Here is a 56,154-nt window from a genome sequence, read left to right on the forward strand (position 1 = left end):
GAGGGTCGTCGTCGCCGGGGCGGTGACGGTGACGCGGCCGGGCTCGAGGTGGCTGGCCGCGAAGAGCGCGAGGGCGCCGACGAGGCGGGCGTCGCGCACCTGGCGGGCGGCGGCCTGCAGGCCGTCGAGCCCGTTCTGCACCACGACGAGGAGCGTCCCGTCGACCGTGCGGCGGTTGGCGCGGAGGGCGTCCTCGGCGTCCTGCGCCTTCGTGCAGAGCACGGCCAGATCGGGAACGAGGTCGAGCGTCTCGCCGCAGCGCACCCAGGCGGTGTGCTCGCCCCAGGCGCCGTCGAGGCGGAGGCCCTGCCGCCGGATCGCCGTGAGGTTCTCGCCCCGGGCGGTCACCTCGACGTCGTGTCCTGCGCGGTCCAGGAGAGCGGCGACGGTGCCGCCGACGGCGCCCGCTCCGAGTACGGCGATCCTCATCCGGACAGCCTAGAACCGCGGCGGGCGGCGGCCGTGCCGGGCGCGGGCTCCGCGGGGCCGACTCCCGAACTGCGCGTGTATCCTCGCACCCGTGCTCGAGACTCCCAGCCCTTCTGCGGCGGCTCCGAACGGGATCCTCCTGCTGGACAAGCCGGGCGGGATCACCAGCCACGACCTCGTCTCGCGGACCCGCCGCCGCGCCGGGACGCGCAAGGTCGGGCACGCGGGGACGCTCGATCCGATGGCGACCGGGCTGATGATCCTCGGACTCGGCCCCTCGACGCGGCTCCTCACCTACCTGGTCGGTCTCGACAAGGAGTACGAGGCGACGATCCGCCTCGGCGCCGCGACGAGCACCGACGACCGCGAGGGCGAGACGCTCACGACCGCCGAGCCCGGCGCGGTGGCGGCGCTCACCGCCGAGGCGGTCGACGCCGTCGTGGCGACCCTCACCGGCGCGATCGAGCAGATTCCGAGCGCCGTCAGCGCCATCAAGGTGGACGGCCGGCGCGCCTACGCCCGGGTGCGCGACGGCGAGGAGGTCGTGCTTCCGGCGCGTCCCGTCACCGTGAGCGCCTTCGACGTCCTCGAGCGCCGCGAGGCCGACGGCTTCCTCGACCTCGACGTCCGCGTCACCTGCTCCTCCGGCACCTACATCCGCGCGCTCGCGCGCGACCTCGGCGCCGCGCTCGGCGTCGGCGGGCACCTCACCGTGCTCCGCCGCACGGCCGTCGGCCCGTTCCGGGTCGCCGAGGCCGGCGTCATCGACGAGCTCGACGTCCCCGCCGCCCTGCTCACGCCGACGGCGGTCGCGGGCGAGCTGTTCCCGCTGCTGCACCTGGACGCCGGCGAGGCGGTCGACCTCGCGAACGGCAAGCGGATCCCGGTGCCCGAGGCGTTCGCGGGAGCCAAGGGCCTGCTCGCTGCCGTCGGTCCGGGGGAGCGCCTGGTCGGCCTCGCCGAGCGCCGCGGCGCCGCGCTGAAGAGCGTCGTCAACTTCCCCACCGAGGACCTCCGGGTGGCGACGTCGTGATCGATTGGTTCACCACCCTCCAGGTCGGCATCGCCGTGGCGGCGGGCCTGCTCTGCCTGGTGCTCGGGATGATCGGTCGGCGCCCCTCCGACGTCACGGTCGGGGCCACCGCGATCGTCGAGCTGCTGCTGATCGTCCAGCTCGCCGTCGCGATCGTCTCGCCCCTGGTCGGCAACCGGCCCTCGGGCAGCCTGCCGGAGTTCTACATCTACCTCGTCTCGGCACTGATCCTGCCGCTCGCCGCCGGCTTCTGGGCCCTGATCGAGCGCAGCCGGTGGAGCACGGTCATCCTCGGCGTCGTCTGCCTCGCGATCGCCGTGATGGTCTACCGGATGCACCAGATCTGGTTCTTCCAGGCCGCCTGACGCTCCCGATCCCCGGCCGAGGGGGAGAGGGCGCAGCGAGCGCCTACCATTGACCCTGCGATGTCGAACCAACCCAGCGATGCGCCCGGACGGGCGGCCCAGGACCCAGCTCTGCCACACCCCGATCAGCGCCCCGCCCGCTCGGCGCGGTCCCGGGGGATCGGCAGCCTCCTCGTGGTCGTCTACGGCATCCTCGCGCTCGCCGCGACGGGCCGCTCGGTGTTCCAGATCATCGACCGCTTCGACGAGGCGCCGCTCGCGTTCTCGCTCTCGGCGCTCTCCGCCGTCGTCTACATCCTCGCGACCATCGCCCTCGTGGCGCCCGGCCGGGTCTGGCAGCGCATCGCCTTCGTGACGATCACCTTCGAGCTGGTGGGCGTGCTCGTCGTCGGCGCGATCAGCGTGCTGGCGCCGCAGCTGCTCGGGCTCTCGAGCGCGGATCCGTTCGGCCGGCAGTCGACGGTCTGGGCGGCGTTCGGCGCGGGCTACCTGCTCATCCCGCTGGTACTGCCGGTGCTCGGGCTCTGGTGGCTGCGGGTGCAGGGCCGGCGCTCCGCCGCGGGGAAGCAGGCCTGATGCGCGTCGAGCAGCGCCCCGCCGACCTCACCGGCATCGGCCCGTCCGCGGTCACCATCGGCAAGTTCGACGGCGTGCACACCGGCCACCGGGCCGTCATCGACACCCTGCACGCGCGGGCCCGCGAGCGCGGTCTCGCGGCGGTCGTCGTCACCTTCGACCGCAATCCGCTCAGCGTCATCGCTCCGGAGAAGTGCCCGCCGGCCTTGGTCGGCAACGAGCAGAAGCTCGAGCTGCTGGCCGGGACGGGGATCGACGCGACCCTGCTGCTGGCGTTCGACGAGCGGTTCCGCGCGCTCACCCCCGAGGAGTTCGTGCAGCAGGTGCTCGTCGACGCCCTGGAGGCGCGCGTGGTGCTGGTCGGCTCCGACTTCCGCTTCGGTGCCCACGGCGCCGGCGACGTCGCGATGCTGCGCACGCTGGGCGAGACCCACGGCTTCGAGGTCGAGCTGATCGACGACGTGCGGCCCGAGCACGGCCGCCGGGTGTCCTCCACCTGGATCCGCGAGCTGCTCGCCGAGGGCGACGTCGAGCACGCCACCTGGCTGCTCGGCCACGAGCCGGTGGTGCGCGGGGTCGTCGTGCACGGCGCCAAGCGCGGCCGCGAGCTCGGCTTCCCGACCGCGAACCTCTCGCCCGAGTCGCAGGGGCTGATCCCCGCCGACGGCGTCTACGCCGGCCGCTTCGTCACCGAGGGCCGCAGCTACCCGGCCGCGATCTCGGTCGGCAGCAACCCGACCTTCGTCGGCGTGCCGCCCAAGCAGGTCGAGGCCTACCTGCTGGACGAGACGATCGACCTCTACGACCGCGTCGTCGACGTGGCCTTCGTCTCGCGCATCCGCGGCCAGGTGGCCTACGAGGGCGTCGAGCCGCTGATCCGGCAGATGAACGACGACGTCGAGAAGGTCCGCACGATCCTCGGCGCGGAGCGACCGGCCGGCTGACGCCTCCGGAGTCCGCGGGGGTGGCTCCGGCGGTCCTAGCAGTGGCCGGAGCGGCGCACCAGCGGGAGAGCGCCCAGGGGCGGCGGCGTACCGTGGCTCGCATGAGCGAATCCTCACCCGCCCCGTCGCGCCCCTCGGACCCGTCGCGCCCGCTGGCGCTCGTCACCGGAGCGACCGGCTACATCGGCGGCCGCCTCACCCCGCGCCTGCTCGAGGCCGGCTACCGGGTCCGCGTGCTGGTCCGCGACCCGCGGAAGCTCGCCGAGGTCCCGTGGGCCGAGGAGGTCGAGGTGGCGCAGGGCGATCTCAGCGACCCGGAGTCGCTGGCGGCCGCGTTCGAGGGCGTCGACGTCCTCTACTACCTCGTGCACTCGATGGGCTCGGGCGCCGACCACGCGCGCTTCGAGCAGGTGGAGAGCCGCGCCGCCATGAACGTCGCCGAGGCCGCGCTCGCGGCCGGTGTCGACCGGATCGTCTACCTCGGCGGCCTGCACCCGGACGTCGAGAAGCTCTCGCCGCACCTGCGCTCGCGGGCCGAGGTGGGCCGCATCCTGATGGCCTCCGGCGTGCCGACGATCGCGCTGCAGGCCGGCGTCATCATCGGCTCCGGCTCGACCTCGTTCGAGATGGTCCGCCACCTCACCGACGTCCTGCCCTACATGCCCGCGCCGCAGTGGGTCCGCAACTTCATCCAGCCGATCGCCGTCCGCGACGTGCTGCACTACCTGCTCGGCGCCGCCGCCCTCGAGGACGCGACGCTGAACCGCACCTTCGACATCGGCGGGCCGGACGTCCTCCGCTACGGCCAGATGATGAACGGCTACGCGGTCGAGGCGGGGCTCGCGCAGCGGCCGATCGCCTCGCTGCCGGTGTTCACGCCGTGGCTCGCCTCGCAGTGGGTCAACCTGGTGACGCCGATCCCGCGCTCGCTCGCGGTGCCGATCATCGCGTCGCTGCAGTACGACTGCGTCGTGCGCGAGGACGACATCCGCGCGCTGATCCCGGATCCCGAGGGCGGGCTGACGCCGTACCGCCGCTCGGTGCGCCTCGCGCTGGGCAAGATGCAGGCGGGCGAGATCGAGACCAGCTGGCAGAACGCCGAGGTCGTCGGCGCCCCCAGCGACCCGCTGCCGAGCGACCCGGAGTGGGCCGGCCACACGGTCTACGTCGACCTCAAGGTCCGTCGGACGGACGCCGACCCGGCGAAGCTCTGGCGGGTCATCGAGGGCATCGGCGGCACCAACGGCTGGTACTCGTTCCCGCTGGCCTGGGCGATCCGCGGCTGGATGGACAAGCTCGTCGGGGGAGTGGGCCTGCAGCGCGGGCGCCGCGACTCCGAGCGGCTGCACGCGGGCGACGCCCTGGACTTCTGGCGCGTCGAGGCGATCGAGCGGCCGACGCTTCTGCGCCTGCGCGCGGAGATGAAGGTGCCCGGCGGCGCCTGGCTGGAGATGCGCGCGGAGCCCGGCGAGGACGGCGGATCCGTGTACACGCAGCGCGCCGTGTTCTTCCCGCAGGGGCTCGGCGGCCGGCTCTACTGGTTCGCCGTGCTGCCCTTCCACGGCGTGATCTTCAACGGGATGGCCAACCGCATCACGGCCACCGCGACCGACCTCGCCGATGCCGGCGAGGAGCGCTCCCCTGGTGGGCGCGGGGCGCAGCGGTGACAATGGAGGGGTCCGCGGGCGGCGACGACGCCTCGGACGCGAACGAGAGGAGCACGATGAGCGAACGATCGGACACGGACGCGGGGCGCGATCTCCAGCTGGGAAAGGTCGCCTTCATCGGCGACAGCATCATCCAGGGCGGGTCCTGGGACGAGTGGTTGACCGCGTCGACGGTCGTCGACGAGGGCATCGGCGGAGCGACCAGCGACGACGTCGTCGAGCGGCTGCCCGAGCTCGTCGAGGCGGCGCCCGACACGGTGGTGCTGCTCGTCGGGACGAACGACCTGGCCTACCACCGCACGACCGAGCACATCGTGCGCAACATCGAGACCATCGTCGCGACCTTCCGCCGCGACCTCCCCGACGTGCGGATCCTGGTGACCTCGATCCTGCCGCGCGCCCGCGAGTTCGGCGCGCAGATCCGCGAGGTCAACCGTCACCTCTGGCAGTTCGCGCCCACCGCGCACGCCGGCTACCTGGACCTCTGGCCGGTGCTCGCCGGCGAGGACGGCGCCCTGCTCGAGCAGTACTCGCCCGACGGCCTGCACCTCAACGAGGCCGGCTACGGCGCCTGGCGCGAGGCCCTCGGCCCGGCCCTCGACTCCGTGCTGCGGATGCCGCCGCGCACCCGGCCGATCACGCTGCCGTACGACGAGTTCGCGCGGCCGAAGACGGCGTAGCGCCTCACCGCCGAGCAGCTCTGCGGAGCCGGAGGGAGCCGTGACCGAGGGGTCCGGCTCCCTTCGTCGTTCCACGGCGCTCGGGAGAGTGCGCGGCGGGGCACGGCTCTTCGGGGATCGATCAGCGGTTCTTGCCCGGGGCATAGGCGGCGACGTCACTGTCGATCGTGCACCCGGCCGGGTGCGCACGAGAGCCGGAGGCGCAGCATGAGCAGCACGATCGAGAACCAGGCACCGGGGACGGCGGAGTGGCCGCCGCCGACGGCGGGGACTGCGGCACCGAGCGCGTCGGAGCCCGCGCAGCCGCGTCAGCCGCTCTGGCGACGGCGCCGCGTCCGCTGGATCGCGCTCGCCGTCCTCGCCGGTCTGCTGCTGCTGGGCGGCGGCTTCGGGATCGGCTACGCCGTCGGGAACTCGGTCGGGTCGTCCGCCGTTGGCGGATTCGACCCGTCGCAGCGGGGCGGGATGCCGGACGGCGGCTTCCCCGGCGGTGGTGGTCCCGGGTCGTTCGGCGGCCAGGGGAGCGGCACCGGGACGGACTCCGGGACCGGGTCGGACACCGGCACCGGTGCCGCGAGCGGGACGGCGAGCTAGGCGAGCACCCGAAGGAAGACCGGACATCTACTCGGGGTGTGCGGGGGCGCGGATGGCGGTATTCCCATTGCATCCCCTCGTTTTATTCACTGCTCGGCCCTCCTGGCCGATGGAGTACGACCTGCGACCCGACGTGATCGAGGTCGAAGGCGTCGCCTACATCGCTGAGGGCAGCCAGCTCGGTTACTTGCGCGAGGGCGTCTCGACCGCTATCGGCTGGCGCGAGTGAGGGTCGTCGGATACCTGCGGGTCTCGACTGTCGGGCAGGAGTACGGCATGGAGGCTCAGCGCGCAGCGATCGCCGCCACAGCCGAGCAGCGCTGGTGGGACGTCGAATGGATCGAGGACGCTGGCCGGTCCGGGAAGGACATCAACCGGCCTGGCATCACCCGTGCCCTGTCGATCCTCCGAGCCGGCGAGGCCGAGGCTCTCGTCGTGTCGAAGCTCGACCGGCTCAGCCGAAGCCTTGCCGACTTCGCTCGGCTACTCGAGACGGCAGGGAAGCAGGGGTGGGGAGTGGTGGCGATCGACCTCGGCATCGACACCACCACCCCGACCGGCGAGCTGGTCGCGAACATCATGGCCGCTGTCTCCCGCTGGGAACGGCAGATGATCGGCGTCCGCACGAGGGAAGGGCTGGCCGTCGCGAAGGCGAAGGGCAAGCGCCTCGGCTCACCTGTCCTGACGAGCCCTGAGACCGCCGCTCGGATCATCGAGGAGCGCCGAGGCGGCGCAACCCTGGCAGCGATCGCCGAGGGCTTGAACAGGGACTCAGTGCCGCGCGCCGGGGGAGGGGCGAAGTGGTATCCGAGTAGCGTGAGCAAGGTGGCGCGGCGAACAGTGGGTTAGACCATGCACTTAGCTACGGCTTCGTGAAAAAGCTGCCCTGTTGAGGTCGACCCTTCTCGTCGAACCACGTCAGCTCGAAATGGATCCCTCCTTCGATGCCACCAGCTGTGAGGGAGCCGGAGAAGTATCCATCGCTCTCCCCAGATAAGTCGACGAAGTGCGCTCCGTCTTCATGGATGAAGTCGGAGTCGCCGGTGACGTGCACCTCTCGAGCGACGCTTCGCGCGACCATGTTTCGTATCTTGAAGGTTCCGGTCCAATCCTCCGAGATAGTCCATCTGGGCCTCGGAAGGGGAAGTGCCCGCACTTCTCTCTCGAGGTCAGCTCTGGCGCTCGCGAGTTGCTCTTCCAATTCCGCCCGGCCGACCGCGGCTTCCTCTTTGCCCTGTTCATAACCTGCCTTCTGGGCAAGGTCACGCACGTCTTCGATGGCGGCGACGCGCTCCTGAGCCTCGGCCAGCCGCTGTCTGACTGCCGACAGCTCATCGAGGATCTGCTTCCGCTTGGCAGCGCCTTCCGCGACGCCCTGGTCGTAGCCAGCCCGCCCAGCTAGGTCTGAGACTTCCGCTTGTGCTCGGCGGTAAGCGTCATCGATAGCAGCCTGCGCATTGGCCTCTGCAGCTTCGACGTTCCGCCTCCCGGTCTCCAGTGCTTCCTCATACTGCCTCGTCCATGCCCTATCTGCGGCTTCGAGACGGGCGGTCGCTACCTTTTCTGCTCCGGTTCGACCAGCTGTGTGTGCACGTCTGAAGCGTTCAGCATCTCGGACACGTACGCGGGCCCACGTGGTCAAGTACGGAACCGGTATCTTTCGCCACAATTTCGCCACACCAGCCGATACCGGTGCGCGCCAGCGCGGCACCCTCGAGACGACGAACGTGATCAGCGCAAGAGCGGCCGCGACGATGAGGCCACCGACGACGTTCGAGCCGAGCTGCGTCTCGGACCATCGCCAGAAGTCGTCCCAAGTCACGGGCTGAGTGTACCGGCATGGCACACGCACAGACCGGTGGCGTTGCTGCTCGTGTTCCGCCATGCTCGGAAGATGCCTGACCTTCGATTCCGTATCGCGTCCATCACAGCGGCTGCTGGTCAAGAGGCGATCCTGCCGCAAACGGGTGTCACCTGCATCGTCGGAGGCAATAACGCGGGCAAGTCGCGATTGCTTCGCGATATCGTGACGTCAATAAGTGGATCTAGTTCAAACTTTGAAGACGTGGTGACCCTCTCAAATCTTGAGCTCAGCAAGGACACTTTTTCGGAGAGTGAGCTCCGGGCGTGGCTCGAAGGGCGCTTCGGACCCGCTGACGCGAGGGGCGAAATTCCCTCGTGGGGTCCTAGCACGACTAGTCTCAATATCGTTCTGGCGATGGCGGCGATGGGGAATATCACCAATCTCGCAAACTACTTCCTGAGATACGTTGCGGCCTCAGAATCTGTGAGTTTTGCCAGCGGTGAGTATATGCCAATGGGAGGGGATTGGGGGCCCTTCTCCATGATGTATAAAGACGGCTCCATTGTCGAGCAACTATCCGAACTGAGTCAAACATATTTCGGTGATGGTCTGACTTACGACCGAGTGAATCTGAATCCTCGTCTGCGATTTGGTCTTATCGATCACAGTATCGAAGTCCCCCGTATCGATAACCCGACTCGGGAATATAGCGAGGCTGTGCTAGCGCTTCCGCCCCTTGGATCCCAAGGTGACGGAATCAAGGCCTTTGCGGGTATTGCTCTCCGCCTGATAACCGATCCTGCACAGGTGTTTCTTTTTGATGAGCCTGAGACATTTCTTCATCCTGCGCAGGCGCGCGCGCTTGGTGCCTGGATTGCTCGGATCGCACGTGAGCGAGATTTGCAAATCATCCTGTCGACGCACGATAAGGATCTCGTCCTAGGAATCATGGAGGAATCACGCGCGACGGCCGCGTCGTTCGTTCGTATCTCGCGCCCTACTGATGTATCGAGCTTCGCGACGCTTGACGCTACCGAAGTGGAGGAGGCGTGGAGCGATCCGACTCTTCGCTACTCGAACGTGCTTGACGGTTTGTTCCACCAGACGGTGGTGGTCTGCGAGGGGGACGCAGATTGCCGTTTCTTCTCCGCGGCTCTTGACGAGCACGCGGCACGACTTGGACGACAGTACGGAGCTTCCGAGGTGATGTTTATTCCAACAGGGGGGAAGCAGAATCTCCAAAAGCCCGTCAAGGCTCTTCGTAGTCTAGATGTTCAGGTGAAAGTGATTGCGGATTTTGATCTAATACAGGAGCGATCAGAAGTTCGCGCGCTGGTTGAGGCAGTCGGAGCGAACTGGACCGAATCACTGCAGACGAACTTCGGCGTATTTCGTGGCTGGCTCCGACGCAACATCAGCGATTGGGAAATCGTGAAACATGGAGGGGTGTCTACCATCCGCGACGCAGTGGCGACCCGCGCAGCCAACGAGTTCCTCAGTGAGCTAGAGGCGCTTGGGATCCACGTCCTTCGTATCGGAGAGATGGAGGACTTCGACCACACGCTCGATGTGCCAAAGGCGGCACCTTGGGTCTCGGCCGCGATCGAGAATGACGTCCATGCCACGAACCGAGACGTGCAAGATCTCATGACGCGGATGTTCCCCTGGGTTGCGAAGGCGCAGGTCAGCTGACGATTACGACGCGCTGGCCCATCAGCGCATCTCGGTGATCAAGCTTTCGCTCCGCGAACGACTCCACCGTCTCGCCTGAGCGCTGGCGCACGTAGCTGCCCATGCCCTTCGGGAACTCGTGCACCTCGACGCGCTGAATCAGCACGCGTAGGAAGTTCCGGCGGCGCTCCGGGGACCAACTGCGCCAGTCGAGGCCGTCCGCGAGTGCGTCCGTCATGATCGAGGTTCCGAGGAGCGCGTCGATCTGCCTCGTCGTCTCGTCCGTCTCCACGCGCACACGTTCGACATGCTGCGCGTGCTCACGCTCGGACAGCGCGCCGCGGATGAAGAGGTCGTCCGCTCGGCTCTTCTGATCGCGCAGGTCGTCGCGGTGCGCTTCGAGCTGGGCGATCTTCGCGTCGTCGGCAGGGTCCTGCTCTGCGAGTCGCGTGCGCAGGCGCGGGTTCTTCTCGTCGAGCGACTTCATCACCACGTCGAAGACGTACGTCTCCAGATCGTCGTGGCCGATCACCATGCTTCCGCAGGCGCCGTCACCGTTGACGATCTTCGTGCACTTCAGCGCTGGGCGTCCGTGCTGCATTGTCGTGATCAGGCGCTTCCCGCTCCGACCACACACGCTTAGTCCACCTGCCATCGAGTACTTGCTTCCCTTCACACCAGGGGAGTTGGTGTTCTTTCGCGAAGGGCCGCCGAACAGGGAGGCGAGACGCGCGGAGTTCGTGCAATCGAGGATCGGCTCGCGATGTCTTGGACCTCCCGCTCGTGGAGGAAGAGTGACTGCCCGTCGAACCGTGGCTCGGCTTGGCGCCGCGGCCGGGACGGCGAGCTAGCCGAGCGCCTCGCGGAAGGCGGCGAGGGCGTCGTCCGAGAAGAGCACGAAGCGGACCTCGTCGAGGGTGCCCAGGCCGTCCTCGGCGGCGGCGAGCCGGACGGAGTCGACGGCGATGCGCGCCGCGCTCGCCATCGGCCAGCCGTAGACGCCGGCGGAGATGGCGGGGAACGCGACGGTGCGGGCGCCGAGGGAGCGGGCGACGCGGATCGACTCGGTGTAGGCGGAGGCGAGGACGGCCGAGCGGTCGTCGCTCCGCGAGTAGACGGGGCCGACGGTGTGCACGACCCAGCGGGCGGGCAGGCGGCCGGCGGTGGTCGCGACCGCGGAGCCGGCGGGGAGTCCGTCGCGCAGGTCGCCCGCCCGGAGGCGCCGGCACTCCTCGAGGATCTCGGGGCCGCCCGCGCGGTGGATCGCTCCGTCGACCCCGCCGCCGCCGAGCAGCGACGAATTGGCGGCGTTGACGATCACGTCGACCTGCTCGCGGGTGATGTCGCCGCGGACGGCGGTGAGCGCGGTCACGAGCGGTTGTTCGAGAGTTCGAAGATCTTCACGAGCTCGGCGATCGCGGCCTCACGCGCGTCGCCGCCCTCGTCGAACATCGCGGTCACGTGCGTACGCAGATGGTTCTCGACGATCAGCTTGTTCAGCGAGCCGAGCGACTTCTGGATGGCGAGCGACTGCGTGACGATGTCGACGCAGTAGTCCTCGTTCTCGATGGCCTTCTCGAGGCCGCGCATCTGGCCCGCCAGGATGCGGGCGCGGTGCAGGGAGCGCTTCTTCAGATCCTCGATCACCCGGCCAGTTTACGCCGGGACGCCGATACCCGGCGGGGGTATCCCGCCCCGGGGGTGTCCGGATCCTCGACGGATCTGCGCCCCGTACGATCGACGGGTGAACGCTGAGAAGTCCGGCCCCCCGCGCGGCGGCACGACCGCCCGCTACCCGTCCCGCTCGAGCGCGCGGATGGCGCTGGCGCCGGGGATCCTCGAGGCGATCATCCTGCTCGCAGGGCTCGCGCTGGTCGGCGGCGACGCCTACGACTTCGTCCGGTACCCGGTGGCGATCCTCGCGGCCGTCATCGGCTGGTTCGCGATCCAGGCGAAGGCCTACTACTGGCTGATCGGGCTCGCGCCGATCGTCGTGCTCTGGAACCCGGTCTTCCCGTTCTCCTTCCCGGACGCCGTCTGGTCCTCGCTGCACCTCGCCGCGGTCGGCGTGGTCGTCGCCGCGGGCCTGATCATCCGGGTGCGCGTCGCCGAGTGATCCCGCGGGCGCTGAACGCGACCGGAGGCGTGGGGTGCGGCCGATCCGGCGCTGAGGAGTAGACTCGACTCGCACCCGTACGCCGGGGATGCTGCGACCGGGTCTCAGACCCGTTGCTCGGAGCTCCCGACGGCCACCGGGCGCATCGGTGCCCGTCTCGTCCCAGGCGTGACGCGGCCAGTGCAACACCCGCAGTGCAGGCAAGACACGCACAGCACGCAAGACACGCACAGTGCAATGCGACGGTAGAGCGCGGGAACCCCTCCTCCGCCCCCGTCCACGTCGAGGAGGAGCATGGCTCGCAGCGGCCAGCGTCAGTCCGGTCAGTCGCGTCGTTCGACGAGCGCGAGCCCGGGAACTCGGCCCCGATCGCGCCCGCGCGGCGTCGACAACTCCGGGATCATCCCGATCCTCGCCCGTCGCGTGCGCGAGGTCGAGGCGAAGGCCCAGACCGGCAAGGTCGGGCCCACCAATCGCACGAAGTTCCTCGTCATCGCCCTGCTGATGCGCGAGGAGCGCAAGCGGGTGAAGAGCGACACCGAGCTGAGCGACTCGCAGCGCGCGGAGGAGATGAAGCGCCTCGACGGCATCGCGACGATCCTCGCGAAGACCGCGGCGCGCGACACCAGCCTGATCGCCCTGCTCGAGTCGGAGGCCGGCATCACCGCGGCCGCGCAGAAGCTGCGCCGCGACTGGCTGCTGGAGGCCGGCGCCGAGCTGAGCCCCGACGAGCTGCTGATCGTGACCGAGCCGGAGCCCAAGCCGGAGGTGCCGGTCAACCAGGTCGTGCCGCCGTCGGTGCGCGCCCGCCAGCTCGCCAACCCCTTCCTCCCGCCGGACTTCTCGATCGCCAGCGCGCCCACCCCCGCCCGCCGTCGCCTCGACGACTGGGAGCTGCTCGGTCCGCTCTTCAAGGCGTTCGAGTACGGCGCCGGCGGCCGCGCCGCCAGCATGGAGCTGCCCGAGCCGCCGAAGATCGACCGGGTGACGCCGCGCGGTCGCGACCTGATGCCGCACCAGGCACGCTTCATCGAGGGCGCGCGCGAGGGGCACCGCAGCTTCCTGCTCGCCGACGAGCCGGGCCTCGGCAAGACGGCGCAGAGCCTGCTCGCCGCGTCCGTCACCGGCTCCTACCCGCTGCTGGCCGTCGTGCCCAACGTCGTCAAGATGAACTGGGCGCGCGAGGTCGAGCGCTGGACGCCGCAGCGCCGCGCCACCGTCATCCACGGCGACGGCGGCACGCTCGACGCCTTCGCCGACGTCGTGATCGTCAACTACGACATCCTCGACCGGCACATCGGCTGGCTCGGCAGCCTCGGCTTCCGCGGCATGGTCGTCGACGAGGCGCACTTCATCAAGAACCTCCGCTCGCAGCGCTCGCAGAGCGTGCTGGCGCTGGCCGCGAAGATCCGCGAGACGACGCCGGGCCACGACCCGCTGATGATCGCCCTCACGGGAACGCCGCTGATCAACGACGTGGACGACTTCCGCGCGATCTGGCGCTTCCTCGGCTGGATCGACGAGACCAAGCCCGGGCCCGAGCTGATGAGCCTGCTCGAGGACACCGGGCTCACCCCCGCGGACACCGGCTTCTACCCGGAGGCGCGCGAGGCGGTGATCGACCTCGGCATCGTCCGGCGGAAGAAGATCGACGTCGCCGCGGACCTGCCCTCGAAGCGGATCGTCGACCTGCCGGTCGAGCTGGACGACGACCTCGGCCGCTCGATCCAGAAGGCGGAGCGCGAGCTCGGCGCCCGGATGCTGCAGCGCTACAAGGCCGTCACCGCGTCGATCACGCACGAGCTCGACGACGACGAGCGCGAGCGCTTCGTCCGCATCGTCGCGCAGAGCGAGCTCGAGGAGTCGAAGTCGGCCAAGACCGGCGAGAACGTCTTCACGATGGTGCGCCGGATCGGCCAGGCCAAGGCGGCGCTCGCCGCCGACTACGCCTCGCAGCTGGCCCGCTCGGTCGGCAAGGTGGTCTTCTTCGCCAAGCACATCGACGTGATGGACCAGGCGGAGGAGACCTTCGAGAAGCGCGATCTCACCTCCGTCTCGATCCGCGGCGACCAGACCGCCACGTTCCGCCAGGCGCAGATCGACGCGTTCAACGAGGACCCGGACGTCTCGGTCGCGGTCTGCTCGCTCACCGCGGCCGGAGTCGGCGTCAACCTGCAGGCGTCGTCCAACGTCGTCCTGGCCGAGCTGTCCTGGACCTCGGCGGAGCAGACGCAGGCGATCGACCGCGTGCACCGCATCGGCCAGGAGGAGCCGGTCACGGCCTGGCGCATCATCGCGGCGCACACGATCGACGCCAAGATCGCCGAGCTGATCGACGCGAAGGCCGGCCTCGCCGCCCGCGCCCTCGACGGCGCGGACGCCGAGGTCGCCTCGGCCGACACGGTTCAGCTGGACGCGCTCATGCACGTCCTCCGCGAGGCGATCGGCTGAGCGGAGCCGCGAAGAAGTCGCGCTCGAAGAGGCTCGAGCGCAGGAACGCGTCGCCCATGGCGGCGCGTTCCGCGTTCGTGCCGCGGGCGGCGGCCGCCTCGGTGATCGCGATCGCGCGCTCGGTCGCGACGGCGAAGGCAGGATCCGCGTAGGTGACGAGCCAGTCCGCGTAGGGGTGCCCGGGCCGGTTCGCCGCGGCGAGGCGCTCGCCGATGTCCGCGTAGAGCCAGAAGCACGGCAGCAGCGCGGCGACGATCTCGCCGTAGCTCCCTCTCGTGCCGACCGCGAGCAGGTGGTCGACGTAGCCGCGGGTGACGGGGGACGCCGTCGCGGTGCGCTCGCCGAGGCGGTCGCGGTGCAGCTGCGCCTCCGCCGCCAGAGCCGAGGCCGAGGACTCCGCCCAGAAGACCTGCTCGGCGGTGCTCGGCGCCCGCTGCGCGGCGACCGCGAGGACGCGGGCGTACTCGGTGAGGTAGAGCGCGTCCTGCTCGAGGTACCACTCGAAGTCGTCGCGAGCGAGGGAGCCGTCGCCGAGCGCCGTGACGAACGGCAGGGCGTCGATCTCGGCGCGGAGCTGCTCCGTCTCGGCCCACATCCGCTCGCAGAACGCGGGGGCGCGCAGGCGGTGGAAGTGGTCGATCGGACCGTTGCCGCTGCCCACCCGGAGTGCGTCGGCGCCGCGGAGGGCGCCGTTCAGCCAGTCCTTCGCCTCGGTCAGCGCCCGGGCGAGCACGTCCGGAGTCGTGTCGCCACCGGCGAGGAGCGTCGCCATCGCGGAGGAGAGCGAGCAGCCGGTGCCGTGGGTGTTCCGGGTGGCGACCCGCTCGCCCGGCACCTCGCGCACGCCGCCGTCGGCAGTGACGATCGCGTCGGGCGTCGCCGGGCCGTCGAGGTGCCCGCCCTTCACCAGGACCGCGGTGCCGAGATCCCGGGCCACGGAGCGGGCCTGCTCGAGCGCGGCGGACCAGTCGGCGGCCGGCTCGGCTCCGGCGAGCACGGCCAGCTCGGGGAGGTTGGGCGTGACGAGGTCGGCACGGCGGACGAGCGCGCGGACCGCCTCCTCCGCCTCGGGGTCGATCAGGCGGTGGCCGCTGGTGGCGACCATCACCGGGTCGACGACGACGAGCGGCGGGCGGACGTCGTCCAGCCAGGCGGCGATGATCCCGCCCAGCTCGGCGTTCGCGATCATGCCGATCTTCACGGCGTCGATCTCGACGTCGTCGCTGACCGCGTCGAGCTGCTCGCGGAGGAACGCGGCGGGCGGCAGGTGGATCGAGCGCACGCCGCGGGTGTTCTGCGCGACGAGCGCGGTGACCACGGCCATCCCGTAGCCGCCGAGCGCGCCGATCGACTTCAGGTCGGCCTGGATGCCGGCGCCGCCGGTCGGGTCGGTGCCGGCGATGCTCAGGACGCGGGGGATCGGCCGGAGCAGCGGGAGCGCGGCGCTCATCGATCCCACTCCGCTCGGAAGGCGCGGGCCGCGGACTCCGGATCGTCGGCCGCGCAGATCGCGGAGACGATCGCGAGACCGGCCGCGCCGGCGCGGCGCAGGGCCGCGGCGTCGCCGGCCGTGACGCCGCCGATGGCGACGCAGGGGAGCGGGGTCGCGGCGGCGAGGGCGGCGAAGCCGTCGATCCCGAGTGGGACCGGGTGGTCGGGCTTGGTCGCCGTCGCCCGGATCACTCCGACGCCGAGGTAGTCGACGGTGCCGGCGGGCAGGGCGTGCGCGGCGGAGAGGTGGGCCGGGGTGTTCGCCGTCAGCCCGATCACCGCGTCGGCGCCGAGGATGCTGCGCGCGGCGAGGACCGGGAGATCGGACTGGCCGACGTGCACGCCGTCGATGCGGGCGCCGGCCAGGCGGGCGGCGAGGACGACGTCGACGCGGTCGTCGACCAGCAGGGTCGTGCGCTCGTCGAGGACGGCGGCGACGGCGCAGGTCAGGGCGACGAGCTCGGCGGCGGTCGCGTCGTGGTCGCGGACCTGGACGACGCGGACGCCGCCGGCGACGGCCGCGGCGACCACGGCCGGGACTCCGCGCGGACCGCAGAGGCGGGTGTCGGTGACGAGCTGGAGCGAGAGGTCGATCATGCGATCCGCGCTCCGCTCTCGACCTCGTCGGCGGAGAGCGCGGCGAGGGCGTCGAGGAGGCCGACCGCGAACGAGCCGGGGCCGGCGGCGGTGGCGGCGGCGCGCTCGGCGGCGAGGCCCCAGACCACGGAGGCGGCGACCGCGGCGCCGAGCGGGTCGGAGCCGCCGGCGCCGAGGAAGGCGGCCATCACGGCGCCCAGCGCGCAGCCGCCGCCGGTGACGCGGGTGAGCAGCGGGTGCCCTCCGGTGACGCGGACGACGCGCTCGCCGTCGGTGATCACGTCCACGGCTCCGGACACCGCGACGACCGACCCCCACCTCTGAGCGAGCGCGACCGCGGCGTCGAGCGCCTCCTCCGGGCCGTCGACGGCGTCGACTCCGCGACCACCCGCGCCGAGGCCGGCGAGGGCGAGGATCTCGGAGGCGTTGCCGCGGATGATCGCGGGTCGCGCCTCGAGCAGCTCGGCCGCGAGCGCGGTGCGCACCGGCAGCGGGCCGACGGCGACCGGGTCGAGCACCCAGGGGGTGCAGGCCGCGTTGGCCGCCGCGACCGCCTCGCGAGCGCCGTCGCGCTGCTCCGCCTGCGGGGTGCCGAGGTTCACCAGCGTCGCGGAGGCGATGCCGGCGAAGACGCCGGCCTCGCCGGGCAGATCGCACATCGCGGGGCTCGCGCCGAGCGCCAGCAGGCTGTTGGCGGTGAAGCCGGTGACCACCGCGTTGGTGATGCACTGGACGAGCGGCGCGGTGCGGCGCAGCTCGCTGAGGTCTCGGGCGACGGCCGCGCCGTCGAGGAGGGTCGGGTGGGCAGGCGTGCGAATGCTCATTCGCGACATCCCTTCGCTAGTACGAACTAGATCAGGTTCGACGGGTCTCATCTCAGCCCTGGTGGGCACCCCGTGTCACTGCCGACGACCCTAGCGGGTCGCTCCGTCACGCCGTGAGGATCCTGCTGTCTCCGCGGTCGCTGACGATGACCTTCAGCCCGGTCGGCAGCCGCTCGCGCATCGCGTCGACGTGGCTGATCAGGCCGATGGTGCGCCCGCCCGAGCGGAGCGCGTCGAGGGTGCCGAGCGCGGTCTCGAGGGTCTCGGCGTCGAGCGAGCCGAAGCCCTCGTCGATGAACATCGTCTCGAGCGAGACGCCGCCGGACTGCATCGTGACCACGTCGGCCAGGCCGAGGGCGAGAGCGAGCGAGGCGAGGAACGTCTCGCCGCCGGAGAGCGACGCGGGCTGCCGGCGGGCGCCGGTGAAGGCGTCGAGCACGTCGATCCCGAGACCGGAGGCGGCGCCGCGGTAGGCGAGCGAGTCGTCGTGCACGAGGGCGTAGCGGCCGCTGGTCATCGCGTTCAGCCGCAGGTTCGCGGCGGCGACGATCTCCTCCAGCCGGCCGGCGAGTGCGAAGGCCTCGAGGTCCATCCGGCGGGTGTTCTGCCCACGGCCGTCGATCGTCTCGGCGAGGGCGCGGAGCTCCTCGTGCCGGCGCAGTCGCTCGTCGAGAGTCGCCAGTCGCTCCTCGGCGCGGCCCGACAGCTCGGCGAGCCGGGCGGCGCGGTGCTCGAGCACCGAGTGCCGCGAGCGGGCCTCGTCGCGGCGGGCGGAGGCGGCGCGCGCGTCCTCCTCCGCGGCGGCGAGGTCGACGGGGGCGGTCGGCAGGCCGGCGAGCTCGGGATCGGCCAGCACCGAGTCTGCGGCGCTGCGGCGGCGCTCGTGCTCGGCGACCACGGCCTCGGCGCGGGCGCGCTCGCCCGAGGTGAGGGCGGCGGACTCGGCGTCGTCGGCGCTCGCGAAGCCGCGGTCGGCGACCACCTCGGCGAGCTGGACCTCGGCGGCCTCGGCGGCCTCGCGGCGGGTGGTCGCCACGTCCTCGGCCTCGACGAGCGCCTCGGCCAGGCGGCGCTGCGCGGTGAGGGCCGCGACGCGGTCGGCGATGCTGGCGGCGCCGTCGCGGTGGGCGTCGATCCGCTCGCGCAGGAGGCGCAGCGCCTCGGCGGCGAGGGCGGCGTCGGAGCTGAGGCGCTGGTGCTCGGCGCGGGCGGTCTCGAGGGCGGCCGCGAGGTCGTCACTGCGGAGACGGAGGTCCGACCGCTCGCGCCGCAGCTCCTCGAGCCGCGTCGCGGCGCTCCGGGACGCGGTGAGCCGCATCTCGGCCTCGGCGCGGGCGGACTGCAGCTCCTCGGCGGTCGTGGCGCCGGCCCGCTCCTCGAGGGCCGCCAGGGCGAGCGCGCCGGCGCTCTCGGCTTCGCGGGCGGCGTCCATCGCGGCGGCGGCGCGGTCGACGGCGGTGCGCGCCTTCTCGATCTCGCCGGTGCCGACGGGCGGCAGCTCGCCGTGCTCGGCGGGGCGCGGGTGCTCGCAGGAGCCGCAGACGGGGCACGGGTCGCCGGGGACCAGCGCTCCCGCCAGCTCGCCGGCGAAGCCCGCGAAGCGGCGGGCGACCAGCTCGGCGTGCTCGGCGGCGCGGACGCCGTGCGCCCGGGCCGCCTCGGCGTGGACGGAGCGGAGGCGATCGAGCGCGGTCGCGGCACTCGCGCGCTCGGCGGCGGCGCGGATCCGGCGCTCGATCGCGGCCAGCTCCTCGGTGCGGGCCGGCAGCGCCGTCGCGTCCGGCGCGAGCGCGTCCTCCTCCGCGGAGAGCGCGTCGAGAAGGGCGGGCAGCGCTCGCAGGTCGCGATCAAGGACGGCCAGCGCGGCGGTGGACCGCTCGCGTGCGGTGACGGTCCGCTCGGCGCGGCGGACCGCCTCGGGCAGGCCGCGCTCGTCGGCCAGCGCATCGGTCAGCGCGCCGAGCGTGCCGGCGAGGCGCTCTGCGGCCCGGGTGGCGGCGGCTCGGTCCGCGGGCTCGTCGAAGGCGGTGGTGAACGCCTCGGCCGCGCTGTCGCGGCTCCGGGAGGCGGCGACGGCCCGCTCGGCGGCCGTGCGCGCGCCCTTGAGGAGCGGCAGCACCCCGTCCGCCCGCCGCGCGCGCTCGATCCGCTCGCGCTGCTGCACGACCAGCGACTCCGCGACCGCCAGCTCCTCGGCCTCGATCAGCGCGCTCCGGCGGCGGTCCTGCGCCCGCTTCACCAGCCGCGTCTCGTCCCGGGCGGTCTCGGCCGCGCGGAACGCGGCGTCGGCCTCCGCCACCTCGTCGCGGGCGAGCGCGAGGGGAGCGTCGAGCCGGGTCACCAGGGCGCGGAACCACTCCGCATCGGGCGGTGTCGGCGCCGTCTCCTCGTCACCGGTGAGCCGGACGGCCTCGTCGGCCAGCGCCGTCACGGCCGCGCGCTCCTCCTCGAGCGCCGCTCCGCTCTCCTGCCGCTGCTCGACGAGCCGCCGGCGGAGCAGGTCGTAGCGCTCCGTCGCGAAGAGGGTGCGCAGCAGCCGCTGCCGGTCGTCGTTCTTGGCGAGCAGGAACTCGTGGAAGCGGTTCTGCGCGAGCAAGATGACCTGGAGGAACTGGTCCTTCGTCAGGCCGACGATCCGGCCGATGTCCGTCCCCGTCTCCCGCGCGCTGGAGGAGAGCCCCCGCCACTCGCCGTCGACGTGCTCGAGCAGCGCGACCTTCGCCGCCTGCCGGGTGGTGCCGCCGCCGCGCTTGGCCGGCCGCTCGTACTCCGGCGAGCGGCGCACCCGGTAGAGCCGGCCGGCCGCCTCGAAGTCGAGCTCGGCGAACGTCTCGTCCTCGGGGGCGCTGTGGTCGCTGCGCAGGCGCGAGGCCGTGCCGTCGAAGCGCGGCACCGAGCCGTAGAGCGCGAAGCTGATCGCGTCGAGGATCGTCGACTTGCCGGCGCCGGTGCGCCCGGCGATCAGGTAGATCCCGACGTCCTCCAGGCGGTCGAAGTCGATCTCCTGCTCCGCGCGGAAGGGGCCGAGACCGGCGAAGGAGAGGCGGCGGATCCTCACCGCAGCGCCTCGGCGTCGACCTGCGCCAGCGCGTCGAGCGCGAGCGCGCGCTCGGTCTCGCTCGCGCCGTGTCCGCCGCGGACGTGCGCGAGGAAGTCGTCGATCACCTCGACGTCGCTGCGCCCGCGGATCCGCTCGGCGTAGCGCCGCTCGTCGACCGCCGCGTGCGGGGGCCGGTGCTCGAGCGTCGCGCAGCCGGGGAAGCGGGACTGCAGCCGCGCCATCGCGTCGAGCGGGCGGACCTCGTCCGTCAGCACCGCCGAGACCCAGTCCGGCTCGTACTCGGCGAGCGACGGGTCGCTCAGCAGCTCGTCCAGCCGTCCCTCGATCACGCTGAGCCGCCGCGGCACGGGCAGCGCCGACCAGGACACCTCGCCGAGCCCGTCGGCACCGAGCTCGACCAGCCAGCCGCCGCGCGGCTTCGACGCCTCGCCGAACGAGTAGTGCAGGGGCGCGCCGGAGTAGCGCACGTTCGGCAGCAGGGTCGCCCGCCCGTGGATGTGCCCGAGTGCCGCGTAGTCGGCCGCGGCGAAGTGGTCGACCGAGACGTAGTCGATCCCGCCGGCCGTGATGTCGCGCTCGACCGTGCCGGCCGGGGCGCCGACGGCGAAGCAGTGCGCGAGCACCACCCAGCGCCGCCCGGCCGCCTCGGCGTGCGCGCGGATGCGGCGCATCGCGAAGGCGAGGACGTCCTCGTGCCGGCGGAGCGACTCCTCCGGGTGCCGGTGCCGGTAGAGCCCGGGCTCGAGGTAGGGGATGCCGTAGACGCCGACCTCGAGCCCGCTCCCGTCGCGGAGGACGACCGGCTCGGCGTAGGCCTCGGGATCGGTGAGCACGTGCACGCCGGAGCCGCGCAGCAGCCCGGCCTGGAAGCCCAGCCGGGCGGGGGAGTCGTGGTTGCCGCTGGTCAGCACGACCTCGGCGCCGGCCGCGCGGATCGCCTCGAGCGTGCGGGTGAGCAGGGTGTAGTGCTCGGCCGCCGGCACCGCGGAGTCGAAGACGTCGCCCGCGATCAGGACGACGTCGACCGCCTCGGAGCGCACCGTCTCGACGAGCGCGTCGAGCACGACGCCGAGCGCGGCGACGCTCGAGTGGCCGTGGAAGGTGCGGCCGATGTGCCAGTCGGAGGTGTGCAGGAGCTTCACGACCGTCCTTTCGCGGGGTCTGCGGGTGTGCGGTGGCGCTCCCTGTCGTGCCCCTCCAGGCTACTGAGCGGCTCCGACACCGGACGCCGCCCGAGCCGTCGCCGCCGGACACCTCCCGTTCACCCGCGGGTGCACAATGGGTCGTCGGTCGATCGAAGGAGGCCCCGCGTGAAGCTGCCCCGAGTGCCCTCGACCCTCCTCGGTCTCGGCTCGCGCACCCGCGCCGCCGCCGAGGACACCAGCCCGATCGAGCGGATCCGCCCCGAGGAGGAGCCGGTCCGCCGGAGCACCGTCGACAACGCGATCTACCAGGACGGCCGCCGCGTCGTCTCGCCGCACAGCATCCCGGAGGCGCTCGCCGCCCTGCAGAAGCTGCCGGACGCGATGGCCTGGATCGGCCTCTACCGTCCGACCGAGGCCGAGCTGGCGGCTCTCGAGGACGAGTTCTCGATGCACCCGCTCGCGATCGAGGACGCGATCAGCGCGCACCAGCGGCCCAAGCTCGAGCGCTACGGCAGCGACATGTTCGTGGTGCTGCGGGCCGCGAGCTACGCGGACCAGCGCGAGGAGGTCGACTTCGGCGAGCTCCACCTCTTCGTCGGCCCGAACTTCGTGGTCACCGTCCGCCACTCCGAGAAGCCCGACCTCTCCCTGGTCCGGCGCCGGATGGAGGCCGACCCCGAGCTGCTGCGCAAGGGACCGGTGGCGGTCCTCTACGCGATCCTCGACGCGGTCGTCGACCAGTACGCCCCGGTCGTCGCCGGCCTCGAGAACGACATCGACGAGATCGAGGCGCAGGTCTTCGAGGGGGACCCCGCGGTGTCCCGGCGCATCTACGAGCTCTCCCAGGAGGTGCTCGACTTCCAGCGGGCGACCCGTCCGCTGACCGGCATGCTCGGCCGGCTGGTCACCGACTTCGACGTCTTCCGCGAGGACGTCGAGCTGCGCCGCTACCTCCGAGACGTCGCCGACCACGTCGCCGTGGTCGACGAGCGCGTCGAGGGCTTCCGGACGACCCTCCGCGAGATCCTCGCGGTGAACGCCACGCTGGTCGCGCAGCGCCAGAACGAGGACATGAAGAAGCTCGCGGAGGCGGGCAACCAGCAGAACGACGAGGTCAAGCGGATCTCCGCCTGGGCCGCCATCTTCTTCGCGCCGACCATGATCTCCAGCGTCTACGGCATGAACTTCGACGCGATGCCCGAGCTGCACCTCGCCTGGGGCTACCCGGCGGCGCTCGGGCTGATGGTCGCCTCGAGCGTGGTCCTGCACCGGTTGTTCAAGCGCTGGGGCTGGCTCTGAGCCGCGGCCGACGGCTGCGCGCGCTGTCAACACCCTGACGGGTCCGGCCGCCGCGCGTAGCGTCGGTCCGAGCCGCCCTCCGCGGCCCGAGTGCAGGGAGACCCGATGAAGCGAATCGACGTGCCGGCGATCGAGCGGACCTCGCTCTGGCGGCAGGACGCCGCTCCGATCCCGGGCGACGCGTTCGTGCCGGGCGCGCACTACGACGACGTGATCGTGGGAGCCGGCCTCTCGGGGCTCGTGACGGCGCTCCTGCTGCAGCGCGGCGGCCGCCGCGTCCTCGTCCTCGAGGCCCGCGAGGTCGGTGCGGTCGCGACCGGCAGCAGCACCGCCAAGCTCAGCCTCCTGCAGGGGACGCACCTCTCGAGGATCGCGGCCCGCAACACCCCCGCGGTCACCCGGGCCTACGTCGCCGCCAACCTCGCGGGCTTCACCTGGCTCGTCGACTACCTCCGCGAGGCCGGCGTCCCCGTGCAGCGCCGCACCGCGTACAGCTACGCCCAGACTCCCGACGGCGTGGACGCGGTGCTGCGCGAGCACGAGACGGCCCGCCGCTTCGGCCTGGCCACCCGCCTCGTCGGCTCGCTCGACACGCCCTTCCCGAGCACCGCCGCCGTGGCGCTCGACGACCAGGCCGAGTTCGATCCGATGGCGGTGCTGACGGCGCTCGCCGCCGACTTCCGGGCCGCGGGCGGCGTGCTCGTGCAGGGCGTCCGTGCGCTCGGGCTGCGCGCCTCCGCGCCCGTCCGCGTGCGGACCAGCGCCGGCGAGGTGACCGGCGAGCGGGCCTACCTGCTCACCGGCACCCCGATCCTGGACCGCGGGCTCTACTTCGCCAAGCAGGTCGCCCTGCGCTCCTACGCGGTGGCCTTCCGCGGTGCCGAGACGATCCCGGACGGCATGTACCTCTCCGTCGACGGGCCCTCGCGCTCGATCCGCGACGTGGAGCGGGACGGGGAGCGGCTGCTGCTGATCGGCGGCAACGGCCACGTGGTCGGCCGGAGGGCGCGGACGCAGGAGAGCGTCGACGACCTGATCGCCTGGACCCGCCGCTCCTTCCCCGGTGCCGAGCCGATCGCGCAGTGGAGCGCGCAGGACTACGAGGCGTTCCACCGGGTGCCGTTCGTCGGCTGGCTGCCGCGCGGCCGCGGGCGGATCTTCTTCGCCTCCGGCTACGACAAGTGGGGGATGACGAACGCGGTGCAGGCGGCGCTCACGCTCGTCGGCGACTCGAGGGGCGAGACGCCGCCGTGGGCGAAGGTCCTGCACCGCCGCCCGACGCTGCCCCGGGTGATAGCGGAGGGGGCCGGAGCGCTCGCCGCGGTCGGCGCCTGGTACGCCCGCGGCTACTGGTCGGCCGTGCGCGCGCCGCGCTCGGTGGACGTGGTGCCGGAGGAGGGGCACGGCGCGCTCGCCCGCGACGGCCTGCAGCCCGTGGCCGTCTCGACGGTCGAGGGTCGCCGCTGCGCCGTTTCGGCGGTCTGCCCGCACCTGGGCGGCGTCGTCACCTGGAACGACGCCGAGCGCAGCTGGGACTGCCCGCTGCACGGCTCGCGCTTCGCCGCCGACGGGTCGGTGCTGGAGGGACCCGCGGTCGCGCCGCTCGCGCCGGTGCGCTGACGACCTGCGGCGCTGACGACCTGCGGCGCCGGTCGCCCGGTAGGGTCGGCGCATGGGGGACACACTGCACATCCGACGACCGATCGCGTCTCGACTCGTGGCGACCGCTCTCGGCCTGGCCGTCGCTGCCGTCGCGCTGGCGGGCTGCACGAGCGAGGGCGGCGCTGAGGCGCAGACCCCGGCGCCGACCGTCACGGTGACGGTCGAGCCGACGGCCCGCGGCACCGTCCCGGGCGAGCAGGACACCAGCGTGTCCTACGTCTGCGGCCGCTACAGCTCGCTGCTCAGCATCGGCTGGACCATGCAGTGGTTCCACGACCGCGGCGACGTCTCGGACGAGGCGTACCAGGTGTTCCTCGAGCGGCAGGCCTTCCAGCTCCAGACGGTGCGGATGCAGAACCCGGAGCCGGACGAGACCGGCGTCTCCGCCGCGTCCTCCGGCATCCGGACCTACCTGCAGGACGCCCAGGCGGCCGCCGGCCGATGGACGTACGACCCGTCCTCACCGGAGTGGAGCACCCTGCAGTCCGACCTCGGGGTCGGCTGCGCCGCCGCCGGCTCGACCCTCGCCTCCTACGCCGAGCCCGAGATGGGCGGCTGAGCCGCCGGCCCGAGAGCACCTGCCGATCGAGCAGCCCGCGCTGCGCGCCACCCAAGTTAGTCGAGCAGCCCGCGTTGCGGGCCGCCCCTGTTGATCGAGGCGCCCGCGGAGCGGCCCCCTCATGCTGATCGAGTAGCCCGCGGAGCGGCCCCTCATGCTGATCGAGTAGCCCGCGGAGCGGGCGTATCGAGATCCACCATCGCCGGGAGTGCGGGCGATGGCGGGCTTGTGGTCAAGTGGTTGTTGCAACGAGGAGTTGGTCGAGGCGTTGGGCGGGGGTGGCCCAGTCGAGGGTTTTGCGGGGGCGGGTGTTGAGTTCTTCGGCGATGGCGTCGAGTTGTGTCTGGGTGTAGGTGCGGAAGTCGGTGCTGCTGCGGGGGAAGTATTGGCGCAGGAGTCCGTTGGTGTTCTCGTTCGATCCTCGTTGCCAGGGCGAGTGGGGGTCGGCGAAGAACACGCGGCAGTCGGTGGCGAGGGTGAAGGTGGCGTGGCGGGCCATCTCGATGCCCTGGTCCCAGGTGAGGGTGCGCCGCAGATGCTCGGGGAGTCGGTGCATGAGGGTGGTGAGCACAGCGGTCACGTTTCCGCTGGTGCGGTCCTCGGGGAGTGAGCCGAGCATCACGTAGCGGGTGGAGCGTTCCACGAGGGTGATGATCGCGGAGGTGCCTCGCGCGCCGATCACGAGGTCGCCTTCCCAGTGCCCGGGAACGGCGCGGTCCTCGGCCTCGGCGGGGCGGGTGCTGATGTTGAAGTCCTTCGCCCAGAGCCGGCCCGATCGAGCGGCCCGCGCGCCTCGGGACTGCGGGCGGCGAGAGGCGCGTGCTGAGCGCAGCAGCAGTTCGTGCGCGAGTTCTCGGCGCAGCTCTCCGCGGGTCTGGTAGTAGATCGCCTGATAGATCGTCTCGTGAGACACGTGATACTCCGGTCGGTCAGGGAACTCGCTCTTCAGCCAAGCAGACACCTGCGACGGGGACCACTTACTCCGCAGCTTCTGCTCGACCAGACCCCACAACAACGGCGACGCGGCCGGCCGCCTCGCTACGAGCTTGCGTGGTTTCGGGCGCTTGGCCCGCTCATCCGCTTTGCGCTGCGCGACCGCCGCGGAATACGCCCACCGGTACTCACCCCCCAACCCCGGGCCGATCCCCGAGGCCACGGACCGGCGACGATCAGGATGCCGCGCGAGCATTCCGGCGGTGTGAGCACCCCGATACACGTTGTTGCGTTTGAGCTCCCGCCACACCGTTGACCGATCACGTTTGATCAGCTCCGCGATCTCCGGGAACCGCAACCCCGAGCGAACAACACCGCGATCTGACCCCGCTCACCCGCATCCAACCGACGACCCGGCATGCAACCACCCCTCCGTTGCAACAACCGTATGAAACCGCCGGGTCTCGATACGCCCCTGCGGGGCTACTCGACCAACATGAGGCGTTTCTGCCAATGATTGGAGCTGCCCGCGGAGCGGGCCCGCATGTGATGGAGCAGTCCGCGGAGCGGGCCCGCATGTCATGGAGCAGTCCGCGGAGCGGCCCCTCATGCTGATCGAGTAGCCCGCGGAGCGGGCGTATCGAGATCCGCTGTCGCCGGGCGTGCGGGTGATGGTGGGTCTCGATACGCCCCTGCGGGGCTACTCGACCAGCATGGGGTGAGGGCGGGCCCAGATACGCCCCTTGCGGAGCTACTCGGCCGAGTCGTCCTCGGAGGGCTCGGCGACCTTCCGGCCGTCGGCGCCGGAGGCGTCGCCGTCCACGTGCAGGTCGGTGTCGCCGGGGATGCTGAAGTCGCTCAGGGGGTCGAGCGGCCCGTCCTCGTGGCTGGCGGAGTCGGGGGCGTCGCTGGTCTCGTCGCGTGCGGTCATACCTGCACCCTACGAGCGTCCGACGAGCCGCTGCACCGCGGTCACCGGGATCGACAGCCACTCCGGGCGGTTGCGCGCCTCGTAGATGGCCTCGTAGATGGCCTTGTCGAGCTCGAAGGCGTCCAGGACGGCGCGGTGCGCGGTGACCGCGTCGCCCGCCTCCTCGGTGTAGCCCTCGAGGAAGGCGCGGCGGCTGGCCAGCGCCCAGGTGGCCCGGGAGTCGCCCGGGGACGCCTGCTCGTGCGCGCCCGCCGCGTAGTCGAAGGAGCGGAGCATCCCGGCCACGTCGCGCAGTGCGATGTCCGGCAGCAGCCGCTCGTGCATCGGCCGCAGCGGCTCGCCCTCGAAGTCGAGCAGGACCCAGCCGCGGCCGGGCACGGCCAGCACCTGGCCGAGGTGGTAGTCGCCGTGGATGCGCTGCAGCCGCGGCCACGGGGCCTGCTCGGCCGCCTGGAAGACCGCGTCGATCGCGTCGGCGTCCTCGGCGATGACGGGCACCTCGGAGGAGGCGATCCGCAGCCGGCGGCGCATGGTCGCGATCATCCGCTGCACGACCTCGGGCGTCGCGTCCTCGGTCGGCATCACCTCGGCGAGGGTGGAGTGCACCTGCGCGGTCGCGAGGCCCAGCTCACGCGCCGGCCCGGTGAAGTCGGTGTCGCCGGCGACGGCCTCGAGCGCGACGCGCCAGGCGTCCTCGACGCCCGGCAGGAACTCCTGCGCGAAGGCGAGGTGCCCGAAAGCCCGGCCGGTCGGCTCGCCGCGGTCGTCCCACTCGCCGGTGACGTTGCCGATCACCGGCGGGACGAGCGTGCTGCCCGCCGCGTTCAGCGCGGACTGCACGGTGACGTCCGGGTTCTCGCCGTGGTGCAGCGCGCGGAAGACCTTGACGATCACGGGGGTGCCGGCCGAGCCGTCCTCCGCCGTGGTCTGCACGATGATCGAGGTGTTCGACTGCTCGCCGCTGAGGATCCGCGACGACGCGAACGCGCCGATCACGGCGCCGGGCTGGCGGTGGCCCTCGGCGCGGGCGCCGCCCAGGGCGCCCTCCGCGTCGGAGGAGCCGCCGTCGGCGATCAGCTCGAAGAGCGCCCGCGCGAACAGCGGGTCGCGGGGTCCGTCGTAGACGAAGCGGGTCCCGTCGCTCTCGATCAGCGCGTCCTCGAGGCCCGCGACGGGCGCCGAGCGCACGGTCACCGGCACCTGGTAGAGCACCGGGCTCGAGCCGGCCCGGTCGATGACGAGGTGCACGACGACGTCGCCGTCACCGCGCTCCAGGCGCCACTCGCCCCGGATCTCCAGCTCGGGGCGGCGCCCCTTGCTCGCGTACCACCGCTGATCGGCGACCCAGGCCGCGGCCCGGTCGATCGACAGTCCTGCGCTCATCTCTGCACTTCCCCTCGGTCGGCACCCCGAACCTTACGCGGCGCGATCGACGCGCCGGTGGGGCTTGCGGCGCGCCCATCCGATCCGGATCCCCGGCTCAGGAGCGGGTCTCCTCCGCCAGCCCGAGCACGTCCAGGATCCAGGCGTACTCGAACGCCACCTCGCGCCAGCGCTCGTAGCGCCCGCTCACGCCGCCGTGCCCGGCCGTCATCTCGATCTTGAGCAGTGCCGGCGCGCCGACCTCGCGCAGCCGGGCGACCCACTTGGCCGGCTCCACATAGAGCACGCGGGTGTCGTTGAGGCTCGTCGTCGCGAGGATCCGCGGATACCGGACGCCCTCGCGCACGTTCTCGTACGGCGAGTACGACTTCATGTACGCGTAGACCTCGGGGTCGTGCAGCGGGTCGCCCCACTCGTCCCACTCGATCACGGTCAGCGGCAGCGACGGGTCGAGGATCGAGGTCAGCGCGTCCACGAACGGCACCTGCGCCAGGATCCCGGCGAAGGCCTCCGGGGCGAGGTTCGCGACCGCGCCCATCAGCAGGCCGCCGGCCGAGCCGCCCTGCGCGACGAGGCGCTCGGGCGTGGTGAAGCCGGCCTCGACGAGGTGCCGGGCGGAGTCGACGAAGTCGGTGAAGGTGGTGCGCTTGGCGAGGGTCTTGCCCTCCTCGTACCAGGAGCGGCCCATCTCGCCGCCGCCGCGGACGTGCGCGATGGCGAAGACCACGCCGCGGTCGAGCAGCGAGAGCCGGGCGATCGAGAAGCCCGGGTCGATGCTCGCCTCGTAGGAGCCGTAGCCGTAGAGCAGGAGCGGCGCGGGGGCCTCGTCGGGCGCCGTCGCGTCCTTCCGCCAGACCAGCGACAGCGGGATGCGCGTGCCGTCCTCGGCGGTCGCCCACTCGCGGCGCTGCTCGTAGCGGGCGGGGTCGTAGTCGCCGAGCACCGGCTGCTGCTTGAGCACGGTCCGCTCGCCGGTCGCGACGTCGAGGGTGAGCACCGTGGAGGGGGTGACGAACGAGGTGTAGGCGAGCCGCAGCGCGGGCTGCTCCCACTCCGGGTTGCCGGCGAGGCCCGCGTCGTAGAGCGGCTCGTCGAAGACGATCTCGTCCAGGCGCGCGCCGCCGTCCCCGTCGATCAGGAGGCCGAGGCGGGTCGCCCCCGCCTCGCGGTAGGAGACGACGACGTGCCGCGCGAAGGCGTCGACGCCCTCGATCCGCCGTCCCGGGGTGTGCGGGACGAGGACGTGGCGCTCGGCCGCCCGCTCCTCGGGGGAGAGCGCGAGGTCGGCCGGCTCCTCGACGATCTCGAAGTCGAGTGCGCCGTCGTTGTGCACGATCAGCAGGCGGTCGCGGCCGTCGACGACGGCGTGGTCCACCTCGTACTCGACGCCCTCGCGGCGCGGCCAGACCGAGCGGAACTCGCCGGTCGGGTCCTCCGCGTCGAGCAGCAGGCACTCGCTGGTGATCTTGCTGCCGATCTCGATGACGAGGAAGCGGCGGCTGCGGGTGAGCCCCACGCCGATCCAGTAGCGCTCGTCGGGCTCGGAGAAGACGACCTCGTCGGCGGTCGACTCGGTGCCGACGGTGTGCCGCCAGATCGTGTCCGGCCGCCAGGACTCGTCGACCGTGGGGTAGAAGACGAAGCGGGCGTCGGCGCCGAAGGTCGCGCCACCGCCGGTGCCCTCGACGACGTCCGGGAGGTCCTCGCCGGTGCTGAGATCGCGGATGCGCAGCGTGTAGCGCTCGTCGCCCTCGACGTCGGTGCCGAAGAGCAGGAAGCGCCCGTCGGCGGAGACGTCGAAGCTGCCGAGCGAGAAGAAGTCGTGGCCCTCGGCCTCGATGTTGCCGTCGAGCACCACCTGCTCGCCCTCGAGCGGTCCGCCCTCGGCGATGGAGGGCGGGGTCCAGTCGTCCGGGCCGGAGATCGGCGCGCGGCAGTGCACGCCGTACTGGCGGCCCTCGTAGGAGCGGGAGAAGTACCACCAGGCGCCCTCGCGGACGGGGACCGAGAGGTCGGTCTCCTTCGTGCGCGAGCGGATCTCGTCGAAGAGCCGCTCGCGGAGCGGGGCGAGGGGAGCGAGGAGCGCGTCGGTGTAGGCGTTCTCGGCCTCGAGGTGCGCGATCACCTCGGGCTCCTCCTTCTGCCGCAGCCACTCGTACTGATCGACCACCAGATCGCCGTGGTGACGGCGTTCGAGCGGGACACGGCGGGCGACGGGAGGGACGGGCGCGGTCATCGCTCCAGCCTAGGCCGACCTCGCGCCCCGCCGCGGGCCTGCCGCCGGGAGCGCCGTCCGCGTGCGCACAATGGACCATGGCTCAGCGTGCGGACCGGACGAAGGCGGAGGCGCCGCGGCGCGTGCAGACCGAGGTGGAGCGGAAGTACGACGTCGATGCGGACACCGCCCTGCCGGAGCTGACCGGCGCGGGCACCGTCGTCACGGCGCTCGCCGAGGAGCCCGTCCGCCTGTCCGCCCAGTACTTCGACACCGCGGACCGCGCCCTCTCCCGCGGGCGGATCACGCTCCGTCGCCGCGAGGGCGGCGAGGACGAGGGCTGGCACGTCAAGCTGCCCGGCTCGGCCGGCCGCACCGAGATCCACGCCCCGCTGACCGCCTCCCGCACCGTGCCGGCCGAGGTCCGGGAGCCGGTGCTCGGCCACGTCGGCCGCGCGCGGCTCGAGCCGCTCGCCACCCTCGAGACCGTCCGCTCGATCACCCGGGTCGCCGACTCCGCCGGCCGCCGCCTCGCCGAGATCGCGGACGACCTGGTCATCGCGCACGACCAGCGCTCCGGCGTCGAGCGGCGCTGGCGGGAGTGGGAGGTCGAGCTCGTCGACGTCCACGGCCCCGAGGGCGAGGCGGTGCTCGACGCGATCGAGGAGCGACTGCTCGCCGCCGGCGCCCGCCCCGCCGAGAGCGCCTCGAAGCTCGCCCGGGCCACCGGCGGTCCGATCGAGGACGCGCACCCCGCACCCCAGGACGGCGGGGAGGCGGCGCTCGCCGCGATCCGCGAGCTCCTCACGGGCCTGCGCGCCGTCGATCCGCGGGTGCGCCTCGAGGCCGACGACGCGCTGCACCGGATGCGCCTGCACACCCGGCGGCTGCGCACCGTCCTCGCCGCCTCCCGCTCCGTGCTGGAGCGCGAGGCCCTCGATCCGCTGCGCGACGAGCTGCGCTGGCTCGCCGGCGTCCTCGGCGCCGCCCGCGACGAGGAGGTCCTCGCGGCCCGGCTCCGCACCGCCGTCGACGAGGCGGGGGAGGGACTGCCCGCGAAGGCCGTCGCCGGCACCACCCTCTTCGACGCGATCGAGCGCCGGCACGCGATCGCCCTGCAGCGGGTCGCCAAGACCCTGCGCGGCGCCCGCTACCTCGCCCTGCTCGCCGCGCTCGACGCCCTGGTGGCCGACCCGCCGCGGACGGCGAAGGCCGGCGCGAGCGCGAAGAAGCTCGTCCGCCGCTCCCTCGCGAAGGAGGTCTCGCGCGTCGACGCGGCCCGCACGGGCGGAGACGACGTCGAGGCCCGGCACGAGCTGCGCAAGGCCGCGAAGCGCCTGCGCTACGTCGTCGAGGCCTGGAGCGCGGTCGTTCCGGACGCCGTCGGCGCGACACCGCACCGGATCGCCAAGGCGGCGAAGGCCGTCGCCGACGCGCTGGGGGAGGAGCGCGACGCCCTCGCCGCCCGCGACGTGCTCCGCGCGCACGCCCTCGTGGCGGCCCGCCGCGGCGAGCCGGCGTTCGCCCTCGGCGTCGCCTCCGCCCGCGAGGAGAGCCGGGCTCACGAGGCCGCGCGAGCCGGGGACGCGGCGCTGGAGCGGCTGCACTCCCTGTCAAGCTGAGCAGGACGGTCATCCGCACGAAACGGGCGGCGGATAATGTGAATCATGCCTTCCGTCCGTCCTCTGCCGTCAGCCCTCCTGCGTCCGCGCCATTTCGACCGTGACGACGTGGTCGTCCATGCCGGTCTGTTCTCGCTGGTCAACTCGAGTACGACCCCGCAGGCGGCCTGGACCGAGGACCTGATCGCGCTCGGCGAGGTGCTCGACGAGGCGGAGTTCCCCTACCGCCTCATCCGCGGCACGAAGGGCGCGCCCTTCCTCGCGATCGACCGCTCGCTCGGCGCCGAGCTGGCCACGCTGCTCGCGCGCGCCTTCGCGACCGAGCCGTTCTACGTGAAGACGCTCGACAAGCGCGGCACCCCGCCGCTGCTCCTGGCCGAGGGCGCGATCGCGCCGTACCCGCGCGCCGCGGTCTTCTCGCTCTTCCGCCCCCGCGTCTCCTCGAGCGGCTCGCTGCGCTACGGCGCCCGGAGCGGCGTCCGCCTGGAGTTCTGGAAGGTCGGCGAGGAGGAGATCACCACTCCCGCCGAGAACGCGCTGATGCGCAGCAGCCTCCCGGTCGCCGAGGCGATCGACGCGCACGTCGAGGCCTACGGACGCACCTGGCCGACCTTCGAGGGCATGTTCGAGCCGCTCGTGAGCGACATCCGCTTCGACGTCGACATCGTCTTCTCCTGGGTCGACGGGACGGACCTGGAGTTCCAGCGCGCCCGCGCCGCCCGGATGGCCAGCTACGTCGTGGGCGAGGGCGACGACGCCCCCGCGCGCTTCCGTCAGATCGACGAGCTCAAGTACGCCCTCCGCAGCGTCTACATGTACGCGCCGTGGGTCCGGCACATCTACATCGTCACCGACTCGCCGCGCCCGCGCTGGCTCGACGAGCATCCCGACGTCACCCTGGTCCGCAGCGAGGACCACTTCCGCGACCTCTCGGTGCTGCCCACGCACAACTCGCACGCGGTCGAGAGCCAGCTGCACCGCATCCCGGGCCTCGCGGAGCACTTCCTCTACTCCAACGACGACATGTTCTTCGGCCGCCCCGTCGACCCGTCGATCTTCTTCTCGCCCGGCGGGATCACCAAGTTCATCGAGGCGACCACCCGCATCGGGATGGGCGACTCCAACGCCTCCCGGAGCGGCTTCGAGAACGCCGCCCGGGTGAACCGCCGGCTGCTCCGCGAGCGCTTCGGCGCGATGACGACCCGCCATCTCGAGCACGCCGCCACGCCGCTCCGCAAGAGCGTGATGGCCGAGCTCGAGACCGAGTTCGAGCCGGAGTTCACCGCGACCGCCGCCAGCCGCTTCCGCTCGGCGAGCGACGTCTCCGTCACCAACTCGCTGTACCACTACTACGCGCTGATGACCGGCCGCGCGGTGGTGCAGGAGAACGCCTCGGTGAAGTACGTCGACACGACGATGCACCAGGGCCTGAAGGACATGAAGAAGCTGCTGAAGAACCGCGGCGTCGACTTCTTCTGCCTCAACGACGGCAGCTTCCCCGAGATCTCGGCGGAGGCGCGCACCCGCGCCGTGATCGACTTCCTCGAGGAGTACTACCCGATCCCGGCGCCCTGGGAGCGGGTGGACTGAGCATGGCCTGGGCGATCGGCGGAGGGGTCCTCGGGCTGCTGCTCGGGCTCGCCAGCGCACTCGTCTTCCCGGGCATCGGGGTCGGCGCGGGCATCGGCGTCGGGATCGCGCTCGGCGCGGCCCTCGCCTTCGCCGGGCACTTGTTCGCCCTCGACCGCAGTCGTCCCAAGCGCTGACGTCCGTTCTGCAGGCGATCCGCGGCTCCGGAGCCTCGGTCCCGCGGACGGGATCGTCGCTCGGCGCGGATCGCCTGCAGACCGGACGCAGTCCTTTAGGCGCTGACGCTGACGGGCTCCACGACGGGCGGGTAGAGCGCCTCGACCTGCTCGAGCGGAGCGGCCGTGGCCGGCGCGATCTCGACGCCGTGCGAGGCGAGGATCCGCTCGGTCTCGTTCGCCGAGACGTAGGACACCTCGGTCGAGGCTCCGATCGGCACCACCGAGTGCAGCACCGTGCCGTCGTAGACGTGGATGAGGTTGAAGGCCTGCGCGGAGTTGCGGGCGCGAGTGCCGCCGACCGGCACGTTGAGGTCCTGCGTGTAGCAGGTGGCCGACGCGACCGAGACGGGGATGCCCGCGAACGTCGCGGTCGAGGAGTAGTGCAGGTGGCCGGCGATGATGCTGCGGACGTCCGAGCCCTCGAGCACCTCCGCGAGCGCGGGCTGGTCGCGGAGCTCGACGAGCACCGAGAGGTCGAGGACGCTCGGCACCGGCGGGTGGTGCAGCGCCAGGATCGTGCCGTGCGGCGCGGGGCTGGAGAGCTCCTCCGCGAGCCAGTCCAGCTGGGCGTCCGAGATCTCGCCGTAGTGCGCGCCCGGGACGGTCGAGTCCAGCGCGATGATGCGCAGTCCGTTCACGTCGTGCACGCGGTCGATCGGCTGCGTGGTGGGCAGCTGGTCGAGCAGCCCGGAGCGGAAGGCACCGCGGTCGTCGTGATTGCCCATCACCCAGATCACCTCGGCACCGAGGCGGGCGGCGGCCGGCTCGACGACGGCGCGGAGCTTGGCGTACGCCTGCGGCTCGCCCTTGTCCGCCAGATCGCCGGTGATGACCACGGCCTCCGGGCGACCGCCCGAGGCCTCCAGCTCGTCGAACAGGCGGCGGAGCTGAGCCTCGCTGTCGACGTCGGAGCCGTACAGCCCGCCGTCTCCGGCGATGAAGTGGGTGTCGCTGAGGTGAAGGATGAAGTGGTTCGGCCGGGGGTACTCGGCCTGGCGGACAGTCATGATCCTCGGGTTCCACGATCGGTGGGGCCGGCTCGATCGAGTCGGCGTCGGTACGGGATGTCGCATGGTGCTGTACTGCTGGTCCGCGGGCTGGGAACTGCTCCCGCGAGGCTCAGTCCATCATCGCGGGGTGAACGGACGGCCAACGAGGACCGGCGCGTCATCGAACGGTTTTCCCAGATTCGGCGCCGGACGGTGCCTTCGTCCTCAGGAACCGCTCACCGAGCGCGCACTCCCCGCACACCGATCGCCCACGCCCCGCATCGGCGTCGCAGAGGGAGTCGTCAGAGCTCGAGCAGGAGCCGCGCGTGGAAGGCGATCGCGCGCTCGAACTGGTCGACCTCGACCGACTCGTCGGCGCCGTGGATGCCGAGCTGCTGCTGCGGGCTGATCTCGAACGGGATGAAGCGGTAGACACCGTCGCTGATCGCGTGGAAGTGGCGGGCGTCGCTGCCGCCGGTCTGCACGTAGGGCGCGACGATCGCCTCGGGGAAGACCTCCTGCACCACGCGGCGGAGCACGTCGTACGGGCCGCCGTCGCCGGGCTCGCCGGTGGGGGAGACGGGGGAGGGCTCGTGCGCGACGCGCACCTCGATCTCGACCTCGGGGTCGTCGATCACCGCGCGGATCCGCTCGACGACGCCGGCGACGGTGCCGCCCGGGTTGATCCGCACGTTGGCGACCGCGCTGGCGGTCGACGCGAGGACGTTCGCCCCGGTGCTGCCGCGCAGCTGCGTGATCGCCACGGTCGTCCGCAGCATCGCGGCGGAGCGGTTGGAGTGCGCGGCCAGGGCCGCGATGACGGCGTCCGGGTGCTCGTGCGGCTTCGCGTACCAGACCGCGTGCGCGGCGTCGGCTCGGGGTGCGGCGGCGCGCACCAGCTCGGCGATCGGCTCCGGCAGCGTCGAGGGGAACGGGTTCTCGGTGAGGCGGTGGATCGCCCGCGCGAGACGCTGGGTGGCGAGCATGCCGGGCAGGGGCGGCGGGGCGGAGGCGTGCCCGCCCGCGTCGCGGCAGGTCAGCTCGAGGTTCATGATGCCGCGCTCGGTGACGCCGATGACGGCGATCGGCGTGGTCACTCCGGGCACGATGCCGCGGCGGACGTTGCCGCCCTCGTCGAGCACGAAGCGGGGGCGCACGCCGCGCGCCCCGAGCAGCGCGACGATCGACGGTGCGCCGTCCCCCGCCGTCTCCTCGTTGTGCGTGGAGACCAGGTAGACGTCTCGGCGAGGACGCTCTCCCCGCAGGACGGCCGCTTCGACGGCCTCGAGCAGGGCGACGAGGGAGCCCTTGTCGTCGAGCGCGCCGCGCCCCACGATCGCGGTGCGGCCGTCCGGTCGGAGGACCGTATCGGCCGCGAACGGCGCGATCGACCAGTCGTCGGGGGTGACGCTGACCACGTCGTAGTGCGCCATCAGGACCGACGGCTCGCCGTCCTCGGTGCCGCGCCAGCGCCAGACGAGGGAGTGCCCGGCCACGGTCTCGCGCTCGAGGGCGCTGTGCAGCGCGGGGTAGAACTGCTCGAGCAGCTCCTGGAAGACGCGGAACCGGCTCCAGTCGGTGTCGGACTCGTCGGAGTGCGACACCGTGTCGACCCGCAGCAGGGCCTGGAAGCGCTCGAGCGCGGTCGTCGTCACCGGGCTAGCCTACGACGGCGGTCCCGACCCCCCGGACCCGGCGAGCGGAGGTGCGGCATGGGCGTGCGGCCGCCGACCGACCCGCTGACCGACCCGCTGCCCGAGGTCTGCGTGGTCTACGTCCTCCGCGAGTCGCCCCGCGGGACCGAGGTGCTGCGCGGGCGGAAGCTCCGCGGTCTCGGCGAAGGCCGGGTCGTCGCTCCCGGCGGCAAGCTCGAGTCGGGGGAGTCGCCCGCCGAAGCGGCCGTCCGCGAGCTGGCGGAGGAGGTCGGCCTGCGCGCAGATCCTCGCGACCTCGAGCCCCGCGGCTCCCTCGACTACTTCTTCCCGCACCGCCCCGCGTGGAGCCAGCGCTCGCACGTCTTCGTCTGCCGCCGCTGGTCGGGCGAGGTGGTCGCCTCGGGCGAGCTCGCCGCAGCCTTCGTCCCACTCGACGAGGTCCCGTACGGCCTGATGTGGGACGACGCGCGCTTCTGGCTCCCCGCGGTGCTGCACTCCGGCGCCGTGGTCGACCGCACGTTCGAGTTCGGCGCCGACCTCGAGCACGTCGTCGATCGGTCCTGATCCCGCCGTCCGGTCGCTTCGGCGCCAGATCTTTGACGCGTTCCCGGTGATTCGTCGATCGTTCTCGGGCGGAGAGGGAGCCCGGCCCCGGGTGAGCCCCGCGCTGAGGAAGAGGTGACGGCGATGAGGACTCGCCTCCTGCGGGGGACGGCGGCTGCGCTGGTCGTGCTGACGACCCTGCTGGGCATCGGTGCGCTCACGACGGCGCCCGCGGCGGCGCTGACATCGGGGACGAAGTCGAACGAGCCCTGGGTGGTGCAGGTCTACGACAAGATCGTGGGAATCCATACCAACACCTGCACCGGCACGGCGATCGCCGCCGACTGGGTGCTCACCGTGGACCACTGCCCCGTGAGTCACGTCTACTACCGCTACGCCCCGTCGCCGACGGAGGACGAGGTGACGGAAGTGGTTCCGGTGGCGGAGTCGATCTCGCTCGCCCCCGCGGACATGAAGCTCCTCCACCTCTCCCGCCCGCACGCGCTGCCGCACTACCCGCGACTGGTGCCGGGCGGCTACCGGGTCGGCTCGGTCGGCCACCTCTACGGGCTGGGTCCGGACATGTTCCCCACGCAGAGGACCGAGAAGGTCTGGATCAGGAGGGTGGGACGGATGCCGAACGGTCTCATCGGCTTCCACTCGACAGCGACGACCGGCAGCACCGAGCAGATCGGCGAGACCGGCGACTCGGGCGGGCCGCTGATCGTGAACGGGAACCTCGTCGGGGTGTTCTACGGGACGACCCTCCCCGGTGAGCGGGTGCCGATGATGGGGTACACCGATGTGCGACCGGCAGTGGAGAAGCTGAAGCAGCTGCAGGGGCGCGACCGATCCCCCCGGGAGGCGGCCTCGGACGCGGCGGCGGGCATCACCGAGGTCTCGGTCGTCCGCGGGTACGTGGAGGCGACGATGAGCGAGGCGCTGGTCCGCTCCGGGAAGCGGGTCGTCGTCTGGGTGAACGGCCGCTACGCGGGTGACTACAACGAGGGCAGGGGCTGGTACGCCTGGAAGTACGACGTCCCGGGCGGCACGAAGATCGTCCCCACCACGCCCGTGAAGGACGGCGACCTCGTCCAGGTCGGCGAGCTGGCCTCCGGCGTGGACGTCGCCGCGGCCGACCTGCTCTTCCAGTCGACGCTCACCGGCGTCGACAGCGTCCAGCGGACCGGTGACCGGGTCGCGGTGACGTTGAGTCGCGCGCTGGTGAACTCGGGGAAGCGGGTCGTGGTCTGGGTCGACGGCGTCTACCGGGCCGAGGTGCTCGACGACGTCTCGCTGTACGCGTCGAAGACGAACATCGACGGCGCCTCGATCGTCACGCCCGACGGCACCGTTCCGGAGGGCGCGCTCGTCCAGATCGGGGTGCTGCTCGCGGGGACCGACATCGATCAGGCCGAGATCCTCGACGCCCGCGTCCTCTGACGGCTGCTCGCACTCCGACGGCCGGCTAGAGCTCGAGCACGTCGCCCGGCTCGAGGGCGTGGTACTCGCCGCCGCCCTCGCGGGTCGCCCAGCTGAGGCGGTCGTGCCCGAGCTTCTGGCCCGCCTCGGACAGCACCCGCTCGTGCGTCGCGAAGGCGTGCCGCGGTGCGAGCTCGAGGACGTAGTCGATCGACTCCGCGATCTTCATCCAGGGCGCGCCGGAGGGGGCCGCCAGCACCTCGACGTCGACGCCGGCCGGCACGGTGAAGGAGTCGCCCGCGTAGTAGAACCGGCCGTTCACCAGCACGCCGACGTTGTCGATCACCGGGATGGAGGAGTGGATCACCGCGTGCCGGGAGCCGAAGAAGCGCAGCTCGAACGGTCCGACCTCGACCACGTCGCCCTCGGCGACTGTCTCGACGTCGAAGCCCTCGGCCGCCGCGGCGACACCGGCCGGCCCGAGGATCCGCAGCGCCGGGTTCGCGGTGCGCAGCCGCTCCAGCTGCTCCGCCGTCCAGTGATCGGCGTGCTCATGGGTGATCACGACCGCGACGGTGTCGGCCGAGCCCTCGACGGGACGGGTGAAGGAGCCGGGGTCGAGGACGAGCCGCGAGCCCGCCTCCTCGACGAGGACGGTGGCGTGCTCGAGCTTGGTCAGTCGCATGCTCCGAGCCTCTCGCGGGGGCGACCGCGGTGCAAGACGGCCCCGGAGAGCGCGCCGTCCGCCCGCTCGATTTGCACCGGTGCGGATCCGTGTGCAACACTCTTCGAGTTGCAAAAACGCGGCCCCATCGTTTAGCGGCCTAGGACGTCGCCCTCTCACGGCGGTAACGCGGGTTCAAATCCCGCTGGGGTCACCACGGCAACACGAGCAGAACCCCCGGTCATGGCCGGGGGTTCTTCTCGTTTAACGGCCCGCTCCCCGGGGAGAGACCGTCGGAATCCACTGACCCCCGGAAGGTCCCCATGCAAGAGCTGCCCGTCTGGTTCGTGACCGGCTCGTTCGTCGTCCTGAGCCTGATCCTGGCCGCGGACCTGCTGCTGGTCTACAAGCGCCCGCACGTGCCGAGCCTGAAGGAGTCCGGCCTCTGGGTCGGCTTCTACGTCACGCTCGCGCTGATCTTCGCCCTGGTGATGCTGCTGCTGGGCGGGGGAGAGGTCGCCGGCCAGTTCGTCGCGGGCTGGCTGACCGAGTACAGCCTGTCGATCGACAACCTGTTCGTCTTCGTGATCATCATGGGCCGCTTCGCAGTGCCGCCGAAGTACCAGCAGGAAGTGCTGATGGTGGGCATCATCATCGCGCTGATCTTCCGCGGGGTGTTCATCCTGCTGGGCGCGCAGCTGATCGAGAGCTTCAGCTGGATCTTCTACCTCTTCGGCGCCTTCCTCGTCTACACGGCCTGGAACCAGGCGTTCGGCAAGGAGGACGAGAACGAGGGCACCGACAACCTCCTCATCCGTCTGCTGCGCAAGCGCGTGAAGATCTCGGACGAGTTCGACGGGTCGAAGATCCGCACCGTGAAGGACGGGAAGAAGTACTTCACGCCGATGCTGATCGTGTTCCTCGCGATCGGCTCGACCGACCTGCTCTTCGCGCTCGACTCGATCCCGGCGATCTTCGGCATCACCGAGAGCCCGTTCATCGTCTTCACCGCGAACATCTTCGCCCTGATGGGCCTGCGCCAGCTCTACTTCCTGCTCGGCGGCCTCATCGACAAGCTCGAGTACCTCAAGTACGGCATCGCGTTCATCCTCGCCTTCATCGGCGTGAAGCTCGTGCTGCACGCCCTGCACGAGAACGACCTCCCGTTCCTCAACGGCGGCGAGCCGCTGCCGGTCTGGGACATCGACACGATCACCTCGCTCGCCGTCATCGTCGTCAGCATGACCGTCGCCACGGTCGCGAGCCTGATCAAGATGCGCCGCGAGCACTCCCACATCGAGCTGCACGACGGCCACCCGGAGGTCGTCGCCGACGCCGACGGGCAGGACCGCGCCGAGAAGAAGTGAGCCCGGTCCCGTGACTGCGACGACGAGCACGACCAGCATCGACCTGCCCCAGGGCGTCCTGCACCTGATGGTGTCGAGCAGCACCGACGTCGGCGCCGTCCGCCGGGTGAACGAGGACGCCCTCCTGGTCGCGCCGAGGCTGGTCGCCGTCGCCGACGGCATGGGCGGGCACGCCCGCGGCGACCTGGCCAGCTCGACCGCCGTCGAGAGCCTGCGGGCGAGCGCGGCCGAGGCGATCGGCCCGGTCTCGGACGTCTTCGCCGTCGTCGAGACCGCCAACGCTGCGGTCCGCGACCTCGACGTCGGCGGCGCCCTCTGCGGAACGACGCTCACCGGCCTCACCCTCGTCCGGCCCGACGACGGCGGACCCGCCTCCTGGGGCCTGTTCAACGTCGGCGACTCCCGGGTCTACCGCTGGGACGGCGCGGGTATCCAGCAGCTGACCGTCGACCACTCGGCGGTGCAGGAGCTGGTCTCGGCCGGACTGCTCAGCCGGGAGGCGGCGGAGTCGCACCCCGACCGCAACATCGTCACCCGGGCGCTCGGCGCCGACGACGAGGTCGAGACGGACGTCTGGACCCTGCCGATCGTGCCCCGGGCGACCTACCTGCTCTGCTCCGACGGCCTCACCAAGGAGCTCTCCGACGCCCGGATCGCCGAGCTCTTCGCCCGCCGCGACGCGGGGGACCTGCACGGTGCCGATCTCGCCGAGGAGCTCGTGCGCGCCGCGGTCGACGCCGGCGGGCGGGACAACGTGACGGTCGTCGTCGTGGAGGCCGTGCTCGCCCCTCGACCGGACGCCGAGGCCTGACTCCACGGGCCACGCCCCTCGAACAGGTGGCAGCGACTCCGGCTCCGAACTGCAGAGCCGGGCTGTCGATGGGCATACTGGAGGGATGGACACCGTCGAGGCTCTCGATCGCGCGAAGACGCGCTTCGCGGAGGGCGACGTCCGAGGGGCCGTGTCGCTGCTCGAGCGCTGCGTCGAGGCCGACCCCGTCTGGATCGACCCCCGCGTCCTCCTGTCCGAGCTCTACCGGAGGTCCGGCGACCTCATCGAGGCCGGCCGCTGGGGCTACCTGATCGAGAACTGTGCCGCTCCCGAGGAGCGCCGGGCGTTCGAGCGCGCCCTGGTGCGCACCGACGAGGACCCGTTCGAGTTCGCGGAGCGCGCCCTGGTGCGTCCGCTCGAGCTCGCGGCCGAGTCGCCGCACGCCGCGATGATGCTCGCCGAGCTGCCGGCCCGGATCGACGAGGCCGAGCGGTTCGAGCAGGAGTCGCCCGATCCGCTCGACGGCGACTGGTTCGAGCACGAGGCCGTGCCGGTGAAGCGGCGCTCCGGTTTCGTCGGGATGGTCGGCGCCGCGGTCGCCGCGGTCTTCGTCGTCGGCGGCGTGGTGGTCGGCGCGGCCGCTCTGCTGGTGGTCCCCGCGGTGCTCATCGCGATGCTCGTCGCGCCCTGACGGCCGCTGCCGCCCTCCCCGATCCGCTCGGGCCGCGCCTCCCTGCCGCTCGTCGGCGCGGTGCTATCCTCGGTCAATGCTGTTCGGCCGGCTCCTCCTTCTCCGCCGCGACGAGACCTCGATCTGACAGGCCTCCCTCGTCGCGGTGTCTCTCGCGGGCTGACCACATTCCTGAGGAAGAGAAACCCGTCATGAACGACAGTTCCCCCGACACCGCCGCGCCCTCGGCCGCCGAGACCCCGGCCGCCGAGCGCCCGCGCACCCTGGCCGAGAAGGTCTGGGACGACCATCTCGTCGCCAAGGGCGAGGACGGCACGCCCGACCTGATCTACATCGACCTGCACCTCGTGCACGAGGTGACCAGCCCGCAGGCCTTCGACGGCCTCCGCCAGGCCGGCCGACCCGTCCGGCGTCCCGATCTCACGATCGCGACCGAGGACCACAACACCCCGACCGTCGGCATCGACAAGCCGATCGCCGACCTCACCAGCCGCACCCAGATCGAGACCCTGCGGCGCAACGCCGCCGAGTTCGGCGTCCGCCTGCACTCCCTCGGCGACATCGAGCAGGGCATCGTGCACGTCGTCGGCCCGCAGCTCGGCCTGACCATGCCCGGCATCACCGTCGTCTGCGGCGACTCGCACACCTCGACCCACGGCGCGTTCGGCGCGATGGCGTTCGGCATCGGCACCAGCGAGGTCGAGCACGTGATGGCCACGCAGACGCTGCCGCTCAAGCCCTTCAAGACCATGGCGATCACCGTCGAGGGCGAGCTGCGCGAGGGCGTCACGGCGAAGGACATCATCCTCGCCGTGATCGCGAAGATCGGCACCGGCGGCGGTCAGGGCTACGTGCTCGAGTACCGCGGCTCGGCGATCCGCGCGCTCTCGATGGAGGGCCGGATGACGATCTGCAACATGTCGATCGAGGCGGGCGCGCGCGCCGGCATGGTCGCGCCCGACGAGACGACCTTCGCCTATCTCCAGGGCCGCCCGCACGCCCCCGAGGGCCAGGACTGGGACGACGCCGTCGCCTACTGGCGGACCCTCCCGAGCGACGAGGGCGCCGTCTTCGACGCCGAGGTCGTCCTCGACGCGGACGCGCTCGAGCCGTTCGTCACCTGGGGCACGAACCCCGGCCAGGGCGTCTCGCTCTCGCAGGCCGTGCCCGACCCCGACGCGATCGCCGACCCGAACGAGCGCTCCAACGCCCGGCGCGCGCTGGAGTACATGGACCTCGAGGCCGGCACCCCGATGAAGGAGATCCCGGTCGACGCGGTCTTCATGGGCTCCTGCACCAACTCGCGCATCGAGGACCTCCGCGCCTTCGCGTCGATCATCGCCGGCCGCACCAAGGCGCCCGGCGTCCGGGTGATGGTCGTCCCCGGCTCCGCCCGCGTGCGCATCGAGGCCGAGGCCGAGGGCCTGGACAAGGTGATCACCGCGTTCGGCGCCGAGTGGCGCTTCGCCGGCTGCTCGATGTGCCTCGGCATGAACCCGGACCAGCTCGCCCCGGGGGAGCGCTGCGCCTCCACCTCGAACCGCAACTTCGAGGGCCGGCAGGGCAAGGGCGGCCGCACGCATCTGGTGTCGCCGCTGGTCGCCGCCGCGACCGCCGTCCGCGGCACTCTCTCCAGTCCTTCCGACCTGGAGCCCGTCCGCGAGCTGGTGGAGGCCTGATCATGGAGAAGTTCGAGACCGTCACCGGCATCGCCGCGCCGCTGAAGCGCAGCAACGTCGACACCGACCAGATCATCCCCGCCGTCTTCCTCAAGCGGGTCACCAAGACCGGCTTCGAGGACGCGCTCTTCCACGGCTGGCGCCAGGACCCGGAGTTCGTGCTCAACCAGCCGGCCTTCCAGGGCGCGCAGATCCTCGTCGCTGGCCCCGACTTCGGCACCGGCTCCAGCCGCGAGCACGCCGTCTGGGCGCTGCGCGACTTCGGCTTCCGCGTCGTGCTGTCCTCCCGCTTCGGCGACATCTTCCGCGGCAACTCCGGCAAGCAGGGGCTGCTCGCGGCGGCCCTGGCGGAGAGCGACATCGACCGGCTCTGGGAGCTGATCGATGCGACGCCGGGAATAGAAGCGACCGTCGATCTGGTTGGTCGTACGGTCACCGCCGGTGGCGAGACCTTCCCTTTCGAGGTCGACGACTACACTCGTTGGCGCCTGATCGAAGGGCTGGACGACATCGGCCTGACCCTGCGCGACGAAGCGCTCATTTCCGAATTCGAGACCCGTCGCGCGAGCTGGCGGCCCAAGACATTGCCGGTGAAATAGCGTGAACACACTTCTTCAGGACGCCAAGGCGGCGGGAGCACAGGATGCGAAGGCGGCGGGAGCCCGTGTGGGGATGACCACCGAGCGGATCACCATCCACGGCGGGCGGCCGCTGAAGGGCCGGATCGAGCTCAAGGGTGCGAAGAACCTCGTCACCAAGGCGATGGTCGCCGCGCTCCTCGGCGAGACCGCGTCCACCCTGCGCGACGTCCCGGACATCAGCGACGTCCGCGTCGTCAAGGGCCTCCTCGAGGTGCACGGCGTCAAGGTGAAGCAGGGCCCCGAGGTGGGCGAGCTGATCCTCGACCCCTCCAACGTCGAGTCCGCGCACTTCGCCGACATCGACGCCCACGCCGGCTCGAGCCGCATCCCGATCCTCTTCTGCGGACCGCTGCTGCACCGCCTCGGCGAGGCGTTCATCCCCGACCTCGGCGGCTGCCGCATCGGCGACCGCCCGATCGACTACCACCTCGAGGTGCTCCGCAACTTCGGCGCCATCGTCGAGAAGCTGCCCTCCGGTATCCGGATGTCGGCGCCCGAGGGCCTGCACGGCGCCAAGGTGTCGCTGCCCTACCCGAGCGTCGGCGCGACCGAGCAGGTGCTGCTCACCGCGGTCCGCGCCTCGGGCATCACCGAGCTGTCGGGTGCAGCGATCGAGCCCGAGATCATGGATCTCATCAACATCCTGCAGAAGATGGGCGCGATCATCTCGGTCGACACCGACCGCGTGATCCGCATCGAGGGCGTCGACCGCCTGGAGGGCTACACCCACCGCGCGCTCTTCGACCGCAACGAGGCCGCCTCCTGGGCCGCCGCGGCCCTCGCGACCGACGGCGACATCTTCGTCGGCGGCGCTCGCCAGCAGGAGATGACGACCTTCCTCAACGTCTTCCGCAAGGTCGGCGGCGCGTTCGAGATCGCCGAGGACGGCATCCGCTTCTACCACCCCGGCGGCGAGCTCAAGCCGGTCATCATCGAGACCGACGTGCACCCCGGCTTCATGACCGACTGGCAGCAGCCGCTCGTCGTGGCGCTGACCAAGGCCAAGGGCGTGTCGATCGTGCACGAGACCGTCTACGAGCAGCGCTTCGGCTTCGTCGACGCGCTGGTCGAGATGGGCGCGACCATCCAGATCCACCGCGAGTGCCTCGGTGGCCAGGCCTGCCGCTTCGGTCAGCGCAACTTCATGCACTCCGCGGTCATCTCCGGCCCGTCGAAGCTGCACGGCGCCGACATCGTCGTGCCCGACCTGCGCGGTGGCTTCTCGCACCTGATCGCGGCGCTCTCGGCCGAGGGCACCTCCTCGGTCTCGAACGTCGGCATCATCAGCCGCGGCTACGAGAACTTCCTCACCAAGCTCGAGCTGCTCGGCGCCGACTTCTCGCTCGACGCCTAAACGGCGGCGCCGGAGCACCTCCGGCACGTGACACCGGCTCCGGCTCGCAGAATCCCCCCGATCCTGCGAGCCGGAGCCGTTTATACGTGCCCGACGTCTCGTCGCCGCGGGTCGGCTCACCTCCGGCTCGCGTAACCGCCTCCGGCTCGTCGGATCGGCGGGATCCCGCGAGCCGAGTCAGATTCCGCGAGCCGGAGTCGCTTCCGCCGGGTCTCGACACGCCCCTGCGGGGCTGCTCGACCAGCGTCGGCGCGTGCACCGCGCCGCCCGTTGGCGTGGGCGGCGGGGGCGGCGGAGCCGGGATGCGAGGATGGGCGGGTGTCTGAACGAAGCCGCCCGTCCATCTTCTGGCTCCTCGCGGCGTTGGTGATCCCGACGCTCACCGCCTCCGTGGACCTCCGGGTCCGCGACATCGACAAGATCCCGCGCAAGGGCGCGTTCGTGTTCGCGCCGAACCACTACAGCGAGATCGACCCGTTCATCACGGGCTGGGTGCTGTGGCGGGCCGGGCGCGCGCCGCGCTTCCTGGCGAAGGCGTCGCTGTTCAAGATCCCCGTCGCCGGAGCGATCCTGCGCGCCTCGGGGCAGATCCCGGTCGAGCGGGCCGGCTCCGTGCGCGGCAGCGAGCCGCTGAAGGCGGCGAAGGAGCTGGTCGACCGGGGCGGCTCCGTCCTGATCTACCCGGAGGGCACGCTCACCCGCGACCCCGAGCTCTGGCCGATGCGCGGCAAGACCGGCGCGGTGCGGATGGCGCTGCAGTACGGACTGCCCGTCGTGCCCGTCGCGCACTGGGGCACCCAGCAGGTCATGGGCCGCTACTCCAAGAAGATCACCCTCTTCCGCCGCAAGCGCGTCGACGTCCTGGTCGGCGATCCCGTCGACCTGTCGGCGTTCCGCGGGCGCAGCCTCGACTCCGCGACCCTCAACGAGGCGTCGACCGTCGTGATGGCCGCGATCACCCGCCTGCTCGAGGAGCTGCGAGGCGAGACGGCACCGGAGAAGCGCTGGAACCCGGCCGAGCACAATCAGAAGGGCACGGGACGCTTTGAGCAGGGGCAGTAGGGCCGAGAAGGCGCCGATCCCCGTGCCGCGCCGTGTCGCCGTCCTCGGCGCCGGCAGCTGGGGGACCACCTTCGCCAAGATCCTCGCCGACGGCGGCTCCGACGTCGTGATGTGGGCGCGGCGGGCCGAGCTCGCCCGCGAGATCACCGAGGCCAAGCGCAACAGCGACTACCTCCCCGGCATCAACCTGCCGCGCAACATCCGGGCGACCCCGCGGATCGAGGAGGCGCTCGAGGGCGCCGACCACGTCTACCTCTCCATCCCGTCGCAGACCCTGCGCGGGAACCTCGAGGCGATCACGCCGTTCCTCACCGAGCGGACCGTCCTCGTCAGCCTGATGAAGGGCGTCGAGAAGGGCACCGGCCAGCGGATGAGCGAGGTGATCTCGCAGGTGCTGCCGATCGATCCGAGCCGGATCGCGGTCGCCTCCGGGCCGAACCTCGCGCTCGAGATCGCGAAGGAGCAGCCGACCGCGGCGGTCATCGCCTCGGAGAGCCTCGTCACCGCGCAGGAGGTCGCGCTCGCCGCGACCAACCGCTACTTCCGCTCCTACGTCAACACCGACGTGATCGGGACCGAATTCGGCGGTGTGCTGAAGAACCTGATCGCCGTCGCGATCGGCATCGTCGACGGCGTCGGCTACGGCGAGAACACCAAGGCGTCGATCATCACCCGCGGCCTCGCCGAGATGACCGACTTCGCCGTCGCGTACGGCGGGCGGCCCGAGACGATGTCCGGGCTGGCCGGCCTCGGCGACCTGATCGCGACGTCGAGCTCGTCGCTCTCCCGCAACAACACGGCCGGGCGCCTGCTCGGCCAGGGCTACAGCTTCGGCGACGTCGTGAAGTCGATGCAGCAGACGGCGGAGGGGCTCTCCTCGGTCGCGCCGATCCTCGAGCTCGCCCGGGCCCGCGGAGTCGACATGCCCATCGTCGAGCAGGTGTCGCAGGTGCTCGCCGGTACGCTCGATCCGAAGGACATCGCGCCGCACCTGACCACGGATTCGGACGAGCCCCAGGGTGAGAGGAACCTCGATGACCAGCAAGCTCGCAGTGGCCGTTCTGTTCGGGGGGCGTTCAAGCGAGCACTCGATCAGCTGCGCAACGGCGGCGGGGGTGCTGCGGGCGATCGATCGTGACCGCTTCGACGTGATCCCCGTCGGGATCACCGCTGACGGCGCGTTCGTGCTCGAGGAGGACCGGCCGGAGAAGTTCGCGCTCGACGCGAGCGCCCTGCCGCGGGTCGAGGACAACGGGACGCGCGTGCGCTGGCCGGAGTCGGCGCTCTCCCGCGAGCTGACCGTCACCGCGGCCGACGGCTCCGTCCGGTCGCTGGGCGACGTGGACGTGGTGCTGCCGATCCTGCACGGCCCGTGGGGCGAGGACGGCACCGTCCAGGGGATGCTCGAGCTGGTCGGGCTGCCCTACGTCGGGTCGGGCGTGCTCGCCTCGGCGCTCGGGATGGACAAGCACTTCACCAAGACCGTCTTCCGCGCCGCGGGCATCGCGGTCGCCCCCTGGTACACCGTGACCGAGGCGGAGTGGCGCGATGACCCGAGCGACGCCGCGTCGGCCCTCGACGAGCTCGGCCTGCCCGCCTTCGTCAAGCCGGCCCGTGCCGGATCGAGCGTGGGCGTGAGCCGGGTCGACGAGCGCTCGCAGCTCGACGCCGCGCTCGAGGAGGCGTTCTCGCACGACTCCCGGGTGCTGATCGAGTCCGCGATCGTCGGGCGAGAGGTCGAGATCGGCGTGCTCGGCGCGCGCCGCGGGGAGTCCCCGCGCGCGTCCGTGGCCGGCGAGGTCGTCGTCAGCGGCGGCGGCTTCTACGACTTCGAGGCGAAGTACCTCGGGATGAAGGGCGTCGAGCTGGTCTGCCCGGCCGAGCTCACCGAGGACGAGCTCGCCGAGATGCGGGCCCTCGCGGTCAGCGCCTTCACCGCGATCGGGGCCGAGGGCCTCGCCCGCGTCGACTTCTTCCTCACGGCCGACGGCTTCGTCATCAACGAGATCAACACGATGCCCGGCTTCACGCCGATCTCGATGTTCCCGCGGATGTGGGGCGCGAGCGGCGTCGACTACCCCGACCTGATCAGCGAGCTGCTCGACCTGGCGCTCGAGCGCGTCCCGGCCGCGGTCCGATGACCGCGGCGGGCCTCGGGCTCCGGCTCGAGCCGGGCCCGCGGGCGCCGTTCGAGCAGATCCGCGAGGGGATCACCGCGCAGGTCGCCGCGGGGTCGCTCCTGGTCGGCACGCGGCTTCCTGCGGTGCGGACCCTCGCCGAGGAGCTGGGTGTCGCTCCGGGGACCGTCGCGCGGGCCTACAAGGAGCTCGAGGCCGCGGGGATCGTGGAGACGCGGGGGCGCGCCGGGACGGTCGTGTCCGGTGGCGTCGACTCGGTCGAGCACGAGCTGCAGCTGGCGGCCGGCGCGTACGCGGCGCGGGCCCGGGCGCTCGGAGCGACGCCGGAGCGGGCGCTGCAGGTCGCGGCCGCGGCCCTCCGCGGGCCGGACTGACGGGGCGCTCGCGTTCGATATGCAGGCGATCCGCGGACGTCGACGGGGGCCTGTCCCGCGGAAAGCCTTCTCCGTGGCGCGGAACCTGCAGATCGGACGTCCGAGATCAGCCCGTCGGCGTGCTCGGCGGGTCGAGGGTGTCCGTGTCGGAGACGTTCGTGCAGGCGCGCTCCTGCGGCAGGTAGGAGACGGCGTTCGCGAGGTCGACGACGGCCGAGGTGCCGGAGGCGCGGCTCTGGTCGACGGTGATCTCGACCGCCGGATCGCGGCCGTAGGTGGTCAGCGTGTAGACGTCGTCGGCGGCCTGCGACTCGTCGATGATCCAGTCGACGCCGCTGACCGAGACGCAGAGCTCGGTGGTGGGGCCGGGGGGAGTGACACCGCAGTGCAGGATGACGGCGGCGGGGGTGCCCCAGGCCGCCGTGCCCTGCGCGTTCGTCTCGCGCTCGGGCAGCTCGGCGACGACGTCGGGCAGGCGCACCGAGACCTCGGCGCAGCCCTCGTTCGTCGCGTCGTCGGCCGGCTGCAGCGCCACGGCGGCCGAGCAGCCGCTCAGGAGCAGGACGGCGGAGGCGGCGACCAGGGGGGTGCGGAGGAGGCGGGAGGACATCGACGGCAACGCTAGCGTGTGAACCATGGCACCGGATCCGAGCCCCACCCTGGCCGAGCTCAGCGAGGGCGAGGTCCTCGCGCGGATCCTGCCGAGGCTCGGCGGCGGTGCCGAGACGCTGGTCGGGCCGGGTGACGACTCCGCGGTGCTGCGGGCGCCGGACGGCCGCTTCGTGGTCACCACCGACATGATGGTGCACGGCCCGGACTTCCGGCTCGCCTGGTCCTCGCCGTTCGATCTCGGCTGGAAGGCCGCCGCGTCGAACCTCTCCGACGTCGCCGCGATGGGCGCGCGCCCGACCGCGCTGGTGGTCGCCATCGCGGCGCCGCAGCGGCTCGGGGTCGACGTGCTCGAGGGGATCGCGGACGGTCTCGCCGCGGGCTGCGCGGCGATGGCCCCCGGCTGCGGCGTGGTCGGCGGCGACCTGTCCGCCTCCGCGACGCTGACCCTGGCGATCACGGCCTTCGGCTCGCTCGACGGCCGGCAGCCGGTGCTGAGGAGCGGCGCGCGCCCGGGCGACGTGATCGCGACCGCCGGGCCGCTCGGCGTCTCCGGGCTCGGCCTCCGGCTGCTCTTCGAGCGTGCCCGGACGAACGGCGAGCCCGACGCGGCCCTCGCCCAGGCACTCCGGTCCGAGCATCCGGAGGTGCTCGACGCGCAGCTGCGGCCGACGCCGCCGATCGCGGCCGGCATCGCGGCGGGCGCCGTCGCCACGGCGATGATGGACGTCTCCGACGGCGTCGTCCTCGACGCGCGGCGGATGGCCCGGGCGAGCGGGGTCGTGCTCGATCTCGATCCTGACGCCGTCGACGCCCACGCCGGCCCGCTGACGGCCGTGGAGGGGATCGACGCGGCACTCGCCCGCGCGCTCGTTCTCGGCGGCGGCGAGGACCACGCGATGCTCGCCTGCTTCCCGCCCGGCGCGGCGCTGCCGCCGGGGTTCACCGCCCTGGGCGCGGTGCGCGAGGGCGCGGCGGCGGTGCGGCTCGGCGGAGTCGCGCTGGACGAGCGCGGCGGCTGGGACCCCTACCTGGGCTGGGACGGCGCCGCGGGCTGATCCGCGGCGGCGGGCGGCTCGGCTACTCGCCCGCCGCCGGCGACGCCCACCAGATCGTCGTCTCGCCGTAGTCCTTCCGCCGGTCGCGCTCGAGCCCGGCGGGCCAGCGCGGCTCCGGGCTGCGCGAGCTCCGCTCGACGACGACGACGGAGTGCTCGGCGAGCAACGGGAGGACACCGGCGAGGTCGGCGGCCAGCTCGTCCTCGGGGAGGTCGTAGGGCGGATCGAGGAAGACCGTGTCGGCGTTGACGGCGGGGGAGCCGTCGAGGAACGAGCGCACGGAGGCGATCACGACCTCGATCCGGGGCTTCGGGCGCTTGTTCGAGGCCGCGGCCGTCGCGATCGCGCGGGCGTTCTCGCCGGCGGTCTTCGCGGCCTTCGGGTCGCGCTCCACCAGCAGCACGGAGGCGGCGCCGCGGCTGGCCGATTCGAGGCCGAGCGCACCGGAGCCCGCGTAGAGGTCGATGACCGTCGCGCCGTCGAGGGCGTCGCGCGCCTCGAGCGCCGAGAAGATCGCCTCGCGCACCCGGTCGCTCGTGGGTCGCGTGCCGGCGCGGGGGACCCGCAGGGTGAGCGATCCGGCGAAGCCGGCGATGATCCTGGTCACCGTTCCGAGCATAGGACTCGAGCCGAGGGCTGGGAGCCCCCCGGAAGCCTGAGCCGTTTTCCGGTTCGCACTGCGAGAATCACCAGTTATGACGTCCCTCGATGAGACCCGCTCCGCAGTCGGCACGGCATCGGACCGCGGTGCGGCTCCCGGGTCGGCGATGACCCGCGAGGAGTTCAGCGCCCACTGCGCCGCGATCCTGAAGAACCTGTGCAGCGTGATCGACGGCAAGGACGCCGAGGTCTCGATGGCCCTGACCGTGTTCCTGGCGGGCGGCCACCTGCTGATGGAGGACGTCCCCGGCACCGGCAAGACCGTGCTGGCGAAGTCGCTGGCGGTCTCCGTCGGCGGCACCGTCTCGCGGATCCAGTTCACCCCGGACCTCCTGCCCTCCGACGTCACCGGCGTCTCGGTCTTCAACCAGGCCACCCGCGACTTCGAGTTCAAGCCCGGCCCGGTGTTCGCGAACGTGGTGATCGGCGACGAGATCAACCGCGCCTCGCCCAAGACCCAGTCGGCGCTGCTGGAGTGCATGGAGGAGCGCCAGGTCTCGGTCGACGGCGTGACGCACGTCCTGCCGCGGCCGTTCGCCGTGGTGGCGACGCAGAACCCGGTCGAGATGGAGGGCACCTACAGCCTCCCCGAGGCGCAGCGCGACCGCTTCATGGCGCGGCTCTCGCTCGGCTACCCCGACGAGCGCGCCGAGCTCGAGATGATCCGCACCCGCGACGCCGCGAGCCCGCTGGAGGAGCTGCGCCAGGTCGTCGGCCACGATCAGCTCACCCGGATGATGGATTACGTCCAGTCGATCTACGTCGCCCCGCCGGTGCAGGAGTACGTGGTGGCGATCATGCAGGCGACCCGCATCGATCCCGAGCTGCGCCTCGGCGGGAGCCCGCGCGCGACTCTGCAGCTGATCGCCGCGGCGAAGGCGCTCGCCGCGATCAACGACCGCGACTTCGTCGTCCCGGACGACATCGACGTGCTCGCGGTGCCGGTGCTCGGCCACCGGCTGCTCCCGGCGACCCGGCTCCCCGGCCGCTCCGGCACCGGCGCCTCGCACTCCGTCACCGAGATCGTCCAGCGCATCGTCGCCGCCACCCCCGTCCCGTTCAGCGGCCGTGCCGACTGAGCCGGGCGGTCCCCGCTCCGGCGCACCCCGGTCCCGTGAGCCCCGGCGGCGCGGCGCGGAGCGGCCGGCGCGGCGCATCGGCGCGCTCCCGGCCGTCCGCGGGGTCGCGCTCACCCTGCGCGGTTGGGCCCTGGTCGTTCTCGGCGCGCTCGGGATCGTCGTCGCGCCGATCATCGAGTTCCGCGAGCTGCTCTTCGTCGGGATCGTCCTCCTCGGCCTGCCCGTCGCCGCCGTCCTCGCGCTGCTCGCCGTGACGCCCGTGCTGCAGGTGCAGCGGCGCTTCGCCCCGCAGGTCGTCGCGGTCGGCGACGTGGTCGACGTCGACGTCGTCCTCGACAACCGCGGCGCGGCCCTGCGGGCCGGTGCCCGAGCGGAGGACCGGCTCGACCGGGTCGAGCGCGGTCTCGTCTCCGGCCGCACCGTGGCCCGCGGCGCCTTCACCCTGCCGGCGGTCGCGCAGCGGGGGAGCGGCTCGAGCCGGGTCCGCGCCCGCTACCGCCTCCCCGCGGAGCGGCGCGGCATCCACCGCATCGGTCCGCTGCGGCTCCTCCGCGGCGACCTCTTCGGCCTGGCCGTGCGCGAGACGATCGCGGGTGCGGCGCAGCCCTTCGTGGTCACTCCGCGGGCCGTCCCGCTGCAGAGCGACGTGCTCGACGCCCACGGCGCCGGCGGCTCCAGCCCGGTCGCCCACGCCACCGCCGGGGCCGGGACCGACGACGTGATCCCGCGCGACTACCGCCCCGGCGACGCCATGCGCCGCGTGCACTGGCGGGCGAGCGCCCGCTCGGGCGAGCTCAAGGTCCGCCAGGACGAGCAGAACACCGACCCGCACGCCTGGATCCTGCTGGAGACGCGGGCCGCGCGCATCCTCGACGAGCGCGGCGGCGACGACCGCCTGGAGTGGGCGGTCTCGATGACCGCCTCGCTCGCGGTGCACCTGCTCGAGCGCGGCTTCGAGACGCACCTGATCGAGACCGGCGCGCCCGATCAGGCCGTCCGCTCCGAGGACGAGCGCGAGGCCGCGCACGACGTGCTGCTGCGCCTGGCCGAGCTCGCCCCCGCCGCCGAGTCCGTCGAGGCGGTCGGCCGCATCGCGGCCGAGATGCGCGACGCCGGCGGCAGCCGCCCGGTCTTCGCCGTCCTCTCCCGGCTGCACGAGGAGGACCTGGCGGCGCTCGCCTCCCTCGCCGCCCACGCCCGCCCGGCCGTCGCCTTCCTCGTCGGCGGCACGCCGGAGGAGGAGGCCGCGCTGGCCTCCCTGGGCTGGTACCCCGTCCCGGTCACCCCGCGCACCGCCGTCGAGGAGGCGTGGGCGCAGGCCCTCGCGCTCCGGGTGGTCGCGTGAGCCGCCGCGGGCGCGACGCCCGCTCGGGCTCGGTCCTGCTCTCCGTCCTGCTCTGGCTCTCGCTCGTCACCGCGTCCTCCGGCATCGGCCGCCTGCTCGAGGGGATCGGCTGGCTCGTCCAGCTGGCCGTCGCGGTCGGCGTCGTCCTCGCCGTCCCGGCCGCCGCGCGCGCCGTCCGCGCTCACCCGGTCGTCCCGCCGATCCTCGGCACCCTGGCCGCCGTCGGCGTGCTCACCGCGATGTTCGTGCCCGGGCGGGCGCTGCTCTTCCTCGTCCCGACGCCGGGAGCGATCGCCGACGCGCAGACACTCGCCCAGGCCGGCTTCACCTCGATCGCCGAGCAGGGCCTGCCGGCGGTCGCCGACAACGGCATCGCCTTCCTCCTCGTCGGCGGTGTCGTCGTGCTGGCCTGGGCCGCCGACCTCTTCGCCTTCTCGGTGCGGCTGCCCGCGCTCGCCGGTCTCTTCCCCGCCACCCTGCTGGCGGTGCCGGCCGTCATCGACCCGGCCGACGTCTCCTGGCCGAGCCTGCTGCTCACGGCGCTGGTCTACCTCGGGATCCTCGCGGTCAGCGCGCGTCCCGAGCGCCGCGCACCGCGCGGGGGCTCGCTCGGCGCCGCCGTGCCGTCGATCGCGATGGCCGGGGTCGTCGTGATCGCCGCCGGGCTCGTCGCCGGCTCCGCGGGCGGCTTCACCCGCGTCTCCACGCCGTCCGGCGTCTCGGGCACGCTCTTCAACGGCTCCATCGACCCGGTCGTCGCCCTCGGCGCCGACCTCCGCCGCCCCAACCCGGTGACCGTGCTGCGCTACTCGACCGACTCCGACCTCCCGGTCTACCTCCGCGTGCTCACCGTCTCGGACTTCGAGGGCGAGGACTGGGCGCCGAGCGACACCGAGGAGACCGCGGACATCGCCGCTCCCATCGCTCCCGCCGGTCTCGGCGAGGCCGTTCCGCGCGAGACCGAGGAGGTCGACGTCTCGGTCGAGACCCTCCGCAGCCGCTGGCTGCCGGTGCCCTACCCGGTCTCCGAGCTCAGCGGCGTCGGCGACGGCTGGCTGCAGGACGTTCAGGACGGCTCGATCCGCGGCGACGCCACCACCCGCGCGGGCGACGAGTACCAGGTGCAGGCGCTGCGCCTCGAGCCCGATCCCCAGCAGCTCCTCGACGCGCCCGTGCCCACCGGGTTCGAGCGCTACCTCTCGCTCCCGGAGGACGTGCCGGAGATCGTCCGCAGCACGGCGACGGAGGTCACCGCGGACGAGGTCACCGCCTACGACCGGGCCCGGGCGCTGCAGACCTTCTTCCGCTCGTCCGAGTTCCGCTACTCCGAGGACACCCCCGCCGAGGAGGGCTACGACGGCGACGGCGTCGGCGTGCTCGCCTCCTTCCTCGAGGTCCGCGAGGGCTACTGCGTGCACTTCGCCTCGGCGATGGCCGTGATGGCGCGGGAGCTCGGCATCCCCTCCCGGCTCGCCATCGGCTACCAGCCCGGCTCGGTCGTGCCCTCGCCGGGCACCGAGCTGACCAGCTACCGCGTGCAGTCGTCCGACCTGCACGCCTGGCCGGAGCTGTACTTCGAGGGCGTCGGCTGGCTGCCGTTCGAGCCGACGCCGAGCCGCGGCGCCCCGGCGTCGTACACGCTGCCGAGCGCGACGACCTCCGCCCCGTCGACGACCCCCGGGGCCGCAGCGAGTGCCGCGCCCGGCGCGGCGCCCGGCGAGACCGCGACGCCGACTCCCACGGCGTCCACCGCGACGGCGACGCCCGGGGCCCTCGGCGGCTCCACGGCGTCCACCGCCCCGGTCGTCACGCTCTGGTCGCTGCTGGTCCTGCTGCTGCTCGTGCCCTGGCTCCTGCGCGTCGTCCAGCGCGCCGTCCGCCGGCGCCGGGCGGCCGACGGCTCGCTCGAGCCGGCCTGGGCCGAGCTGGTGGCGAGCGCGCGCGACCTCGGTGTGCCGGTCGAGGACGGCGAGTCGCCGCGAGCCCAGGAGGCTCTGATCGCCGATGCCCTCGGCGAGGACGAGGGCGCCCGCTCGGCGCTGCGGGAGCTCCGGCAGGGGGTCGAGCGCGTCCGCTACGCGCCGGTGCTCGCGGAGCAGTCCGCGGGCTGGCGCGCAGCGACGACGGTGGTCGCCGGACTGCGCTCCTCCGTCGGCACCGGCCGCCGCCTGAGCGCCGCTGTCGCGCCGCGA

General features: G+C 72.3%; 52 protein-coding genes, 1 tRNA gene and 1 riboswitch (2 of these 54 running past the window's edge). Of the genes, 34 read left to right on the top strand and 19 right to left on the bottom strand.

All coding sequences use genetic code 11. The annotated features are described in order from the left end of the window. Nucleotides 1-429 carry the beginning of a ketopantoate reductase family protein gene (locus EDF45_RS06610; RefSeq protein ID WP_123735380.1) on the bottom strand. It extends 570 nt beyond the left edge of the window, so 429 of the gene's 999 nt are visible here — the first part of the coding sequence; it begins with the start codon at nt 427-429; its stop codon lies off the left edge, out of view. Between the two features lie 91 nt (nt 430-520). Between EDF45_RS06610 and truB the strand changes: the two genes are divergently transcribed. From truB to EDF45_RS06650, 8 genes are all read left to right on the top strand, one after another. Beyond that, nucleotides 521-1,462, top strand: coding sequence for a tRNA pseudouridine(55) synthase TruB (gene truB / locus EDF45_RS06615; protein WP_123735381.1), 942 nt, complete (start codon nt 521-523; stop codon nt 1,460-1,462). Continuing rightward, nucleotides 1,459-1,827, top strand: coding sequence for a hypothetical protein (locus tag EDF45_RS06620; protein ID WP_123735382.1), 369 nt, complete (start codon nt 1,459-1,461; stop codon nt 1,825-1,827). Before truB ends, EDF45_RS06620 begins: the two co-directional genes overlap by 4 nt. A 60-nt stretch (nt 1,828-1,887) precedes the next feature. After that, a complete protein-coding gene (locus EDF45_RS06625) occupies nt 1,888-2,403 on the top strand; it encodes a hypothetical protein (protein ID WP_243598983.1) in 516 nt (171 codons plus the stop codon). After that, nucleotides 2,403-3,347 carry a bifunctional riboflavin kinase/FAD synthetase gene (locus tag EDF45_RS06630; RefSeq protein WP_123735383.1) on the top strand — a complete coding sequence of 315 codons (945 nt, stop codon included), beginning with the start codon at nt 2,403-2,405 and terminating at the stop codon, nt 3,345-3,347. Before EDF45_RS06625 ends, EDF45_RS06630 begins: the two co-directional genes overlap by 1 nt. Nucleotides 3,348-3,448: 101 nt before the next feature. Beyond that, nucleotides 3,449-5,014, top strand: a complete 1,566-nt coding sequence (locus tag EDF45_RS06635) for an SDR family oxidoreductase (RefSeq protein ID WP_123445542.1) — start codon at nt 3,449-3,451, stop codon at nt 5,012-5,014. 56 nt (nt 5,015-5,070) lie between these two features. Next, nucleotides 5,071-5,694 (top strand): GDSL-type esterase/lipase family protein, encoded by a 624-nt coding sequence (locus tag EDF45_RS06640; protein WP_123445987.1) that lies wholly within the window; start codon nt 5,071-5,073, stop codon nt 5,692-5,694. 207 nt (nt 5,695-5,901) lie between these two features. After that, nucleotides 5,902-6,288: a hypothetical protein gene (locus EDF45_RS06645; RefSeq protein ID WP_123735384.1), complete on the top strand. Its 387-nt coding sequence runs from the start codon at nt 5,902-5,904 to the stop codon at nt 6,286-6,288. A gap of 225 nt (nt 6,289-6,513) precedes the next feature. Further along, nucleotides 6,514-7,137 carry a recombinase family protein gene (locus EDF45_RS06650; protein ID WP_221181086.1) on the top strand — a complete coding sequence of 208 codons (624 nt, stop codon included), beginning with the start codon at nt 6,514-6,516 and terminating at the stop codon, nt 7,135-7,137. Between the two features lie 13 nt (nt 7,138-7,150). On the opposite strand, the gene EDF45_RS21000 is transcribed toward EDF45_RS06650, so the two are convergent. After that, nucleotides 7,151-8,110, bottom strand: a complete 960-nt coding sequence (locus tag EDF45_RS21000) for a hypothetical protein (protein ID WP_132435726.1) — start codon at nt 8,108-8,110, stop codon at nt 7,151-7,153. Nucleotides 8,111-8,146: 36 nt separating this feature from the next. Between EDF45_RS21000 and EDF45_RS06665 the strand changes: the two genes are divergently transcribed. Next, a complete protein-coding gene (locus tag EDF45_RS06665) occupies nt 8,147-9,784 on the top strand; it encodes an ATP-dependent endonuclease (protein ID WP_123735387.1) in 1,638 nt (545 codons plus the stop codon). Here EDF45_RS06665 and EDF45_RS06670 read toward each other — a convergent pair. From EDF45_RS06670 to EDF45_RS06680, 3 genes are all read right to left on the bottom strand, one after another. Further along, the gene (locus EDF45_RS06670; RefSeq protein ID WP_132435724.1) at nt 9,777-10,364 is read right to left on the bottom strand and encodes a hypothetical protein; all 588 of its coding nucleotides are present in this window, start codon (nt 10,362-10,364) and stop codon (nt 9,777-9,779) included. The genes EDF45_RS06665 and EDF45_RS06670 overlap by 8 nt on opposite strands. A gap of 246 nt (nt 10,365-10,610) precedes the next feature. Continuing rightward, nucleotides 10,611-11,135: an O-acetyl-ADP-ribose deacetylase gene (locus EDF45_RS06675; RefSeq protein ID WP_123735389.1), complete on the bottom strand. Its 525-nt coding sequence runs from the start codon at nt 11,133-11,135 to the stop codon at nt 10,611-10,613. Beyond that, nucleotides 11,132-11,410 (bottom strand): metal-sensitive transcriptional regulator, encoded by a 279-nt coding sequence (locus EDF45_RS06680; RefSeq protein ID WP_123445545.1) that lies wholly within the window; start codon nt 11,408-11,410, stop codon nt 11,132-11,134. Before EDF45_RS06680 ends, EDF45_RS06675 begins: the two co-directional genes overlap by 4 nt. Nucleotides 11,411-11,507: 97 nt before the next feature. On the opposite strand from EDF45_RS06680, the gene EDF45_RS06685 reads away from it, so the two are divergent. Together EDF45_RS06685 and EDF45_RS06690 are read left to right on the top strand one after the other, a co-directional pair. Further along, nucleotides 11,508-11,879, top strand: coding sequence for a DUF6804 family protein (locus EDF45_RS06685; RefSeq protein WP_243586532.1), 372 nt, complete (start codon nt 11,508-11,510; stop codon nt 11,877-11,879). A 294-nt stretch (nt 11,880-12,173) separates the two neighbouring features. Then, nucleotides 12,174-14,330, top strand: a complete 2,157-nt coding sequence (locus EDF45_RS06690) for a DEAD/DEAH box helicase (protein ID WP_123735390.1) — start codon at nt 12,174-12,176, stop codon at nt 14,328-14,330. Here EDF45_RS06690 and thiD read toward each other — a convergent pair. The 5 genes from thiD to EDF45_RS06710 form a co-directional block, all read right to left on the bottom strand. Next, nucleotides 14,299-15,780, bottom strand: a complete 1,482-nt coding sequence (gene thiD, locus EDF45_RS06695) for a bifunctional hydroxymethylpyrimidine kinase/phosphomethylpyrimidine kinase (RefSeq protein ID WP_185020105.1) — start codon at nt 15,778-15,780, stop codon at nt 14,299-14,301. The two genes, EDF45_RS06690 and thiD, sit on opposite strands and share 32 nt — an antisense overlap. Continuing rightward, nucleotides 15,777-16,418, bottom strand: a complete 642-nt coding sequence (thiE, locus tag EDF45_RS21180; protein WP_185020106.1) for a thiamine phosphate synthase — start codon at nt 16,416-16,418, stop codon at nt 15,777-15,779. Before thiE ends, thiD begins: the two co-directional genes overlap by 4 nt. After that, nucleotides 16,415-17,242: a hydroxyethylthiazole kinase gene (gene thiM, locus EDF45_RS06700; RefSeq protein ID WP_123735391.1), complete on the bottom strand. Its 828-nt coding sequence runs from the start codon at nt 17,240-17,242 to the stop codon at nt 16,415-16,417. Before thiM ends, thiE begins: the two co-directional genes overlap by 4 nt. Beyond that, nucleotides 17,234-17,325: riboswitch (TPP riboswitch) on the bottom strand. Its footprint overlaps the gene before it by 9 nt. A 23-nt stretch (nt 17,326-17,348) precedes the next feature. Next, entirely contained in the window at nt 17,349-20,300 is a 2,952-nt protein-coding gene (locus EDF45_RS06705; RefSeq protein ID WP_123735392.1) for an AAA family ATPase, read from the bottom strand. Continuing rightward, a complete protein-coding gene (locus EDF45_RS06710; RefSeq protein WP_123735393.1) occupies nt 20,297-21,445 on the bottom strand; it encodes an exonuclease SbcCD subunit D in 1,149 nt (382 codons plus the stop codon). The genes EDF45_RS06705 and EDF45_RS06710 overlap by 4 nt, the downstream gene beginning before the upstream one ends. Nucleotides 21,446-21,613: 168 nt before the next feature. Between EDF45_RS06710 and EDF45_RS06715 the strand changes: the two genes are divergently transcribed. The 3 genes from EDF45_RS06715 to EDF45_RS06725 all read left to right on the top strand — a co-directional run bounded on the left by EDF45_RS06715 (nt 21,614) and on the right by EDF45_RS06725 (nt 24,968). Continuing rightward, entirely contained in the window at nt 21,614-22,747 is a 1,134-nt protein-coding gene (locus EDF45_RS06715; protein WP_123702982.1) for a magnesium and cobalt transport protein CorA, read from the top strand. A 105-nt stretch (nt 22,748-22,852) separates the two neighbouring features. After that, entirely contained in the window at nt 22,853-24,367 is a 1,515-nt protein-coding gene (locus tag EDF45_RS06720) for an FAD-dependent oxidoreductase (RefSeq protein WP_123735394.1), read from the top strand. A gap of 52 nt (nt 24,368-24,419) precedes the next feature. Next, complete coding sequence (locus EDF45_RS06725; protein WP_148060235.1) at nt 24,420-24,968, top strand: hypothetical protein; 549 nt, start codon at nt 24,420-24,422, stop codon at nt 24,966-24,968. 232 nt (nt 24,969-25,200) lie between these two features. On the opposite strand, the gene EDF45_RS06730 is transcribed toward EDF45_RS06725, so the two are convergent. From EDF45_RS06730 to EDF45_RS06745, 4 genes are all read right to left on the bottom strand, one after another. Continuing rightward, complete coding sequence (locus tag EDF45_RS06730; protein WP_123735396.1) at nt 25,201-26,259, bottom strand: IS30 family transposase; 1,059 nt, start codon at nt 26,257-26,259, stop codon at nt 25,201-25,203. Between the two features lie 393 nt (nt 26,260-26,652). Further along, complete coding sequence (locus EDF45_RS06735) at nt 26,653-26,832, bottom strand: hypothetical protein (protein WP_123702986.1); 180 nt, start codon at nt 26,830-26,832, stop codon at nt 26,653-26,655. A 9-nt stretch (nt 26,833-26,841) separates the two neighbouring features. Then, nucleotides 26,842-28,215: a maltokinase N-terminal cap-like domain-containing protein gene (locus EDF45_RS06740; protein WP_123735397.1), complete on the bottom strand. Its 1,374-nt coding sequence runs from the start codon at nt 28,213-28,215 to the stop codon at nt 26,842-26,844. Nucleotides 28,216-28,312: 97 nt separating this feature from the next. Then, a complete protein-coding gene (locus EDF45_RS06745) occupies nt 28,313-30,451 on the bottom strand; it encodes a S9 family peptidase (RefSeq protein WP_123735398.1) in 2,139 nt (712 codons plus the stop codon). A 77-nt stretch (nt 30,452-30,528) separates the two neighbouring features. Between EDF45_RS06745 and EDF45_RS06750 the strand changes: the two genes are divergently transcribed. From EDF45_RS06750 to EDF45_RS21185, 3 genes are all read left to right on the top strand, one after another. Continuing rightward, complete coding sequence (locus EDF45_RS06750; protein ID WP_123735399.1) at nt 30,529-32,052, top strand: CYTH and CHAD domain-containing protein; 1,524 nt, start codon at nt 30,529-30,531, stop codon at nt 32,050-32,052. A gap of 108 nt (nt 32,053-32,160) precedes the next feature. After that, entirely contained in the window at nt 32,161-33,642 is a 1,482-nt protein-coding gene (locus tag EDF45_RS06755; RefSeq protein WP_243646392.1) for a stealth family protein, read from the top strand. A 2-nt stretch (nt 33,643-33,644) separates the two neighbouring features. After that, a complete protein-coding gene (locus EDF45_RS21185) occupies nt 33,645-33,818 on the top strand; it encodes a hypothetical protein (protein WP_165909224.1) in 174 nt (57 codons plus the stop codon). Nucleotides 33,819-33,913: 95 nt separating this feature from the next. Here the strand turns inward: EDF45_RS21185 and EDF45_RS06760 are convergent, their stop codons facing one another. Together EDF45_RS06760 and EDF45_RS06765 are read right to left on the bottom strand one after the other, a co-directional pair. After that, nucleotides 33,914-34,867, bottom strand: a complete 954-nt coding sequence (locus tag EDF45_RS06760) for a phosphodiesterase (protein ID WP_123735400.1) — start codon at nt 34,865-34,867, stop codon at nt 33,914-33,916. 284 nt (nt 34,868-35,151) lie between these two features. Further along, complete coding sequence (locus EDF45_RS06765) at nt 35,152-36,504, bottom strand: M20/M25/M40 family metallo-hydrolase (RefSeq protein WP_123735401.1); 1,353 nt, start codon at nt 36,502-36,504, stop codon at nt 35,152-35,154. 57 nt (nt 36,505-36,561) lie between these two features. On the opposite strand from EDF45_RS06765, the gene EDF45_RS06770 reads away from it, so the two are divergent. Together EDF45_RS06770 and EDF45_RS06775 are read left to right on the top strand one after the other, a co-directional pair. After that, nucleotides 36,562-37,068, top strand: a complete 507-nt coding sequence (locus EDF45_RS06770; protein WP_123735402.1) for an 8-oxo-dGTP diphosphatase — start codon at nt 36,562-36,564, stop codon at nt 37,066-37,068. Between the two features lie 123 nt (nt 37,069-37,191). Next, nucleotides 37,192-38,490 (top strand): trypsin-like serine protease, encoded by a 1,299-nt coding sequence (locus EDF45_RS06775; RefSeq protein WP_123741012.1) that lies wholly within the window; start codon nt 37,192-37,194, stop codon nt 38,488-38,490. 25 nt (nt 38,491-38,515) lie between these two features. Here the strand turns inward: EDF45_RS06775 and EDF45_RS06780 are convergent, their stop codons facing one another. Beyond that, complete coding sequence (locus EDF45_RS06780) at nt 38,516-39,154, bottom strand: MBL fold metallo-hydrolase (RefSeq protein WP_123735404.1); 639 nt, start codon at nt 39,152-39,154, stop codon at nt 38,516-38,518. Nucleotides 39,155-39,274: 120 nt separating this feature from the next. On the opposite strand from EDF45_RS06780, the gene EDF45_RS06785 reads away from it, so the two are divergent. The 11 genes from EDF45_RS06785 (at nt 39,275) to EDF45_RS06835 (ending at nt 49,211) form a co-directional block, all read left to right on the top strand. Further along, a tRNA-Glu gene (locus tag EDF45_RS06785) sits at nt 39,275-39,350 on the top strand. Nucleotides 39,351-39,456: 106 nt separating this feature from the next. Then, nucleotides 39,457-40,500, top strand: a complete 1,044-nt coding sequence (locus tag EDF45_RS06790; protein WP_123445561.1) for a TerC family protein — start codon at nt 39,457-39,459, stop codon at nt 40,498-40,500. Nucleotides 40,501-40,510: 10 nt separating this feature from the next. After that, nucleotides 40,511-41,311 carry a PP2C family serine/threonine-protein phosphatase gene (locus EDF45_RS06795; RefSeq protein ID WP_260311883.1) on the top strand — a complete coding sequence of 267 codons (801 nt, stop codon included), beginning with the start codon at nt 40,511-40,513 and terminating at the stop codon, nt 41,309-41,311. Between the two features lie 85 nt (nt 41,312-41,396). Continuing rightward, complete coding sequence (locus EDF45_RS06800; RefSeq protein WP_123735405.1) at nt 41,397-41,963, top strand: DUF6584 family protein; 567 nt, start codon at nt 41,397-41,399, stop codon at nt 41,961-41,963. A gap of 191 nt (nt 41,964-42,154) precedes the next feature. After that, the gene (gene leuC, locus EDF45_RS06805; RefSeq protein ID WP_123735406.1) at nt 42,155-43,642 is read left to right on the top strand and encodes a 3-isopropylmalate dehydratase large subunit; all 1,488 of its coding nucleotides are present in this window, start codon (nt 42,155-42,157) and stop codon (nt 43,640-43,642) included. Nucleotides 43,643-43,644: 2 nt separating this feature from the next. After that, nucleotides 43,645-44,241, top strand: a complete 597-nt coding sequence (gene leuD, locus EDF45_RS06810; RefSeq protein WP_123445564.1) for a 3-isopropylmalate dehydratase small subunit — start codon at nt 43,645-43,647, stop codon at nt 44,239-44,241. A 73-nt stretch (nt 44,242-44,314) separates the two neighbouring features. Continuing rightward, nucleotides 44,315-45,637, top strand: a complete 1,323-nt coding sequence (gene murA, locus EDF45_RS06815; protein ID WP_164874434.1) for a UDP-N-acetylglucosamine 1-carboxyvinyltransferase — start codon at nt 44,315-44,317, stop codon at nt 45,635-45,637. 318 nt (nt 45,638-45,955) lie between these two features. Beyond that, nucleotides 45,956-46,699 carry a 1-acyl-sn-glycerol-3-phosphate acyltransferase gene (locus tag EDF45_RS06820; protein ID WP_243586551.1) on the top strand — a complete coding sequence of 248 codons (744 nt, stop codon included), beginning with the start codon at nt 45,956-45,958 and terminating at the stop codon, nt 46,697-46,699. 22 nt (nt 46,700-46,721) lie between these two features. After that, nucleotides 46,722-47,837 carry an NAD(P)H-dependent glycerol-3-phosphate dehydrogenase gene (locus EDF45_RS06825; RefSeq protein WP_173286025.1) on the top strand — a complete coding sequence of 372 codons (1,116 nt, stop codon included), beginning with the start codon at nt 46,722-46,724 and terminating at the stop codon, nt 47,835-47,837. Then, nucleotides 47,734-48,840, top strand: coding sequence for a D-alanine--D-alanine ligase family protein (locus EDF45_RS06830; RefSeq protein ID WP_123735408.1), 1,107 nt, complete (start codon nt 47,734-47,736; stop codon nt 48,838-48,840). Before EDF45_RS06825 ends, EDF45_RS06830 begins: the two co-directional genes overlap by 104 nt. After that, nucleotides 48,837-49,211 carry a GntR family transcriptional regulator gene (locus EDF45_RS06835; RefSeq protein ID WP_123735409.1) on the top strand — a complete coding sequence of 125 codons (375 nt, stop codon included), beginning with the start codon at nt 48,837-48,839 and terminating at the stop codon, nt 49,209-49,211. Before EDF45_RS06830 ends, EDF45_RS06835 begins: the two co-directional genes overlap by 4 nt. Nucleotides 49,212-49,317: 106 nt before the next feature. Here the strand turns inward: EDF45_RS06835 and EDF45_RS06840 are convergent, their stop codons facing one another. Beyond that, entirely contained in the window at nt 49,318-49,821 is a 504-nt protein-coding gene (locus tag EDF45_RS06840; protein WP_123735410.1) for a DUF3515 domain-containing protein, read from the bottom strand. A 25-nt stretch (nt 49,822-49,846) separates the two neighbouring features. On the opposite strand from EDF45_RS06840, the gene thiL reads away from it, so the two are divergent. Then, a complete protein-coding gene (thiL, locus tag EDF45_RS06845) occupies nt 49,847-50,878 on the top strand; it encodes a thiamine-phosphate kinase (protein ID WP_123735411.1) in 1,032 nt (343 codons plus the stop codon). A gap of 22 nt (nt 50,879-50,900) precedes the next feature. Here thiL and EDF45_RS06850 read toward each other — a convergent pair whose 3' ends face one another. Continuing rightward, nucleotides 50,901-51,485, bottom strand: coding sequence for an RsmD family RNA methyltransferase (locus EDF45_RS06850; RefSeq protein WP_123445992.1), 585 nt, complete (start codon nt 51,483-51,485; stop codon nt 50,901-50,903). Nucleotides 51,486-51,573: 88 nt separating this feature from the next. On the opposite strand from EDF45_RS06850, the gene EDF45_RS06855 reads away from it, so the two are divergent. The 3 genes in view from EDF45_RS06855 to EDF45_RS06865 are tightly spaced (each overlapping or abutting the next) and all read left to right on the top strand, a layout consistent with a single transcriptional unit that may run on beyond the window. Next, on the top strand, nt 51,574-52,617 hold the full coding sequence (locus EDF45_RS06855; protein WP_123735412.1) for a MoxR family ATPase: 1,044 nt from the start codon (nt 51,574-51,576) through the stop codon (nt 52,615-52,617). Then, nucleotides 52,607-53,962 (top strand): DUF58 domain-containing protein, encoded by a 1,356-nt coding sequence (locus EDF45_RS06860; RefSeq protein ID WP_123735413.1) that lies wholly within the window; start codon nt 52,607-52,609, stop codon nt 53,960-53,962. The genes EDF45_RS06855 and EDF45_RS06860 overlap by 11 nt, the downstream gene beginning before the upstream one ends. Next, a protein-coding gene (locus tag EDF45_RS06865) for a DUF3488 and transglutaminase-like domain-containing protein (RefSeq protein ID WP_123735414.1) crosses the window boundary here: on the top strand, nt 53,959-56,154 show its 5' portion. Its footprint extends 51 nt past the window's final position; only the first 2,196 of its 2,247 coding nucleotides appear in the window; its start codon is at nt 53,959-53,961; its stop codon lies beyond the right edge, outside the window. The genes EDF45_RS06860 and EDF45_RS06865 overlap by 4 nt, the downstream gene beginning before the upstream one ends.

This window comes from Rathayibacter sp. PhB186, assembly GCF_003751825.1.
GTDB classification, from domain to species: Bacteria; Actinomycetota; Actinomycetes; order Actinomycetales; family Microbacteriaceae; genus Rathayibacter; species Rathayibacter festucae.

Coding starts and splice junctions, on each gene's coding strand:
- EDF45_RS06775 (WP_123741012.1), top strand. CDS start 37,192: ATGAGGACTCGCCTCCTGCGGGGGACGGCGGCTGCGCTGGTCGTGCTG.
- EDF45_RS06780 (WP_123735404.1), bottom strand. CDS start 39,154: ATGCGACTGACCAAGCTCGAGCACGCCACCGTCCTCGTCGAGGAGGCG.
- EDF45_RS06640 (WP_123445987.1), top strand. CDS start 5,071: ATGAGCGAACGATCGGACACGGACGCGGGGCGCGATCTCCAGCTGGGA.
- EDF45_RS06855 (WP_123735412.1), top strand. CDS start 51,574: ATGACGTCCCTCGATGAGACCCGCTCCGCAGTCGGCACGGCATCGGAC.
- EDF45_RS06800 (WP_123735405.1), top strand. CDS start 41,397: ATGGACACCGTCGAGGCTCTCGATCGCGCGAAGACGCGCTTCGCGGAG.
- EDF45_RS06690 (WP_123735390.1), top strand. CDS start 12,174: ATGGCTCGCAGCGGCCAGCGTCAGTCCGGTCAGTCGCGTCGTTCGACG.
- EDF45_RS06745 (WP_123735398.1), bottom strand. CDS start 30,451: ATGACCGCGCCCGTCCCTCCCGTCGCCCGCCGTGTCCCGCTCGAACGC.
- EDF45_RS06720 (WP_123735394.1), top strand. CDS start 22,853: ATGAAGCGAATCGACGTGCCGGCGATCGAGCGGACCTCGCTCTGGCGG.
- thiE (WP_185020106.1), bottom strand. CDS start 16,418: ATGATCGACCTCTCGCTCCAGCTCGTCACCGACACCCGCCTCTGCGGT.
- EDF45_RS06770 (WP_123735402.1), top strand. CDS start 36,562: ATGGGCGTGCGGCCGCCGACCGACCCGCTGACCGACCCGCTGCCCGAG.
- EDF45_RS06625 (WP_243598983.1), top strand. CDS start 1,888: ATGTCGAACCAACCCAGCGATGCGCCCGGACGGGCGGCCCAGGACCCA.
- EDF45_RS06630 (WP_123735383.1), top strand. CDS start 2,403: ATGCGCGTCGAGCAGCGCCCCGCCGACCTCACCGGCATCGGCCCGTCC.
- EDF45_RS06835 (WP_123735409.1), top strand. CDS start 48,837: ATGACCGCGGCGGGCCTCGGGCTCCGGCTCGAGCCGGGCCCGCGGGCG.
- EDF45_RS06740 (WP_123735397.1), bottom strand. CDS start 28,215: ATGAGCGCAGGACTGTCGATCGACCGGGCCGCGGCCTGGGTCGCCGAT.
- EDF45_RS06725 (WP_148060235.1), top strand. CDS start 24,420: ATGGGGGACACACTGCACATCCGACGACCGATCGCGTCTCGACTCGTG.
- EDF45_RS06830 (WP_123735408.1), top strand. CDS start 47,734: ATGACCAGCAAGCTCGCAGTGGCCGTTCTGTTCGGGGGGCGTTCAAGC.
- EDF45_RS06750 (WP_123735399.1), top strand. CDS start 30,529: ATGGCTCAGCGTGCGGACCGGACGAAGGCGGAGGCGCCGCGGCGCGTG.
- EDF45_RS06760 (WP_123735400.1), bottom strand. CDS start 34,867: ATGACTGTCCGCCAGGCCGAGTACCCCCGGCCGAACCACTTCATCCTT.
- thiD (WP_185020105.1), bottom strand. CDS start 15,780: ATGAGCGCCGCGCTCCCGCTGCTCCGGCCGATCCCCCGCGTCCTGAGC.
- leuD (WP_123445564.1), top strand. CDS start 43,645: ATGGAGAAGTTCGAGACCGTCACCGGCATCGCCGCGCCGCTGAAGCGC.
- leuC (WP_123735406.1), top strand. CDS start 42,155: ATGAACGACAGTTCCCCCGACACCGCCGCGCCCTCGGCCGCCGAGACC.
- thiL (WP_123735411.1), top strand. CDS start 49,847: ATGGCACCGGATCCGAGCCCCACCCTGGCCGAGCTCAGCGAGGGCGAG.
- EDF45_RS21185 (WP_165909224.1), top strand. CDS start 33,645: ATGGCCTGGGCGATCGGCGGAGGGGTCCTCGGGCTGCTGCTCGGGCTC.
- EDF45_RS06840 (WP_123735410.1), bottom strand. CDS start 49,821: ATGTCCTCCCGCCTCCTCCGCACCCCCCTGGTCGCCGCCTCCGCCGTC.
- EDF45_RS06735 (WP_123702986.1), bottom strand. CDS start 26,832: ATGACCGCACGCGACGAGACCAGCGACGCCCCCGACTCCGCCAGCCAC.
- EDF45_RS06635 (WP_123445542.1), top strand. CDS start 3,449: ATGAGCGAATCCTCACCCGCCCCGTCGCGCCCCTCGGACCCGTCGCGC.
- EDF45_RS06645 (WP_123735384.1), top strand. CDS start 5,902: ATGAGCAGCACGATCGAGAACCAGGCACCGGGGACGGCGGAGTGGCCG.
- EDF45_RS06790 (WP_123445561.1), top strand. CDS start 39,457: ATGCAAGAGCTGCCCGTCTGGTTCGTGACCGGCTCGTTCGTCGTCCTG.
- thiM (WP_123735391.1), bottom strand. CDS start 17,242: ATGAGCATTCGCACGCCTGCCCACCCGACCCTCCTCGACGGCGCGGCC.
- EDF45_RS06670 (WP_132435724.1), bottom strand. CDS start 10,364: ATGCAGCACGGACGCCCAGCGCTGAAGTGCACGAAGATCGTCAACGGT.
- murA (WP_164874434.1), top strand. CDS start 44,315: ATGACCACCGAGCGGATCACCATCCACGGCGGGCGGCCGCTGAAGGGC.